Raw genomic sequence first — 44,634 nt, 5'->3', positions numbered from 1 at the left:
CCGCCGCTGGAGATCCCGGCCGGCCTGGTGACAGCGGTCGTCGGGGGCCCGTACTTCCTCTACCTGCTCGTGAAGACCGGAAAGTAGGAACCGCCATGCGTCTGCAGGCACAAGGCGTCCAGCTCGCCTATGACCACAACGTCATCGCCCACGACCTGACCCTGACCATCCCCGACGGGAAGGTCAGCGTCCTGATCGGCCCCAACGGCTCCGGCAAAAGCACCGCGCTACGGGCCCTGGCCCGGCTGCTGCCACCGGCCAAGGGCAGTGTCATCCTGGACGGCAAATCGATCCAGGACACCCCCACCAAGGAAGTCGCCCGGCTGTTGGCGATCCTGCCCCAGGTCCTGGTCACGCCCGAGTCGATCTCGGTCGAGGACCTGGTCTGGTTCGGCCGCCACCCCCACCGCACCTCCCTCAAGGTCCCCAGCCAGGCCGACAAAGACACCGTCGAATGGGCCATGGACGTCACCAGCACCGCCGAACTACGCCACCAACACGTCGACCAACTGTCGGGTGGCCAACGCCAACGCGTCTGGATCGCGCTCTGCCTCGCCCAAGGCACCGACCTGATCCTGCTCGACGAACCCACCACCTACCTCGACGTCGCCTACCAACTCGAAGTACTCGACCTGCTGCACCAGCTCAACCAGGACCAAGGCAAAACCGTCGCGATGGTGCTGCACGACTTCAACATGGCCGCCGAATACGCCGACCACGTCTTCGTGATGAAATCCGGCAGCCTCGTCACCCAAGGCACCCCCGAAGACGTCTTCACCTGCGACACCATCCGCGACGTCTTCGGAGTCGAGTCCAAAGTCGTCCCACACCCGGTCAGTGGTAAACCGATGTGCATCCCACTGCGCGCCGGGCTGCGAAACCAAGCCCAGGTAGCGGTTGCGAACTGCTGAGGCTCGAGATCAGCCGACCACGAGTCGGGTGGGTGCAGCCGCGGCGACCAGCAGACAGTCAGGCACGGCCAGCAGGACCTCGCGACTCCGAACGCCACCGCCATGCTGGTCGCGACCGCGAGCTGCCCCAGCGCCACCGCGCCCACCGCTCCGCCGAGGTACGAGATCAGTGACTCGATCAACACGACGGTCGCCCGCTGGCTTGCTGCTCAGAAACCTGCCAGCCGCGTGGGTTCGTTCAAAATATGGGTTAGGCTACTGTTTGTGCCATTGACCCGAAATATCTTGGTGTCGGTCGGGTCGTCTGATGTGGCTTTCATCCCGCACGATCTGGAAAGGACGTCATGTTCGCTCAAATTGCCTCCACAGAGGCGGCAGGTGACAAGCTCGCCGGGCTCCTCACGTTCTGCGAGGAGCAACTCCCCGGCTTCCGTGAAGCTCCCGGGTTCAAGGGCTTCTACCTGCTTGCTGATCATCAGAGTGGCAAGATCGTGACCATCTCCCTGTGGGACAGCGACGACGACCTGCGCAGTAACAACGAAGGCCGAGGCGCCCAGGCACGTCATGAGGCGAGTACGGAGCTGGGCGTTGCCCAACCTCCGGTCGACGTCTACGAGGTCGTGCTGCACGTATGACCCGCCGCGGACCCGCCCCGTCGGCCTGTGAGCAGAGACCGGCGGAATGAGCGCATCGACCAATCACTCCCCGGGCCTGCGGGAACGGAAGAAGATCAAGCTGCGCCGCGCCATCCAGACCGCGGCGCTGAACCTCTTCGAAATCCAGGGCTACGAGCACACCACCGTCGAGCAGATCGCCGAGGCCGCCGAGACCTCCACCACCACCTTCTACCGCTACTTTCCCACCAAGGAGGACGTCGTCCTCGACAACGACGCCTCCCCCCTCTTCGAGACCACCGCTGCCGCGCGACCCGCAGACGAGCCCCTGACCGCGACCGTCCGCGCCGCCATGGGCACGGTCGTGGCGGCGGCCGAAGCCGACCGCGACCTCACCCTCGCCCGCATGCGGCTCGTCGCGACCGTCCCGGCCCTCGAAGCCCGTTACGCAGGCGAGGAGCGCCGGACCATCGAGCTCCTGACCGGCCTGCTCGCCGGCCGCACCGGCCGCCCGCCCGACGACTACCAGCTCGAACTCGTCGCCTTCGTGCTCGCGGGGGTCCTGTTCACCGCCTCCCGCAGGTGGGTGGCCGACGAGGGCGCCACCCCGCTCGCCGCCCTTGTCGACCAGGCCCTCACCACCGTCGAACCACTACTGGCCACGCTCGAGGACCCGACCCGAACACTGCCCTGACCGGCGGGCGGGGCAGGGCCGGTACGTTACGGGTTCGGGTTAGTGACGGGATGGTCTGGCCACACGATTGCGTAGTCGCCGTCGCCGCCTTCGTTCAGTCGCGCGTAGCGCAGCAATTCGCGAACGATGCCTGCGTTGCCCATGGCCCATCCGGGGCGCGGTTCAAGGTCTGGTGGGTCTGCGCGGTGCTCATGATTCGACCAGCGAACGCCGGCTTCATCGACGATTGCATGAGTCGCGAGGTCATCGACGAGGACGTCGGCGAACTCGAAGTCGTCACCACGTTCCACGATCCGGTCGCAGGCCAGGGCCAGCACGCCTGCGGTTCCGCAGCACCGCCCGTGGTTGTCCCAGAAGCCCGGGCGGATCCGACGCGGCAACCCGGACTGTGTGACCGTGTGCCAGCAGCTGTCACCGAGTCGAATCCAGGCCGAGTCTCCAGTGACCTGCGCGAGCAGGCGAAAGACTTGTGCGTCGCCCGCCGGACCATTGCACCAACCAAGACTGAACCGCTCGACCACATCAGGCCGGTGCGGCGGGTCGGAGTGCGGTACGAGGAAGCCGTGGGGACCAGCCTCATTGCGGCCTACGACGTCTGCTGCTCCGGCGAGGGCAAGGTCGATCAGATCCTCCCGGTCAGCGGCTCGACCGACGGCTGCCAGCGCGTAGACGATGCCCAGGGTGCCGTGCGCTATGTGATGGGACCGGGGCGGAGAGGGCCGGACCGGCCAGTTCACGCCGCAGGCCGTCCGATCCGCCGTCGTGAGGTAGGGCGTCACCGCAGCAACGGCCAGGTCCACATCACCCGCAGACAGTGCGCCGAGCCCCATGCCGGCGTTGCCGGCGAAGAGTTCGAACATCGGGCTCCAGCGCTGGCCATCGAAGCGATCCCGAATCCGGCCCAGCGCCCGGTCTGCCGCATCGGGACTGCCAAGTGCCCGCAGTCCAGCGGCGACGCCGGCCAAGCCGAAGTACAGCGACGAGTCCTCAAGACTCTCGACACTCGCGGTCAGAGCATCCACGCCCGCTGTCACCGCATGGTCATAGCGATCGTCGCCGAAGTGCTGCGCCGCTTCCTGCAGCGCGAGCACGATCCCGGCCAAGCCATGGTAGAGCGACGGGTCCTTGCTGTCGGCAACGGTGCCGACCAACCAGTCAGCCGCCCCTCGCGCAACGCGCGTCACCCCTTCGGCCCGTGCCGCACGGTCTGGCGTCCCCACGGCGGGACAGTTTACGTTGCGGACACTCGCCGACTTCGGCGAGACCCGTTCGGGTTGGTAGCTGGGCTTCGTGAGGGTGAGTCGACGGTGGCCGTGTGGCCGCGATTCGCGGCTCAGGTCGGTGCCGGCACAGGGGACGTCTGCTTGCGTGTAGACGCGATAGCCGTTCGACGACCGCTCCGGGTGCAGCAGACCCTGCTTCTCGTAGTACCGCAGTAGTTGCTCGTCGACGCCCGTTCGCCGGGACAGCTCCCCGATGCGCATCCATGCCACCTTCTCGGCTTGACCTTGTCACTGATTTCAAGGTCTAGCGTCGCTGCCGAACACGCCAAATTCAAAGCTGACAGGGAGAACGGCAGTGACAGTTGTATTCGTGGCCGGGGCGACGGGCAGGCTGGGCAGCGAGATCGTGCGGAGCCTGCTGGGACAAGGCGTACGTACCCGTGCGTTGGTTCGGCCCACGGCCGGCAAAGCCGACGTGGCCCGGGCACTCGCAGACCAGGGAGCGATCATCGTCGAGGGTTCGGTGTCCGGTGCCCCCGAGGACCTCGCTCCGAGCATGTTCCGGCTCGACGAGGGGGACAACGTGTTCCTCGATCACCGGCGGAAGGCGCACGCGGCGTTCGCCGGCAGCCCCGTCGCAGTGACGTCGGTCCTGAACGGCGCCTTTGTCGAGGTGATGACGGCACCCTTCCTCGAGATCGTCGACTGGACGAACGCGACCTTCAGCCTGTGGGGTGACGGCGATCAGCCGTGCGACTTCACGACCGTCGCGGACACGGCGGCGTACACGGCTGCTGTTGCACTTGATCCCGGCACTACCGGGCGACCGGTTCGGGTCGCCGGCGACGTACTGACCATGAAGGAGTTCCACGCAGCGCTGGAGCGTGGATCCGGCCGAAGCCTCGAACTGCGGAGGCAAGGCACCGCCGACGAACTGGCTGCGGAGATCGAGCGCCGCAAGGCCGGCGCGTCCGGCCCGGAGGACTTCGTTGCCTTGCAGTACCTCTGGGCGATGATCACGGGCAAAGCCAAGCTCGATCCACCCGACAACGAGCGCTACCCCGGTGTCCGGCCGACCAACGTCGTCGAGTTCGCCCGACGCTTCGCCGTGTGACCATCTGCGGACACGGAACAACCTGTTCACAGTCACCTGGTCAAGCAGACAGGGTTGCGGCGAAGTCGTGGATGTCTCGGGCGAGTGGACCCGGCTCCTCATGCGGTGCGAAGTGCCCGCCGTGGTCGAAGCGGGTGTAGCGCACGACGTGGTAGGTGCGCTCGGCGTACTCACGCGGCGGTACGGCGATGTCGTACGGGAATGCGGCGATTGCGGTCGGCAGGTCGCCCATCACGGGCCGCGGCATCGGATGCGCCACGTAGTCGAAGTACGGCCGGAACGACGTACCGATCGTGTTGGTGAACCAGTAGAGCGAGGCCTGCACCAGGATCTCGTCATCGGTCCATCGAGCGCTGATGTCTCCGCCGCAGTCGCTCCAGGCTCGGTACTTCTCGAGGATCCAGGCCAGCAGACCAGCCGGCGAGTCGCTCAGGCCGTACGTCAGCGTCAGGGGCCGAGTCTGCTGCTGATGCTGGTAGGCGCCGCCGTCGCTGGTCCAGGATTCGATCCCCGACAGGTAGGCCTCCTCTGCTGCCGTGAGGTCGCTGTGGTCGATGGCCGCCATCACAGCCATCAGATGGATGCCTGCGACTGCTTCCGGATGGGCGGCCCCGAGACGCGAGGTGATCCCGGCTCCGAGGTCACCTCCGTGCGCTAGGTAGCGGTCGTAGCCGAGACCCACCATGAGGCGATGCCAGAGCTCGTACGTCGGAACCGCGGCCGGAGCCTCGGCCGGCTGATCGGAGAACGTGAACCCCGGCAGAGACGGTACGACGACGTCGTGTCCGAGGCCGGCGATCCGGTGCGCCAGTGGGATCATCTCGGCGAAGGTGCTCGGCCACCCGTTGGTGAGGATCATCGGAAGGCCGGTCGGCTCGTCCGCGCGGACGTGGAGGAAGTGAACCCGCTGTCCACTGACGGTGGCGATTCGCTGCGGCTCAGCATTCAGGCGTCGCTCGTGACTGCGCCAGTCGAATCCGTCGGCCCAGTGGGCGACCAGGTGTGCGAGGACATCGCGGTCGGTTCCTGCCAACCAGGCGGGCTCGGGCCATGATCTGGGCCAGCGCATCGACGACAGGCGACGGGACAGATCTACGACGTCGTCGTCCGGCACCGCGATGGCGAACTCGGCAACCTCGAACGTGCTCACGTTTCCTCCTCTGGATGCTGCAACGATGCTCCCGCGCAAGCCAAGCTAGCGACCGTCGTTCCTGGGATCGCCGGCACCAGGAGCCCGGTCACGCGGTGCCGTGGGCGGCGAAGAGCTTGACCGGATGTCACATCTCGTCCGTCTCCGGTGACTCATGGGGTGACCGATGGTCCAACCAACGCAACCAGGAGACGAGATGTCCGAGACCAGGATCCCCAAGACCGAGATCACCGGAGTTCTCGGCGCGGTAGCCAAGAGAGTCAGCCGGAAGATGTTGGGCGACGTACCGGAGCAGCTGGAAGTGATGTGGCACAACAAGCCGGTTCTGATGACCATGATGGGCCTGTCGAAGAAGGCGAAGAAGTGGAGCGAGTGCGACGAGAACCTCAAGGCCTTCGCCCATATGGCGACCATGGCTCTGATCGGCTGCAGGTTCTGCCTCGACCTTGGCTATTTCATGGCGAACCACGACGGCCTCGACGTGAAGAAGGCCCGCGAGGTGCCGGGCTGGCGCGAGTCCGTCGTCTTCACCCCGCTCGAGCGTGACGTGATGGAGTACGCCGAGGCGATGAGCCAGACGCCGCCGACGGTGACAGATGAACTCTCGGCCAGGTTGTTGAAGAGTCTCGGGGCACCGGCCCTGCTGGAGCTGACCGCCTACATCACGCTGGCGAACATGGCTGCTCGAATGAACATCGCGATCGGGCCCTTCGAGTCTCAGGGATTCGCGGCGGCGTGCGGCCTCCGCCCACTGACAGAGCCCTCGCGGTCTGCGACCGGCGTAGCGTCGCAGTCGTGAGCACACCGAATGGCACCGAGGAGTTCGAGGCTCATCGCAGCCTGCTCTTCACCGTCGCCTACGAGATGCTCTCCTCGGCGGCCGACGCCGAGGACGTCGTCCAGGAGAGCTGGCTGCAGTGGTCCGACGTCGACCAACGGCAGGTACACAGCCCCCGCGCGTTCCTGATCCGGATCGTCACCCGGCAGGCGCTCAACCGGATGCGGACGCTCTCGCGCCTTCGCGAGAAGTATGTCGGCCAGTGGCTGCCCGAGCCGCTGCTGACCACCCCTGACGTTGCCAATGATGTCGCGCTCGCGGACAGCGTCTCGATTGCCATGCTCACCGTGTTGGAGACGCTAGGTCCGACCGAGCGGGCCGTGTTCGTGCTGCGCGAGGTCTTCGCGGTGCCGTACGACGAGATCGCAGAGGCGCTCGACAAGACTCCGGCGACCGTCCGGCAGATCGCCCACCGAGCGCGCCGGCACGTGGCAGCCCGACGCCCGCGGACCCGGGTCACCCGCGCGGAACAGGAGGAGGTCGTCGAGCGGTTCCTCGTCGCGATCCGGACCGGGGACGTCGATGCACTCCTGACTGTGCTGGCCCCGGACGTGGTGGCAGTGGGCGACGGCGGTGGGCTGGCTCCTGCGGCCCGACGGCCGATTGAGGGAGCCAAGCGCGTGGCGGATGCCTTGGCCGCAGTGGGCAGGTACGACGGCCTCGCCGTACACGCCACGTGGGTCAACGGCGCGCCGGCGGTCAGGATCGACCTCGACGGCCAACCCGTCGGTGTGGCCAGCGTGCAAGTCGCGGGCGGCCGCATCACAGGGATCTACGGGATCGCCAACCCGGAGAAACTGACCCGTCTCGATCGGGAAACACTGCTGGCCAAATGACCTACGCGTCAGACACTCTCGAGATCCAGCCACTCCCCGACGAGCTGCGCCGGCCGCTCACCGCGCGCGATGGAGGAAGCCCGCGCAGTCTGGTACGCCGTCAGATGCTCGGTGACGACCTTGTTCCAGGTCATCACGGGATCCGTGTGCTGGTTGTGTTCCTGAATGCGCGACAAGACCGCGGTGTCGGTCAGCAGCGCGGCCGCGGCCTCCGCCATCCGAACGTCGCTGTCGACGAGGTAACCCTCGACCCCGGACCGGACGAATTCGCCGACACCGCCGGATGCCATCGCCACAACGGGTAGACCAGCGCACCGTGCCTCCAGGGCCGCAACCCCGAAGGACTCCAACTCGGCCGGAGCGAGGTACACGTCCGCGGCCGCATAGAGCTGCTGGATCTCGTACCTGGTAAGGCGCCCGGGCAGATCGACCCAGCCGGTCAGCCCACGCCGTCGTACCGCTGTCGCCACGGCGCCTGCAAGCGGTCCGGATCCGATGATCGCCGCACGGACAGGGATCTCGGAAGGCAGGAGTCTTCGGATGTTCTCCAGGGTACGAACGAGAGCCATCGGACGCTTGCGACGGGTGAGTCGCATCGTGCTCACGATGGTGAGGGGATGCTCTGCTCGGCGCGGCTGCCGCCACGGGCCCGGCTCGATCCCGTTGTGCAACACGCCGACCGATCGACCGGGCAGCGATCGCCTGAGTACGCCGGCCACGGCCTCGCTGACCGCGGTCCACCGGACGTCGCCGACGTACCGGTCAACCCACGCCACCGGCCATGGCATCGATGCACTCGGCAACGAGTGCAGCGTGACGATCGCCGCTCGGGCGAGTCGCGCGGCCTGCCAGGCCAACGGTGAGAGCAAGGACGAATGCGAGTGGACGACATCGAAGCTGCTCAGCTCGTCCCGAAGCCGTTCGATTGCCGATGGCAACGGCGCTCCAGCCAGCGCGGGAAGGCGCACGACGGGTACGTCGCCGGCCGCGGGCGGACCCTCGGCCGTCGTGAACACGGTGACCTGATGGCCGGCCGTGATGAGCTGTGCGGCGAGGTCGTGGACCTGGAGTTCGATTCCGCCGAGTCTCGGGAGGTAGCAGTCGCTGACCATGGCGATCCTCATCCGGCCAGTGCTTCCAGCTCGCTCCGGTCCTGACCGCGTCGACGCTGGGCAGCGAGCCAGATCGCCAACGTGAGTCCACCGACAGGGATCTCCATGAGGTACGTGAAGCCGCGGAACAGCAGCAGGCCGGCGGCGACGCCGGCCGGGTCGCCACCGAGAGCAACGAGCGCCGCAGTGGTGCCCACTTCGACAACCCCGGCCGCACCGGGGGTGATCGGAACGAGGGTCAGCAGTCGCTCGACGGCCAGCGCCGTGAAGAGCACTGGCAACCCCAGCGCGACGCCGAGCACCTGGAAACAGAGCCACAGCAGTGCCAACTGCAGGGCGAGGTAGGCGAGCATCCCGACGGTCATCGGACGCCAACCCGATCGCACGATCCGGAGAATCGAGCGTCGCAAGTCAGGGATCCGTACGGCCAGGTTCGAGGCCCGGAAGACTCCGATCGGCTTGTCGAGGGCTGCGCCGACGATGGCTGCGGCTCGCTCGTCCGCCAGGATCCAGACACAAACAACGACTACGGCCGGGACCGGGATGAACAGCAGGCTCCCGGAGCCGAACGCGGACGCGCTGTGCAGGATCGGCATCAGCGCAAGCGCGAGCGCGATCACGCCGAGCTTGGAGACAAGGTTGAGCAAGGTGGTCACCGCGAGGAAGCCACCGAACGCCACCGAGCTGAAGCCCCAGCGGCGGACCATCGCGAAGTTCAGGGCCGTACCGGCCGCGCCGCCCAGCGGAAGGACGTTGGCCACCGCGCTGCCCGTCAGACTCAACGTCAGGCCGCGGCGCTTCGTCAGTCCTGGCAGGGATGCGGACAGGACGAACGAATGCGCCCACAGCCCAGCGATCCACACGATCGTGAGTGCCAGCAGGGATGGGACCGAGATTCGGCCGAGTACCGACCCGACATCGGTCCAGGTCGAGCCCACTGCCCGGGGCAGGAACACCACCAAGGCCGCGGTCAGCAGCCCACTGAGCACCGACGTCACCACCCGCCGCCACCTCGCGCCGTCCACCGTCACCCCGCCATCGGTCCGCTGCCGTCCATCGCGATCAAGGTTGGAACGCGTCCACTGAGAAGGTGCTGAGAGCAACTGCGCCGGCTGCGGCGACCGTGCGATGCTCGAAGCATGGTGCAGTCGACAGGCGCCGCCCGGTACACGCTCGTGGCCTTTCACGCCCATCCCGACGACGAGGCGCTGCTGATGGGCGGCACGCTGGCCCGGCTCGCCGCGGAAGGACATCGCGTCGTCCTGGCGGTCGCCACCGACGGCGAGGCAGGTGCGACCGCTTCGTCGTACCGGTCGGCTGGACGGCTGGCGTCGTACCGGCGGGACGAGCTGGAGCGATCGGCGGCGGCGCTCGGGTGTGCCCGAGTTGTGCGGTTCGGATTCACGGACTCGGGGTCGACGGGTCCGGTGGCAGACGGGGCGTTCAGCCGGCTCGAGATCGAGCAGGCTGCGGCGCCGCTGATCGAACTGCTGCGAGCGGAACGGGCCGACGCACTCACGATCTACGATCCGGCCGGCGGCTACGGGCATCCCGATCACCAGCAGGTGCATGCCGTCGGCGTGTACGCAGCCAGACAGGCCGGTACGCCGCTCGTGCTGGAGGCAACGATCGATCGCCGGCTGATCCGCCGGCTCGTACGACTGGTCGAGGCGATTCCCGGCGTACTGCCCGCAGTCCGCGCCGCCGACTACGACCACGCGTACTCGCCGGCGTCGTCGATCACGCACTGCGTCGACGTGCGCGCGTATGCGGTGCAGAAACGTCGGTCGTTCGAGGCGCACGCCAGCCAGGCGAGCTCGGACGGCGGAGCGCGGACGCTCGGCCTGTTGCTCAAGCTGCCGCGGTGGCTGTTCCGGCGCATACTCGGGCGGGAGTGGTACGTCGAACACGGCCGGACGCCAGGCGCTCCGCTGGACGACCTGTTCGCGACGCTCCGGTGATCACCTCTCAGGCGGCTCTCAGCGGCGCTGTGCCCACACTGGGATCCCGCTGACCGGCTGCCACCGATCCAGTCCCTGACCTGGGACGATGGGCAGTGTGGAGACCCCATCGCGAGTGGGCGCCATCCGGAGGGAAGGAGCCCGCGTGTTGTCCGCACTGCGCAAGGCGAGCCTGCGACTCAGCCGTGCCAGTGTCCGCAGCAGGTCCACCGCGGCAGCTGTCATCGTCGTCGCCGTCGCGATGGCTCTGGGTGCCGCCGTACTCCTCCTGCTTCTCCAGCGCGCGCTGATCACGAGCGTGTCCGACGCGGCGGACGGGCGCGCCGCTGAGGTGGCCTCGCAAGTCGGCGAAGAAGGTGTTTCCACGCTGAGCGCAGACCTCGCGGAGTCGACCCGCGCCAGCCAGTTGATCCAGGTGCTGGATGCCTCCGGCCAGGTTGTCGCTGCGTCATCGGCCCGGGCGGACAACACCGCGCTGACTGGTCTACGCCCCGGACCAGGCGTGATAGAGCGGGCCGAGGTCGGCGAGATGCCGCTGATCGACGACGACCACGACTATCTGATCGTGGCCCGAGGCGCTGAGTACGGCGGACAGACGTACACCGTGGTCGTCGCGTCGTCGGTGGAGACTCAGCGGGAGACAGTGACCACGGTGACCAAGTACCTCCTGGTGGGATTCCCGGTGCTGCTGGTCGTGGTCGGCGTCGCCGGATGGCTCCTGGTCGGTCAGGCACTCGGACCGGTCGAGCGGATCCGGGTACGGGTGCAGGGCATCGAGTCGAACGACCTGACGGAGCGAGTTCCGGTGCCTGAGACGCAGGACGAGATCGCCAGACTCGCAGTGACCATGAACGAGATGCTCGACCGCCTGCAGACCGGGCAAGCGACGCAGCGACGCTTCGTGTCCGATGCCAGTCACGAGCTCAGGTCACCACTGGCCACCTTGACCGCGGCCCTGGAAGTCGTCGAGGCGGACACGACCGGAAAGGCGTGGCAGGAGCTGCGCCAGGTGATGGAAGCCGAGACGGAACGGATGCGGCGACTGGTCGAGGATCTCCTCCTGCTCGCCAAGGCGGACGATGCCGGCCTGCGGATGCAGCGGACCGACGTCGATCTCGACGACCTGGTCCAGGTCGAGGTCCAGCGGCTGCGCAAGTCCACCGTCGACCTCACGGTGACCAGCGACATTCATCCGGTCCGAGTCCTCGGCGATCCGCTGCGTCTGAGCCAGCTCATTCGCAACCTGGTCGACAACGCGGCCAGGGCGGCCCACAGCACAGTGCGCCTCGCCACCACCGAGGAGAACGGCCACGCGATCATCACCATCGAGGACGACGGAGACGGCATCCCCGAGAACGAACGCTTCCGGGTCTTCGAGCGCTTCGTCCGCCTCGACACCAGCCGTGCGCGCGCCAGCGGCGGCTCCGGCCTCGGCCTCTCGATCGTCCAGGAGATCACCAAGGCGCATCAAGGCGCCATCACCCTCACGTCCGCCACCACCGGCGGCACCACCGCCACTGTCACGCTCCCGACCCGGTGAGCCGCCCAGTAAGCCGCTCAGCGGATTCTCAGCGGCGGCGGATGACACTGGAACCATGCGGGTGCTGATTGTCGAGGACGAGGTCCGGCTGGCCGAGACGGTTCGCCGCGGTCTGAGCGATGCCGGGTTCGTGGTCGAAGTCGTCCACAACGGTGAGGACGCGGTGTGGGCCGCGACCGAGCAGAGCTACGACGTCATCGTGCTCGACATCATGCTGCCCAAGCTCAGCGGGTACAAAGTGCTCGAGGAGCTCCGCTCGCGCAGCGTCTGGACCCCGGTGCTGATGCTGACCGCCAAGGACGGCGAGTACGACCAGACCGACGCGTTCGACCTGGGCGCGGACGACTACCTGACCAAACCCTTCAGCTTCCTGATCCTGGTGGCCCGGCTCCGTGCGCTGATCCGCCGCGGTGGGCCGGAACGTCCGGTCGTCCTGACGGCAGGCGATCTGATCCTCGACCCAGCCAGGCGGAGGGTCGAGCGCGGCGGTCGTGAGATCAGCATGACGCCACGGGAGTACGGCCTGCTGGAGTTCCTGATGCGGCACCGCGGAGACACGGTCAGCAAGACCGAGATCCTCGAGAACGTCTGGGATCCCGCGTTCGAAGGCGATCCGAACGTCGTCGAGGTCTACATCCGGTACCTGCGCCTCAAGCTCGACACGCCCTTCAGCCGGCACGCGATCGAAACCGTCCGCGGGATGGGCTACCGACTCGACCCCGAGGGCGGTTGAGACATCGGCAGAAGATAGTGATCGAGAACAAGGCGGCTGAATGACGTCAACGGACGGGACCACCGGGGCCTGGCGCCGGTACGCCGTGCTCGTCGCGAGCGCGGCCGTGGTGGTGGCCGGGACGCTCGGGCTGATCGGCTTGGCCGACGCGGCGACCGAGGCAGACGGGTTGGCTGCCTTCGATCCCGAGCTGACAGCAGAAGCGGTGTCGCATCGGACTCCGGTCCTCACCGCTGTGGCACGCGGGCTGACCTTCGTGGGCAACCCGCCGGTGCTCGTGACCCTGACGCTCGTCGCCGCGGTGATCTTGTGGCGCTGGACCCGGACATGGCGCACTCCTGCGGTGCTGCTGGTGGCAATGATCGGTTCCTCAGCCTTGTCGAGTGGCCTGAAACTCCTCATCGGACGCGCCCGTCCGGATGTCACTGTCGTCCTGGGTCCCGTCTCGAACACGTTCGCGTTCCCGTCCGGTCACGCGCTGAACTCGACGGTCTTCTTCCTCACGGTGGCCGCCTTGGTGCTGGCCAGAATCAGATCACTCCGGAACCGGACCGCGATTCTCGCGGGCGCGGTGGTGATGAGCATCGGCATCGGGCTGAGCCGCGTCTACCTCGGCTACCACTGGGCGACCGACGTACTCGCCGGCTGGACGGTCGCGATCGTGTGGCTGGTGATCGTCTTGAACGTGGCCCGCTTTGTCCGGGACCGCCGTACCTGATGTTGCTGCAGGCAATGGCCAACAGGAGCGGGCAGTCGGACTGCACGCGCGCTGGATCGTGTATCAAGCGGCGGATGCGAGTACTCCGTAGATAGGGGATGTTCGCGATGTCGCTCGGGCGCTTGCGACACGTGCCGATCCAGCCGGGGGGCCAGGTCATGGGTATCCGCAAGAACGCCAAGTTCCTCACCGCGACCGAGCGAGAGAACTTCGTCAAAGCGTGCGTCCTGATGAAGGCCGACATCGTCAATCCGGCCGCGGCTCCGGCCGCCCAGTACAGCCGGTGGGACGAGTACGTCGCCATGCATCAGATGATCCAACGGGGCCGGGCGCCAGGTTCGACCCTGACGGTCAACTTTGGGCACGGTGGCACCGGCTCCTACAGCTTCCTCAGCTGGCATCGCTACTTCCTGTACCGGTTCGAACTCCAGCTGCAAAGCTATGTCGCCGGAGTGATGTTGCCGTACTGGGACTGGACAGACCCCACGCCGTTATTCGTCGACACGTTCCTCGGGCCGAACGGCTCGGCTGGGTCCCAGATCGTCAGCAGTGGCTATTTCGCCCCGGACAGGCCGGGAAGCGCAGGCAATCCGACGCCCCTGCCGCCCTGGTATCCGGCCGGGCTCAACGGCTGGAACCTGCATCCCGATTTCGGGACCTCGGCCGGTGGACTCAAGCGCACCGTGGGCGGTTTCGGCGGCCTGCCGTCGGCCGCAGACCTTCGGAGTGTGCTCGGCCAGACCGGCTACCGCAACTTCCAGGTCATCCTTGAAACCGGCCGCAACGAGTTCGGGACCCCGGTTCCCTCCGGTAGTCAACTCCACAACGGCATGCACGGCTACATCGGCGGCCATATGGGCAAACCGGCGATCTCGCCGTTCGATCCGATGTTCTACCTCCACCACTGCAACATCGACCGGCTGTGGGCGATGTGGCAGTCCGACGGCCATGCGACCGACTATCCGTTGGTCGGCGCCAAGCCCGAACACGGCCCGGCCGACCCGATGTACCCATGGGTCGGCACCATCGCCGGCTACTCCTCGACCGTGTCGTTTCCGACGATCGTCATGCCGGACACCTCCGCGATCGGCACGGTCCGGAATCAGGACACACTGAACTACCGGGCCGCGTACGGCTACACCTATGACTCGCTGGCAGTGATCGGCATCGGACTCGACCGCACCGGCAGCATGGCCGCGCTGACTCCGGACCCGATGACGGGCAGCGGCACGGTCACCAAGTGGGAAGCGGCGAAACGCGGCGTATCGGCCTTCCTGCAGGACGCCGAGACGGTCCAGCAAAGTGGCGCGATCTACGTCACCACGGGGATCAAGACGTTCCGCTCGCTGGTCTCGAACGACTTCAGCTCGGTCTTTCCCGGCACGCCGTACGGCCTGATCAAGCCGGGCACGTCCTACAGCAAGGCGACGTTCGACGGCGTGGTCGCCGGCATGACGCCGAGCGGAGGGACGCCGCTGGCCGACGCGCTTCAGGACGTGGAGGACACGCTCGTCGAGCCGCCGGACAGCTGGATCCCGGCGGACGAGCCTCGCTACCTGGCCATGCTGACCGACGGGATGCTGACCTCCGGATCGCCGATGACGTCCATCCCCGACGGCTCGTTCGCCAATACAGCGATCTTCGCGATGGGTTTCGGGACTGCGGCGGACGTCGACTACCCGACGCTGGCCGCCATGGTTGCGAAAGGCCGGACGCTGGGCTTCAGCCAGGTCTTCCACGGCGAGAACGCGGGCACGATCGACAAGTTCTACTCGAACGCTCTCGCCCGCGCAATCGGCTTCAGCACCGTCTTCGACCCGGTCATCGAGCTCTACGCAGGCGAGCACACCCACCTGGAATTCTGGGCGACGAGCGGCGAAGACGCGTTCCTGATCACCACCCAGGGCATGGACTTCAGCGACCCGAACTGGTCGTTCCATCTCCAGGCACCGGACGGCACCACCGTCTACGCCGATGGATCCGGCCACAGCCTGGCGGCGCAGCGACCGGACGGGACGGCTGGCCAACACAGCGGCCATGCGGGCCATGGCGGCGGCAGTTGCGGCTGCGGCCGAACACCCGACGTGACGGTCAGCCGATCGAACGGCCGCCTGACTCTCGTCCTCCAACGCGACAGCGCGGATGCTTCCTGCTGGGTCGGGCAATGGCGGCTGATGGTGTCATATCGCGCTCGCGACGACACCGCGATGACGATGTTCCTGCCGGGCGACCTCATGATTCCCGTCAGCGCAGGACCAGTCCGCGGACCGCGTCATGCCCGGCTCCTCGACCAGAAACTCCGGATGAGCGCAGTACGCGGAGTTCCCTCGCCGGCGCGGCATCGCCTCGACGTCGGCGCGACCGGCACGAACAACGACAGCGCCGATGCCTGCGCGATCGTCGTCAACATCTATGCCCGGACCCGGCTGCAGGTGGAACTGGCACCAGAGCGCGAGCTCGTCGAGCGCACGGACGGGTTCAAAGTCTCGGTAGCCGCGACGACCCTCGCGGGCGGCATCGTCGACACCTCGGTTTTCGGACGGCTCGTCGGTCCGGCGACCGACGTCGCCGACACCGTCCGACGGATCGAGCCGGCGGACATTCCACGCCGTGCGACGTACCGCGTTCCGGGCGACAAACGGTCCCGCCGTCGGATCGACACCGCAATCCTGCTGGGGCTTCTGGAGCGAGAGCGGCCAGAGCTGGCAGCGGTGATCGACGAGGAGGTCGCCGTCTCCGAACATGGCGACGGTCCGGCACACTTCCATGTCGAAGAGAGACCTACCCCCGGCAGCTGGCACCTCGGCGTCTACCTCGAGGGTTCGTACTGCCCGGAGCACGACGCGATCAGCGGCCGGCACGAGCACAGGGAGGCCGGCCACGATCACGACCACGCTGATCCGGGCGAAGAGGCCGACCCGCATGCCGACTGCATGATGGAGACGTTCACTCGGTTCCTGAACACTTCGATCGCAACGGTCGATCCACCGAAATAGCTGAGCGCCCGCAACCGTCGCACCCCTCCTGGTCTGCCCTGTAAATGGGTGGCTGGTGCGGTGGACCGGTTGGTACCGTGCCGTGGTCCGTGACATCACACCTGGAGGTGAGACCCCATGAACGCTGTAACGCAGTGGGTGCTCCCCGTCTCGTGGTCACGGGCGGACGACTGACATAGGTGTCGCCGGGAGCGCCTCGAGAACTTCGGCACTCCCGAGAGGAAACACCTATGAACTCTTTGCCTCACAGTGCGGGCCTCGGTGCCCACGCGGTGACGATCTTGCGCGTCGCGGACAATCAGTGGCACGCGATCGAGAACGACCTGGTCGTCGGCCGTGGTCACGCTTCGCGCCGGCTCGACGGCCGGACCTTCCTCAGCATCGACACCTGGCGCGACGCTGTCTTCGACCGGCTCGCCGCCGCGATGCTGGCCGACCAGCCGGCAGCGCGGTACACGGTGGTCGACGAGACCGACCACGACCTCATCGCCAGTTGGGAACGTTCGGGGTTCGTGACATGGCGCCGCGAGTCGGAGTACGTCGTACCCACGAGTCTTCCCACGACGGCTGCGCCCGCTGGGGTGGTGATCGCGACCGCCGATGCAGTGGCGGAGGCTCCGTTGCGTGACTTGGACCGGGCGATTCGCGCCGAAGTCGAGTCCGCCGTCGGCTGGCAGACAATGCCCGCGGAGGTGCTGCCCTGGCAAGGCGGGACGAGGCCGCTCGACCCATCGAAGTACACCGTCGCGGGGCGACACGATCGGTACGTCGGACTGGTCCGGGTAGCGACGATGACCCGGCGCCCGCGCATCGGGCTGGTCGCGGTACTGGCCGCCGAACAACGGCACGGCATCGCCCGGGCGTTGCTGAGTCAGGTGCTCGGTGGGCTGCACCGCTCCGGTTTCGAGGCAGCCACGGCGGAGGTCGACGAGACCAACACAGCCGCTCTGGCGCTGTTCGAGGGGCTCGGCGCGCGCCGTACGGGCGGCAGTCTGGAACTGATCCACCGGTCGGGAAAGGCCTGACGATGCCCAGAACATCAGGCGGCATCGAAGTCGAGGGCACCGTCGTCGAGTGCCTGCGCAACGCCAACTTCCGCGTCGAACTCACCAACGGCCACCAGGTCCTCGCCCACATCAGCGGAAAGATCCGGAAGAACTACATCAAGATCCTCCCCGAAGACCGCGTCCTCGTGGAGCTCAGCCCCTACGACCTGACCCGAGGCCGAATCATCTTCCGCTACCGAACCTGACCCCACCCCCACCAACCCAGGACCTCGTCGAGGTTCTGCGAATCTCGACGCCCCGTGGGCTCTGCCAAGGCGATCACAACGTTTGTGGCGAGGCGATAGGCAGCCCAGTGTCTGCCTAGAAGGTGATCTCCGTGAACGCCCGTACCTGCTCGGTCAAGGCTCGTTCGACCGGGAGCCGCTCCATCGAGGACGCGCCATAGAAGCCGTGGACACCGGTGGACTTGCGCAGTAGGTATTCTGCGTCACCAGGCTCGGCGACTGGGCCACCATGCGCGAGCACGATGACGTCGTCCCGGACTCCGCGAGCAGCCTCGGACCACTCGTTGCTCAGTTGCACACAGTCGTCGAGGCTGCGGGCGGTCTCGGCGCCGATCTGCCCGCCGGTCGTCAGGCCCATGTGGCACACGATGACATCGGCGCCGGCCGCGGTCATCGCGATCGCGTCCTCGGCGGAGAAGACGTACGGCGTCGTCAGCAGGTCTCGCTCGGCCGCGATCCTGATCAACTCGACCTCATGGCGGTAGCCCATTCCGGTCTCCTCGAGGTTGGCCCGGAAGCTGCCGTCGATCAGTCCAACGGTCGGGAAGTTCTGTACTCCGGAGTATCCGGCGGTCACGAGTTCCTCCAGGAACGCTGCCGGCTGGAGGAACGGATCGGTGGCGTTGACGCCGGCCAGCACCGGCGTGTGGTCGACGACGGTGACGATCTCGGCCGCCATCTCGAGCACGATGTCGTTCGCGTTGCCATAGGCCAGGAGGCCGGCCAGCGATCCGCGGCCGGCCATCCGGAACCGTCCGGAGTTGTAGACGATGATCAGGTCGATGCCCCCGGCCTCTTCGCACTTGGCGGACAGGCCGGTGCCTGCTCCGCCGCCGACGATCGGCTCGTGCCGCTCCACCTTGCTGCGCAGCCGCTGCAGGATGTCGTGGCGCTCGATTCGACCCATGCTCAATCTCCCTCGTGAACTCGTGGTCGCGGCCCGCTGGTGGCAGCGGCGGATATGGCTGCGTGCAGTCGCTGCACCATCGCGTCGGCGAACTCCACGGCGTTGATGTCGCAGCTCAGCTCGATCAGCTCGACCTGGCTGTCGCGCAAACCCGCCCGGACGCTGTCGAACAACTCCTGATCGGCCTCCGGGTCGTAGAACGCGCCGTCCTTCACGGCGATCGCCGAGATGCCGTTCAACGGGATGAAGACCACGGCCGGTCCGACCGACTGCGTGACCTTCGCGGCCAGTTGCGTCCCGAGTTCCCGGCACTCCTCGGGCGTCGTACGCATCAGGGTCGTCGTGGCGTTGTGGTGATAGGTCAGGCGTCCGGCGAAGCGTTCGGGCACACTCTCCGGCGGCCCGAAGTTGACCATGTCCAATGCGCCGAGCGAGATCACCGCGGGAGTCCCGGTGCGGGCCGCGGCGCAGAGCCGGTCCGGGCCGGCGTCGAAGATCCCGCCGACGAGGTGATCGGCGAGCTCGGTCGTCGTGACGTCGAGGACTCCGGCGAGTACGCCGTTCGACACCAGCGACTCCAGTGTCCGCCCGCCCGCGCCAGTCATGTGGAACACGAGCACCTCATATCCCAGCGCTTCCAGCTGCTCCCGGGCCCGGGTGACGCACGGGGTCGTGACGCCGAACATGCTCGCCGCCACCAACGGCTTCTCGTCACTCGAAGGCCTGACTGGCGGCGCGGTAACCATGCCGGCCATCGCCGCGGCCGCGTTACCGAGGACGCGGGTCGAGATACGGTTCAGTCCGGCGACGTCGACCACGCTCGGTGCCAGGATCAGATCCGTCTCGCCGACGTACGGCGCGTTGTCGCCGGCAGCCGCTGTCGAAACGATCAGCTTCGGCACCCCGAGTGGCAGTGGCCGGAAGGCCGCGGCGGCGAGCGACGTTCCACCGGTCCCGCCCAGCGCGAGCGCCCCCTGTAACCTGCCCTCACCGTACAGCTGCTCGACGACCCTGGCCGCGCCGCGCGACATCGCCTGCACGGCGGCTCCGCGATCCCCCGCGGAGGCCAATCGATCGAGATCCTCGCCGGCAACCCTGGCGACGTGGTAGCGATCGATCTGCGGGACAAAGCCAGGCTCCCCTAGCACTCCGCAGTCGATCATGATCACCTCGACTCCGAGATCCCGGAGTCGTTCGGCGACGAAGAGATATTCGGAGCTCTTGGTGTCGAGCGTGCCGACGAGTGCGACGGTGGCCATGGTCTCCTCCCGAAGTTCTGTCCCATGATGGAGGACCGGAATGAAGCCAACGAGAGCCAATTCCTCGCGAATGGTCACTCCGCTGAACGTTCACCAGATGGTCCGCCTCATGGGCGACTGGGGACTAGGCGAGGGAGCGCTCCACACGCAGCTCGCCAGTCATCTCCGGATGCTCGTGGTCTCCGGCAAGCTCGCCGCCGGGGTCCGGCTGCCGTCAGAACGCTCCCTCGCCGAAGCACTCGACGTCAGCCGCAACACCGTCGGCGCGGCGTTCGACGAGTTGCGCGGTGACGGCATCCTGACCAGCCGGCGCGGGGACGGCACCTACGTCAGCTCGGCCCGCCAGTTCCTCGGTGTCCGTGGCGACGACCGGTTCGAGTCCTTCCTGGCAACGACGGCGGGCATCGGGTCGCGCATCGATCTCCGCAGCGCCGCGCTGCCCGGGCTTCGCCTGGTGGTGGACGCGGCGTCGGTCGTCGGACCCGAGCTCGCGCCACTCGTCGAGTCACACGGCTACCTGCCCGAGGGTCTGCCCGCTCTCCGTGACGAGGTCGCCCGCTATTACACCGCGGTCGGCCTGCCGACCACGCCGGACCAGATCCTCATCACCTCAGGCGCCCAGCAGGCCATGCGGATGGCCGCGGTCTCGATGCTCGAGCCGGGCTCGGTCGCACTGGTGGAGGAGCCGTCCTTCCGCGGCGCGATCGAGGTACTGCGCGCAGCCGGCGCGCGACTCGAGCCGATCCGGCGAGGTCCGCACGGCATCGAGACAGCCGAGTTGGTGGCAGCGGTACGACGTACCAAGCCGAGACTCCTCGTGATGCAGTCGACCGTGCACAACCCGACCGGGTCGGTCATCAATCCCGGTCGCCGACGCCAACTCGCCATCACCGCGGCATCACTCGGACTGACGGTTCTCGACGACACCACCTTGGCCGACGCCATGATCGACGGACCGCCGGCCACACCGATGGCCGCGTGGGGCTCGACCGTCATCACCGTCGGTTCGGTCAGCAAGTCCTTCTGGGGCGGCCTGCGCGTCGGATGGCTCCGGGCGGATCCGGCCACCGTCGCGTCACTCGCGCCGATCAAGGCAGGCGAAGATCTCGGCACCTCGTTGCTCGCGCAAGTGACCACAGCTCGGCTTCTCCCCCGGATCGGCGAGGCCAGGGCCGAGCGCCGCACTGTCCTGGGCGCGGCTCGTGACCTCCTTCTCACCGCCCTCCAAGAGCTTCTGCCGGACTGCGAGCCGGTCGTGCCGGCCGGTGGAGCCTCCTTGTGGGTCCGGCTCCCGGCACCGTGCGCGACCAGCCTGGTGCAACGCGCCGAGCGCCTCGGCGTTCAACTTCTGCCCGGCCCGACCTTCAGCTGTATCGACGCGTTCGACGACTATCTGCGCATCGGCTTCGCGGCCGATCAGGACCAACTGGTGGCCGGTGTGCACGCTCTGGCCCAGGCCTGGAGGATAGTCGGCGAACGCACCTGACCAGCTCGGGTGGCCCACCCACGAGTGCCGAATTGGCTCTGGCCCCTTCAGTCGACTGTATCCAGGCTTGCACCAGACCGAAACGGACAGTCAACGACAGGAGAACATCGTGGGCCGTGGTGGACTGACCCCCGCCGGCAAGGTCGTCGTCGAGCCGCAGGACTGGGGCCGGCTCGATTGGATGGTGTCCGGGGCCATCGGAAACTCCGACACCATGACCGTCGGTCGCTGCACGATCGAGCCGGGCCAGCAGAATCCCCCGCACCATCATCCGAACTGCGACGAGGTGCTGCACGTCGTCAGTGGAACGATCGACCACCGGCTCGGCGACGAGCAGCTGCCGATGTCCGCGGGTGACACCATCTCGATCCCGGCCGGGACGGTTCACAACGCGCGCAACGTCGGCTCCGAACCCGCGGTCCTGATGATCGCGTTCTCCACACCTGACCGAGAAGTCATCGGCGAGTAGCCATGACCCAAGACACTTTGGTACGTCGCTCTGCCGTGCCACCGACGACGCAGAGACGCCGGTTCGGAGTCAGCGGACAGGCCAGGCTGGAGCGCCGGTGGGGTCTGCTGCTCGCGGCGCCGGCGATCATCGGCTTCGTCCTCTTCACCCTGGTGCCGATGGCGGCCTCGGCAGTCCTCAGCCTCACCGACTGGACGATCGGCTCAGCGCCCTCCTTCGTCGGCATCGAGAACTACACCAAGATGTTCACGGACGATCCGCTCTTTCTCAAGTCGCTCGGCGTCACGACGTACTACACGCTGGGAGCGGTGCCGCTGACGCTGATCGTCGCCTTCGCGATCGCCCTGTTGCTCAACGCGAAGGTCCGCGGGCTCGGGGTCTATCGAACCGTCTACTACCTGCCGACCTTGGTGCCGAGCGTTGCGAACGCCGTGTTGTGGCTGTGGATCTTCAATCCCGATTTCGGCCTGCTCAACTCCACGCTGCGCCAGCTGGGGTTGCCCACGTCCAACTGGGTCTTCAGCGAGGAGGCCGTCGTACCGTCGCTGATCCTGATGAGCACGTGGGGCTTCGGGAACATCATGGTGATCTTCCTGGCCGGGTTGCAGGGCGTGCCCCGGCATCTCTACGAGGCCGTCGCGATCGACGGTGGCGGATCGTGGCGGCAGTTCCGGCACGTGACGCTGCCGATGATGACGCCGGTGCTGTTCTACAACCTCGTCACCAGCATCATCGGGACGTTTCAGGTCTTCAACCAGGCGTACATCATGACCCAGGGCGGTCCGAACAACGCCTCGACCTTCTACGTGTACTACCTCTACACGACCGCGTTCACGAAGAGCGAGATGGGCTACGCCAGCGCGCTGGCGTGGGCTCTGTTCGTGATCGTCATGGTGATCACCGTGGCGCTGTTCCGCTCCTCCAGGCGCTGGGTCTATTACGAGATGGGAGCTGCCCGATGACCGTCCTGACAGCAGTCTCCGCGAAGACCGGAGAGAAGCGCCCTGCGCCTGGAAATACCACTGCGCCGGACTATCAGCGTCGCCGCCGACTGCGCAGGGTCGTCCTCTACACCGTGCTCATCGCCGGCGTGATCCCGACCGTCCTGCCCTTCGTCTGGCTCGTCCGCAGCGCGCTGATGGACAACAACCAGATGTTCATCGCTCCGCCCGAGTGGATTCCGAAGCCCTTCGAGTGGGCCAACTTCAGTGGAGCGCTGACCGCACAGCCGTTCGCCCGGTACTTCGCGAACACGATGATCATCGAGATCTTCACCGTGACCGGGACCCTGCTCACCTGTTCGATCGCCGCCTTCAGCTTCTCCCGGCTGCGGTGGCGTGGGCGCAACATCGTGTTCGGCGTTCTGCTCAGCGGGCTGATGCTGCCCCAGGCGGTCCTGCTGGTGCCGACCTTCCTGATGTGGGACACGGTCCAGGCGATCAACACCTACTACCCGTTGATCGTGCCGGCCTGGCTCGGCGGCGCCGGCGGCGGGATCTTCAACGTCTTCCTGCTCAGGCAGTTCTTCCTGACCATTCCGTACGAACTCGACGAGGCGGCGTACATCGACGGCGCCTCTCCCTGGCGGGTCTTCTGGCAGGTGATCGTCCCGCTGTCGAAGCCGGCCTTGATGGTCGTCGGGATCTTCACCTTCATCCGGACCTGGAACGAGTTCCTCGATCCGCTGATCTACCTCAACGACAGCAGCAAGTTCACCCTCGCCCTCGGCCTCGCCTCCTTCCAGGGCGTCTACAACGCCCAGTGGGGCTACCTCATGGCGGCCGCAACCACGACCATCCTGCCGATCATCATCCTGTTCTTCTTCGCCCAGCGTTACCTCATCGAGGGCGTCACGCTGACCGGGGTCAAGGGCTGACCACACTTCCGCCGACTGCACGGGAAGGCACATGACCGTACACAAGATCGCTCTCGTCGGCGCGGGAAACATCTCCCGCACCCACCTCACCAGCTACGCCAAGCATCCCGACAGGGTCGAAGTCGTCGCCGCCTGCGACCCGCTCCCCGAACGACGTGACTGGATACGCGACACCTTCGGAGTCACTCGCACCTACGAGTCTGTCGGCCAGATGATCGAAGCCGGCGGCTGGGACGTCGCAGTCGTCTGTACGCCGAGCCACGTCCGGACGTCCGCCGTACTGGAACTCGCGGCCGCTGGAAAGCACATCTTCGTGGAGAAGCCGCTGTCGTTCGAGCTGGCCGACGCCCGCGCCATCGTCGACGCCTGCGCCGCCGCCGGCGTCCAACTCGCCGTCAACCAGAACTTCCGCGACAGCTACGCCATCGGCCTCGGTCGTGAACTGATCGACCAGGGCGAGATCGGCGATGTCCTCGCCATCTCCCAGCAGGAGTTGACTTTCAGGCAGGACAAAGGCTGGCGCCTGTCTCAGGAACACCACGCGCTGTCGGTCATGGGCATCCACTGGTTCGACGGCTTCCGTGTACTGCTCGGACGCGAAGCGACCTGGTTGTCGGCGCGCACCTTCTCCTCCCCCGCCGTCGACAGCGCCGGTGAAACCGACGCCAGCGTCCAGATCTTCTTCGGCGACACCCCCGTCACCTACCTGCAGAGCTTCTCGAGCCGCGTCGAACGCACCGAAACACTGGTCTTCGGTACGACGGGCACGCTCCGACTCGGGTACGCCGAAGCCCACCTGCACCGCGATGGCGAGACCAAGACGCTTCCCAACCCGCTCGTCGGTCCCGAACGGTCGGAGGCAATGTTCCTCGGGCTCGATCGCCTCCTGACCGCCGTGGAGACCGGAGTCGAGCCCGCCAACAGCGGCCGCGACAACCTGCGAACAGTAGCCCTGCTGGATGCGGCGTACCGCTCCGCCGACACCGGCGCCCCGATCGAGTTGAAGGATGGTCTGCCGTGGTGACGATGGCGTTCTCCAAGCCCACCCGCGGAGCCGAGCAGCAGCGGCTGCTGTTCGACCGCTATCCCGCGTTCGGGTTCGCCGGCCTTCAACTGAAGGGCAACCAGTACGGCGACTACGTCGACGACCCAGTCGTCGGCGCCGAGCGCTTCCGCGAGGACTGGGGCACCGAGCCCGGACACGTCTCGTCCCTGATCACCATGAACCCGCTCGACGAAGCGGGAACAGAACGGCTCCGCAGAATGATCCAGTTCGCCGGCGCGGTCGGTTCTCCGCGAGTCGTGTTGTGCCACGACGTTCCCCGGGACGGGTTGGAGGACGCTGACCTGATCCGCTTCGCGAGTGAGCTCTCCGATCACGCCGAGGAAGCCGCCGTACATGGCGTGGCACTCTCACTGCACCACCACACCGGCGAGCCGGTGATGCATCGTCGCGATTTCGAGGTGTTCTTCGGCGCGGTGCGCGAGAACACCCTGCGGCTCACGGTTGACACGGGGCACCTGTTGAGGTCCGGGATCACCGACATCCCCGCCATACTGACCGATTTCGCGTCCGTGCTCGACAACATCCACCTGAAAGACTACAAGGACGACGAGTTCCGCCTGCTGGGACAGGGATCCGTGGATCTGCAGAGTGTCCTGGACACCATTGCCGGCCTCGACGCCGGGGTCACCTTGTGCGTCGACGAGGAGAGCCGCGCCGAGATCGTCGAGGGCCTGCAAGTGTCACAGGACTATCTGACCCAGCACCTGCCGACGACTGTCTCTCGAGCCTGACACGTCGCCTCCCATCAGCTTTCCATCGCGTTCGAAGGAGACAGCGATGCCACCCGATCCACGTTCCATCCCGTCCGGCCTGTCCCGGCGAGCCTTCCTCGGCGCCCTCGGCGCCGCCGGGCTCGGCCTCTATGGTTGCGGCGGGCAATCAACCACCAAGAGCGGCAGCGGCGGGACGGCGAACCTGCAGTTCATGTACTGGGGTTCCGCCAACGAGAAGGCTGCGATCGAGCAGATGATGCAGGCCTTCCAGAAGTCGCACTCCGGCGTCAAGGTGCAGCCGGTGCACGTGCCCGGCGACTACGAGACGAAGGTCAACACTCTCGTTGCCAGCGGCAATCTTCCCGACGTGGCGTACATGGCGGCGCCGACGGCGTACCGGCTGGCCGAGCAGGGCAAGATCGCCAACATCTACCCCTACATCGAGAAGTACGCGCAGCTGTCCGGCCGCAAGGCCCAGAACTTCTTCTGGTACGGGGACAAGAAGGTCGCCGGGACTCCGGCGGCCAGCGAGATCAGCCTGCTCTGGTACAACAAGGACCTGATACCCGACGCGTCGATGACCCCGCCGGCGACGGCCGACCAAGCGTGGTCCTGGGACAAGCTGCTCGAGGCGGCGACCGCCCTGACCCTCGACCAGAACGGCAAGAAGCCGAGCGACTCCGGTTTCAAGCCCGACAGCATCCGCCAGTTCGGCATCTCGGCTCCCTTGACGACCCAGTGGACGTGGTATCCGCTGATCCGCAGCAACGGCGGTGATGTCGCCGACGAGACCGGCACCAAGTACATGCTCAACAGTCCCGAGTGCGTCAAAGTGTTCCAGGACCTGCAGGACCTGGTCTACAAGCACCGGGTCGCCCCCAGCCCGGCGCAGCTCGGTGGTGGCGACGGCGGGAACGCTCCGACCACCACTGTGCAGTTGCAGACCAAGCGGGTTGCGATGGCGATCGACGGTCAGTGGACTCTGCTCGACATGGGAGAGAGCAATCTCAAGTACGGCATCGGCGTCCTGCCGTCGTACCAGGAACCGATCACCCAGGAGGCCGGGAGCTGCCGGGTCATGTCGGCCACCACCAAGCACCCGGAGCAAGCGATGGAGCTCTACGCCTACAGCGTGGACGGCAGCAACAGCGACCTCTTCAAGAAGGGGCTCTGGATGCCGGTCGAGACGAAGTACTACTCCGACGACGCCTCGATCAACTCCTGGACCAAGAACGATGTCCACCCGCCCGAGTACCGCACCGCGGCCGTCGACTACCGGCTCAACCACTCGGTCCGCGACTTCACCCAGGTACTCAAGAACGTTCCCGCCATCCAGGAGGTGCTGACGCCTGCGATCGAGCAGATCGCCACCGGCAAGGCATCAGCCAAAGCAGTGCTCGACGGCCTGGAGGCGAAGATCCAGCCGCTCCTGCAGGGGAGGTACCCGATCCCGAACTCGATCTGATTCCGGGCGGCTCGGCGTCCCCAGCGCGCCGAGCCCTCGCCGAAGAACGGGTGGTAGCGCCAAGCCGGGAACAGTTCTCCGGCATTGGCATGTCGCGGTCCCGGCGCTCCGGCCACTGATCATCACAGGTCGCATCGGTGGATCGTTCCGTTGGCGATCACCGCCCGGAGGTTCCTGGCCGGATCGGCGAGCACGCCGACGTCATCGAGTGGGTTGCCGTCGATGATCAACAGGTCGGCGACGGCGCCGGGTACCAGCACACCGACCTCGCCGGCCATGCCGATCAACTCCGCCGCGACCGTGGTGGCGGACCGGATGATCGACTCGGCGCTCTGAACGTCCTTGCGGATCTCGAACTCCCGATTCTGTTGACTCTGCAGTTCGCCCAGCAGGTCGGTACCGAAGACGATCTTGAGCCCGGCGCGGTCGGCGGCCTCCAGGGTGGCCACGCCACGCTCGACGACCTGGGCGTTCTTCCGTACGTTGTCCGGCGTCAGCCCGATCGACGTTCCCGCCCGGCCCATGGCGTCGTAGGCGACCAGCGTCGGGACGTAGTAGGCATCGCGTTCGGCGAAGAGCCCGAAGACAGATTCGTCCATCAGGTTACCGTGCTCGATCGAGCGGACCCCGTTCTCGAGACCCTGGCGGACGGCAGCGTTCGTATAGGCGTGACCGGCGACGTACATGCCGGCGTTGGTCGCGGCCAGAACGGCTGCCCGGATCTCCTCTGGCGAGTACTGCACATCGGAGATCTTGTCGGTCGGTGACGCGACGCCGCCGCCCAACATGATCTTGATGTGCTGGGCTCCGCGACGGAGCTCGTTCCTGGCGGCACGGAGCACCTCGTCCACGCCGTCGGCGATGGTGCTCAAGGACTCACAACAATCCTCATGGTGATCACGGCCCGGCAGTCGGCCGTCGCCGTGACCGCCGGACTGCGAGAGCGCGCGACCACCGAAGATCAGCCGTGGACCGGGGATCCGGCCCTCGCCGACTGCCTGCGCCAGCCCGAAGTCCGCGCCGCCGACATCGCGGACCGTGGTGAACCCGCGATCCAGCATCCCGCGCATCAGCTCCGCTGCCCGGAAGGCCCGGTAGCTCGCCGGAACGTCCGCCAGCGCGCCGAGGTCCACCTGGTATGCGGTGACATGGACGTGACCGTCGATCAGCCCGGGCATCACCACCCGGCCGCCCGCATCGATGGTGATCAGCTCACGATCATGAAGCTGCTGCGCGCTACCGACCGACCGGATCCGATCATCCTCGATGACGAGCTGCTGGTCGGGGACCAAGGTCGCCTCGGTTCCGGTGAGGTCGAGGACCGTGGCGTTGTTGATCCTGGCGATCATCGCGTCTCCGGGTCGGTGAACGGCGACGATCCGCCCCGGGCGATGAAGTTGTCGATCGCATGGTCGATCACCGGCAGCGGTACGCTGCCCAGCGACAGGATCTGATCATGGAAGTTCCGGACGTCGAAGTCAGCGCCGAGTGACTGTTCGGCCCGGCGACGGGCCTCGGTGATCTTGAGCATTCCGAGGTAGTACGCCGTCGCCTGCCCTGGCCAGGCGATGTAGCGGTCGACCTCTGTGACGATTTCATGATCACTGATCGCGGTGTTGTCCCGGAGATAGTCCTGCGCCCGCTCACGGCTCCAGCCGAGCGCATGCATCCCGGGATCAATCACGAGCCGGACAGCGCGCCACATCTGGTAGCTGAGCATGCCCATCAGCTCGAACGGCGTCTCGTACATGCCCATCTCGACGCCGAGCCGTTCGCTGTACAGTCCCCAGCCCTCGCCGTACGCCGAGATGTAGACCTTCTGCCGGAACTCCGGATGCTGGGTCTGTTCGAGGGCGAACGGGATCTGGAACGCGTGTCCGGGGGCAGCCTCGTGCAGGGTGAGTGCCGGGATCGAATAGAGCGGCCGGGCGGCCAGGTTGTAGGTGTTGAGGATGTAGCGGTGCGGTCCGCCGCGGCCGAAGGTGTAGAACGGCGCCAGGTCTGGCGGCGGCTCCTCGATGCCGAATCGCATGCGCGGCAGCCGGCCGAAGTAGTGGTGCGCCACGGCGTCGAACTTCTTGGCCTGCCAGGCCGCGAACCGCAGCAATTCCGTCGTCGTGGTCGCGTAGAACTTCGGGTCGGTACGCATGAACGCCAGCATCGCGTCGGCATCGGCGAACCCCACCGTGGCGGCGACCTCGGCCATCTCGGCGCGGAGGGAGGCCACCTGTTCCAGGCCGATCTCGTGGATCTGCCGGGCGGTCAGCTCGGTCGTCGCGTACTCGTGCAGCTGATAGGCGTAGAACTCCTCGCCACCCGGTCCATCGACCGCCGCGATGTCGACCGGTAGTCCCGGAAAGTACTCGCCTGTGAAGAAATCAAGGAGCCTACGGAACGCCGGCAGGACGTCGCTGGTGATCACTTCGTGACCGGCGGTGATCAACTGCTCGCGACCGGCGAGAGTCTCGGGCAGCGTCCCGAACGGCTGGACGAAGCTCACGTCCTCGGGCCGGGATTCCGCCACCGACCGGATCGTCGCCTCCCTCCCGATCATGGAGACCTGGGCCGGCGCGAAGCCACGCTTGACGCCCGCGCGCATGTTCTCGATGTTCTGATCGATGTAACCAGGGACCTGCCGCAGCCACTCGACGTAGGTCCCGGCGTCGTCGGCCGAGCCGAGCCTGCGACGGGATTGGCTGGTCAGGTCCATCCAGAAGGCGGAGTCCGCATTGGCCGGCCGTTCGAACATCCGGTACGCCTGCCGGCCGATCAGGGTCTTGATGTGGAAGCGGTAGACGTCGAAATCCTCGGCCTGCTCGGGGGTCAGCCGGGTTCGGTCGATCTTCTCTAGTTGAGCATCGACCTCCCGCCAGCGGACGGCCCGGTACTCCTGCCGCTCCGGTCCGACGTCGGGCAGCCGTGGCTCGAGGGGCTCGTCGAGCGACCGGTCCGGGATCTCCTGCCGGCGCCAGGCCCATTCGTCCTCGGCGATCTTGCTGAAGCTGTCGTACTGATCACTCATTGCTCTCCCCGAGCACGAAGGCAGCGATGTCGGCGGACTGCGCGACCCGGACTTCCTCGTGTACGTAGGTCATATGCCCGGCCGGATAGTACTTCCGGACCATCTTGTCGGTGATCTCGGACGGCACGTCGAGATGATCAAGGACGTACTCGCTGGCCGAGAACGGCGTTGCGCCGTCGTAGTAACCGAACCCGACGTACACCCGCAGGTCGGGCTGAGCCCGCAGGGCGGCGGACAACTCGTCTGTGGTCGTCACCGCTCGCCCCTCGAATTCCTTGTAGGACCAGGGCTGTACGCGTCCGGTCAGGATCTCGTACTCGAGATCACTGTGGAACCCCAGCTCGGCGCGGACGTACTGATTGAACGCCGCGGTGTACGGGAAGAAGATGAACATGTGCGACGGGTCGGTCTCCTGTACCTCGTTGTTGAGGTTGGCCGGCACAGAAGTGAACCTGGTGTCCAACCGGCCGGTGTCCAGACCACGGTCTCGCAACAGTTCGGCGAAGAAGTGCGTGTGCTCGATCCGGAACCGGGCCCGTTCGATGTAGCCGGCATCCAAGCCGATCAAGTCCGACAGGCCATTCGCCAGCGTGGCCCGCTCGTCGGCCGACAGCCGCGATCCCCTTGCCAGCGCTGGGGCGAAGATCTCCGCGGCAAACGTCCGGGCCCGTTCGATCCGCTCCTCCACCTCACCCGTATTGAGGCCCCGGTGGTAGGCGGCGGTCGCCGCGTAGGTCGGCAGGAAGTGCACGTACGGAAGATCATTTCCGTGGGTGAAGCGGATGGTGCCGAAGTCCAGCACCGCACTGATCAGGATGATCCCGTTCAGGGCGATGCCGTGCCGGGTGATCAGGTGGCCGGCCAGCGAAGCGGCCCGGGTGGTGCCGTACGACTCGCCGGCCAGGAACTTCGGGGACAGCCAGCGCTGGTGCCGGCCGAGCCAGATCCTGATCACCTCGCCGACAAGATCACGATCACGGGTGTAGCCGTGGTATTCGGCCGGCTTGCCGCCGACCACCGCGCGCGTGTAGCCGGTGGTCATCGGATCGATGAACACCAGATCCGCGTACCGGAGCAGCGTTTCGGCGTTGTCGGCGAGCCCGTACGGCGCGGTCCGTGGATCGTCGACATCGCCCGCCAGCACCCGGCGCGGCCCGAAGAGCCCGAGGTGCAGCCAGACCGAGCTGGAGCCCGGCCCGCCGTTGAACGCGAACACCACCGGCCGTTCGCCGTCGCCGCCCTTGGCGACATAGGACGTGACGAAGACCTCGGCCTTCGGCTTGTGACCGGCGAACTTCTCGTCCTCGACAAGTTCCTCGTTGATCACCATCGTGCCGGTGATCGCCTCGTACTCGAGCTCCCAGCCGGGACCGCTGATGGTGTGCGTCGTGGTGACCAGGTTGTCGGTCGGTTCCTCGGTCTCACCGTCGTCCTCGGTCTTGTCGTCATTGACCTTCTCGGTCGTCACCTGGTTCGGTCCTCCCAGCTGTAGGTCGTTCTTGTAGTCAGGAACCTGACATCTTGTCGTTGGCATCGCGGGCCCGTGGACCCGCCCAATCGGAGCGGACGTGGGCGATGTGGCGGTGCATCAGGGCCTCGGCGGCGGCACCATCGCGCGCCTCGATCAGATCCAGGAGGTCGTGGTGCTCGGCGGCCGAGGCTCGCAACCGCCCGGACTCCAAGAGTGGCCTCAGGCCAAGAAGCCGGGTCCGGGTCCGAAGCTCGGAGACGATGCTGCTCAGGACCGGATTCTGCGCGTGCCCGAGCAACGACAGATGGAACACCCGATCGGCCTCGATGTAGCCGACCAGATCCTCCCGGTCGACCGCCTCCACGATCGCCTCAGCCAGGTCCCGCAGCGCTGGCAGCTCTTCGACCGGAATCGTGGTCGCGAGCTCACCCACGACCGGCGGTTCGAGCAGTTGCCGCACCGCCGCGATCGCGTCGAGATCGGCGTCGCTGATCTCCGTTACCCGATAGCCCTTGTTGGGCAGCGCCTCGACCATGCCCTCGCGTACAAGGTCCAGCATGGCCTCGCGCACCGGTGTCGGCGACACGCCGAGCATGTTGCCGATCGCCGGCGCTGAATGCACCTCCCCCGGCCGCATCGCGCCGGAGACAATCGCGGCTCGGACGGCATTGCCCACCGAATCGCGAAGCGACTCCCGCTTCTGAAGCCGCGCGAAACCGGTGATCGTCTGGGCAGCCATTCATCCACTCCTTACCATTCTTTGTCGAGCCTCTCGCGCGTCCACACCTCCAGCCCATCGGCGTCGATCGGGAGCGCGTCGCTCAGGACTTCCGACCCCTCGGAAGTCACGAGGACATCATCCTCCAGCCGGACCCCGACCCCCCGAAGCTCCGGCGGCACCGTCAGATCGTGAGGATGGAAGTACAGGCCGGGCTCAACGGTCAGCACCATATCCGGCTCGAGCGGAGCGCCCTGATAGGTCTCCCAGCTCGACTGCGAGCAATCGTGGACGTCCAGCCCCAGATGGTGACCAATGCCGCAGACCAACCAACGGCGATGCTGTTGCCCTGCCGGCGACAGGGCCTCGTCGACCGAGACCGGCAGCAGCCCCCAGTCCTCCAGGCCACGAGCAATCCTTTCCATGGCCGCGAAGTGGAAGTCGCTGTAGGTGTTGCCAGGACGGACCTGGGCCAATCCCGCGCGATGCGCCTGCTCGACCAGATCGTGCACTCTCCGTTGGTCGGCGCTGAAGGTTCCCGAGGCCGGCAACGTCCGGGTGACATCAGCGGTGTAGCCGCTGTCCGCCTCCACGCCCATGTCCAGCAACAACGCCTGGTCTTCGTGGATCGGGCCGTCGCAACGCACCCAGTGCAGGATCGGGGCGTGCGAACCGGAACCGACGATGGTCGAGTAACCCGGCCCGTTGCCGACCGCCCGAGCGTACCGATCGAAGGTGCCCTGCAGCCAGCGCTCGCCACGCACCGGCCCACGTGCTCCGATCGCCGCCGGGATCTCCCGGGCAACCGCAGCGAAGCCCTCAACGGTCTGATCGACCGCGTACCGGAGCTGGCCGATCTCCCAGTCGTCCTTGATCCGGCGAAGATCGGAACAGACTCGATCCGGGTCTTCGGAGCGTTCGACCGCCAACTCCGTGGCCGGCACCCGGCGGCCGGCCAGAACCGTGCCGGCTCCGGAGATTGCCGATTCCAGCTCCGTGACCGGACGTACGGTGATGCCCAGTGCCTGGGACCACTCAGTGATCCCGGCTGACGGCCCGACCCAGAGTTCCCCGTGCGAGGCATCGGAGAAGAAGCCGGTCTCGCCAGGCCGGAACGGCGGCGGCATGAACAGCGTGTCCGCCGACGCATCCGAGCCGACGAGCAGGTACGCGTCCTCGATGCCGACGCCGGTCAGCCAGAGGAAATCGCTGTCGGCGCGGAAGTCGTAGGAAGTGTCATTGACGCGGACCGGCGCGCGGCCCGCTGCCACCAGCACCACCTTGCCCGGCAGGGCTGCGCGCAGACGGTCGCGATGTGCGGCGGCCGACGCGGCAGCACCGTCGATGGCCGGTGCCGGGATCGTCCGGACCTCCCAGCCGCAGCCGATGCTGTCGACGAACGCCGGCACTGTGGTCAGCCGCGGCGGCCGGGTTCCAAGATACGGAATCTTGTGATCATTGGTTGTGGATGTACTCATCGTCCCTCACCTCCGTCATCGTCGATCCGCTCGAGCAGGCCACGCAGGACGCGTACGTCGCCGACCCCGTCGTGTTCCCATTCGTTGCTGACCCAGGCCCGACTGTTACCGACTCCGGTCAGGGTCTCGAGCTGCAGTCCGGAGTCGACGAACATGTCGTCGTGGTAGACCGCGCACACCACCGGTACCTCGTTGGCGGCCAGTCGATCGGTGTCGTAGAGCCGCGACCAGCTGGTACGCCGGGCCAGTTGATCGACTGCGGCAGCAAAGGGACGAAGAGCCGCAATCTCGTCGAACATCCACCGATAGGTCATCTCCCCGGTGAAGTGCAGCGGCCTGGCAGCTGGGGAGCACTCCGGATGATTGGCGGCCTCGGTCTCCGCGGCCCAGCCGATCGGACCGTTGTCGCCTTCGCCGTAGATCGACTCCTGCAGCGTCCAGAACAGTGGCCCGCCACGTTGCGCGGTCCGCACCTGCACCTGTTGCAGGAAGTCATCGGACAGCCGATCCGGCTCGGCGAACGCCTCGGTGATCAGCCAGTGCAGGCGCTCTGCTCCGGGACCGAACCCAAGATCACCGCCGATCGACTGGAATCGTTGCACGCTGAGCCGATCGCCGTCCGGCAGCACGACGTCACCGGCGGCGAGGCGATCAGCGATGGCCGAGACGGTGGCGACATCGTGGGGGTAACGCTTGTAGTAGGCACTGGTCTTGGCGATCACCCTCGGGAAAGTGCGCCGATATACCTCGGCTGCGACCGGCGGCACTCCCGGGATGCCACCAGTCACATAGCAGGCGGCCAAGCCGTCCGGGGCGAAGGACAGATAGGTCAAGGTGATGAAGCCGCCGAAACTCTGCCCAAGCGTCGCCCATCGCCGTCCGTCGTAGATCTTGATGCGTACGGCCTCGGCGTCCCGGACGATCGAATCAGCCCGGAACTGGGTCAGGAACTCCGCCTGCTCGGCCGGGGTTCCCCGCCTCTGGATCGACACGGCATCGATCGGTGTACTACGCCCAGTGCCTCGCTGGTCGAGCAGTACGACCCGGTACCGCTCCAGCGCCACGCCGAGCCAGCCGGCCTTTCCGACCGGCCGGGGTGACTTTCCGCCCGGTCCGCCCTGCAGATACACCAGCAGCGGGAGATCATCCCGGCGGCGAGGCGGGTCGACCAGCTCTCGGACGAAAACGGTGATCTGTTCGCCGTCCGGTTGGTCCCAGTCCAGCGGGACGCTGATCGTGCGCTCGGTGACGTGGACACCCGGCTGCGTGTACTCAGCGATGACGTTAGGCATGTGATCCTTCCGGGTTGGCAGGTCAGGAGAGGCGGAGCCAGACCCGCATCGGGTGTGCGCCCCGGTTGCCCCACAGGAAGTAGGGCGTGAAGATCGCCCGAGTCCGGGCCGTCGGCGGATCGGTGACGGGGCTCTCGACAGCCATCCGGAACTCGGTGTACAGCTCCCGTCGGGCCGTCGGCGCGGACGTCACCGGAACGGCGATCCCGGCATCGACCGGGTCCTCTGGCTGCCCATTGACCTGAGGATGTTGATCACCGGGGACTGCGGCCGGGTCGAGGACGACGTCATCGACTCCGACCCCGACGTCGCACTGCTCGAGGCAGTAGACCAGCGGTCCGCAGGTCACGGCGACCGTGCCCCGGACCGCGTCCAGGTGCGGATGCGGTTCCATGATCCGGACCGGCAGCTGCATGATCAGTTGCAGCGCGTCGCCGGCCAGCCAAGTGCGGTTCACGACAAGCCAGCCGTCGACTATCGGGGTGGACTGCTCGACGCCGTTCAGCGTGATCTTGACGGCGCCACTCCAGGCCGGAACCCGGACCCTGACCAGTGCAGGACCGTCGCCGGCACGATCGACGGTGACCGTCACGGTTCCGTCCCAGGGATAGGCCGTCTGCACCGTGACGTCCAGTGCGGGCGAAGATATGGTCGCCGAGGCCAGCACCGCCAGGGTCAGCGAATGATCATCGGCCAGGGCGAGATGATCTTGGAGTTCGGCCATCCAGCGGATCATGTTGGGCGGGCAGCAGGGGCAGCCGAACCAACTGCGACGGAGTAGTTCGCCGCCGGACTCGGCGCCACTGCGCTGGGAGTGATCAGGGCGTCGTTGCAGTGGATTGTCGTAGAAGAAGGCGGCGCCGTCTGCGGAGATCCCGACTGCGTAAGCGTTGTAGAGCACACGTTCGAAGACGTCCAGAACGTCCGACCGCCCGGTGGCCAGGAACAGCCGCCAGGCCCACTGCATGGCACCGATGGCCGCGCAGGTCTCGGCGTACGCCCGATCGCTCGGCAGCTCGAAACGATCACCGATCGCCTCGTCGGTGTGCCGGGACCCCAGCCCACCGGTGAGATAGAGCTTGCCGGCAACCATGTCGTCGAAGAGCCGTTCGAGTTCGGCCAGCATGCCGGCGTCACCCCGCTCGAGGGCGACATCGGTCGCGCCCGCCGCCAGATACATCATCCGAACCGCGTGACCGGTCACCGACTCCATCTCGCGCAGCGGTACGTGGTCCGCGAAGTACGCCGCGGGAAAGATCGAATGCACCAGCCCGCCGCTGCCACGACGCTCGACGAAGAGCTCCGCCTGACGTAGCCAGCGTTCGTCGCCGGTCTCGCGGAAGAGCTCGACAAGCGCCATCTCGATCTCGGGATGCCCGCAGTACCTGGGCTCCCCGTCCTCGCCATAGCGCTGCCAGACCAGGTCGGCGAACCGTACTGCGACCTGCAGCAGCGTGTCATCCCCGGACTGGCGCCGCACAGCGACGGCAGCCTGGATGAGATGACCGAGGTTGTACAACTCGTGTCCCCAGGTCAGGTCGGACCAGGGTTCCTTGGTCCGGTCGGTCGCCTGGTAGAAGGTTCCGATGTATCCGTCCTGCGCCTGCACTGCGCCGATCAGCCGGATGGATTCGGTGATGAACTCCTGGACACCCGGCTGTCGCTGGTCATCGGCCAGATAGGCCAGCCCTTCGAGTGTCTTGTAGATATCGGTATCCAGGAACGCATAGCGACCGCGGTACGGCCCATCGGCCTCGCCGGTCAACCGCCGGAAGTTGTGCAGGTTTCCCGCCCTACTGAGTTGCTCCAGCGTGTGCGGGACTGTTACCTCGGCATTGCGCAGCTGCCAGTCACTGAGCAGTCCGTCCCCGAGCGTGACGTGTTGCCGACCGAGTCCGCGGCCGTATCGGCCCGTTGCGGCCACCGCCGGCCCTCGCCATGTCCCGGCATCATTGGTTGACGTGATCGTCACTGATGTGCTCCTTGATCGCTAGCGTCCGACCGCGTACCCCTGCATGCCGCGCGGGTTCGCGGCGGCCTTGAGCCAGTCACCCTCCCGCGCCACCGCGCTGACGTACCCCATGGCCCAGTCGCCGCGGACCGTCACGCCGTGCCCACGACGCTCCAGCTCCTTGATCACGGCCGGATCGAACCTGCCTTCGATCAGCAACTGACCCAGGTGCGTGTCCCGGGGATAGAACGAATTCGGCATATGGATCGAGTGGAACTCCGGCTGATCGATCGCCTCCTGCAGATTCAGTCCTCCGTGCACGACGTTGAGGAAGAAGTGCAGCGTCCACTGATCCTGGAAATCACCACCGGGCGTACCGAACGCGAGCCAGGGCTTGCCATCCCGAAGGGCGAGCGACGGCGTCAAGGTCGTCCGCGGACGCTTCCCCGGTGCGATCGAATTCGGCAGGCCCTGCTCGACCCAGAACATCTGGCCGCGGGTGCTCAAGCAGAAACCCAGGTCCGGGACCGTCGGCGACGCCTGGAACCAGCCACCACTCGGGGTCGCGGCGATCATCATCCCGGAGCTGTCTACGACGTCCAGATGGCAGGTGTCACCACGTACCTCTCCGGCAGCGCTGATCGTCGGCTCACCGGCACCCGCGGCGTCGATCTGCGGCGAGTCCGGGTAGGCAGGCATCAGCGGCCGACGCCCACCAGGGTTGCCCGGACGAAGGCTGAACGACGCCTCGTCGCTGATCAACTTCCGGCGGTCGTCGTTGTATCCGGGGCTCAGCAGGTCGGCCAGTGGTACTTCGACGAAGGCAGGGTCTCCGTACCAGGCCTCGCGGTCGGCGTACGCAAGCTTTCCCGCCTCGATGATGGTGTGCACCCAGTCCGCACTGCCCGGCTTCATCGACTCGAGCTCAAATCCCTGCAACAGCGCCAGCTGTTGAAGGAACACCGGGCCCTGACCCCACGGTCCGGTCTTGCACACCGTGTAGTTGTGGTAGTCGAACGTCACCGGTTCCTCGACCGCGGCATCCCACCGGGCAAGATCATCTGCGGTCATCAGACCGACATGTGCCTCGCCGGTGGTGTCCATCACCGGGATCCTGGTGCAGTAGCGTTCGATGGCCTCGGCAACGAAACCTCTGTACCAGGCGTTCTTCGCGGCATCGATCTGCTGGTTCCGGGTGCCGCCCGCGGCAGCCGATTCGGCGATGATCCGTTCGTACGTGGCCGCGAGCGCCGGCCGCTTGAAGCGTGAATTGGCCGTCGGGACCGAGCCTCCGGGCAACCAGGTCTCCGCCGACGTCGGCCAGTGCTCGGTGAACAGCTGCTCGACGGTGCCGATCGCGTCGCTCACCCGTCGCAGCAGCGGGTGGCCGTCGCGCGCGTAGTGGATGGCTGGTTCGAGCACATCGCGTACCGACCAGGTGCCCCACTGCTGCAACAACGTCATCCAGGCACCGAACGCGCCCGGTACGACAGTGGGCAGGTGACCGGTCCCGGGCATGATGTCCAGCCCGAGATCGCGTAGCCGTTCGCCCGTAGCGGCCTCCGGAGCGACGCCCTGTCCGCAGACGACAGACACCTTCTGATCGACTTCGGACCACAACAGGATCGGCACGTCGCCACCCGGCCCGTTCAGGTGCGGCTCGACCACCTGCAACACGAACCCGGCAGCCACTGCCGCGTCGGCGGCATTGCCACCGCGCTCCAGCACGGACATCCCGGTCTGAGAGGCCAGCCAGTGCGTACTGGCCACCATCCCAATATCGCCGACCAGCTCAGGACGCGTTGTGAACAAGGGGATTCCTTCGATTGATCGTGCACGTGATGCTCATGGACACCTGAAACAGGATCACTTCTCCCAGCCGAAGTCCTCCACCGGAACCGAGCCGTAGGCGGCCAGCCCGAAGAACGGAACCGGTGCGAGGTTGGCCAATCCCTTCTTGGTCGTGACCACCGCGGGGCCGTTGACGGTCGGGAGCTCACCCCAGGTCTGCTTGTACCAATCGGACTCGAGTTTCATCGCCGCCTGGGTCTGCTTGTCCGGGTCCGGGATCTTGGCCAGTGCCCGCATCTGCGTGTCCAGTCCCTTGGTGCCGGCGGCACTGTTGTTGCCGGCCGCTGCCTGGCCGGCGGCCGGCGAGCAGTAGAAGTAGCAGATGTAGTTTGCTCCGTACGGGTCGCTCATGGAGAAGCCGGACATGAATGCATCCCAGTCGTGGCCCGTGAGCGTCTTGATGAAGTCCGCGCTGGCAATCTGCTTGATGTTGACCTGGACGCCGATCTCCTTCTCCATGGAGATGATCGCCTTGCCCTGGGCGACGGTGCTCGGATCGTCTCCGGACAACGGGAACTGGATCGTGAGCTTCTGTCCGTCCTTTTCGCGGACGCCGTCGGCACCCGTCTTCCAGCCGGCCGCATCGAGCAGTTTGTTCGCCTCATCGGCGCTGTACTTGTAGCCGGCGTTGCCGGCCGAATCGGAATAGCCGTTCTGGAAGGGCAGCAAGATCAACGATCCGCCGACCGCGCCGGTGTACCCGAGTCCGTTGTACTGGATCTTGGCCAAGGTCGTGCGGTCAATCCCTTCCAAGATCGCCTTCCGCACATTGACATCCTTCAACTGAGGACGAGAAGCGTTGAGAATCAGCAGGCTGATGCCGTTCGACGTCGACCGGTGGACGGTGACATCCGACATGCCCTGGACCTGGGTCAGCCGGTCTTTGGTAGCCGTCGTCGCCAGATCAACCTCGCCGTTCTTGAACGCGTTGATCTCGGCGGTCTCCTCCATCTGCTGATAGACGACCTGATCCAACTTGCCCTTGTTGCCCCACCACCTCGGGTTGCGCTTGAACACGATCCGGCCGGCCTTGAAGTTCGCACTGGCCACCGTGTACGGCCCGGCACCCCAGTCGTCCTGCAACTTGTTCTGGTAGGCATTGTTGAAGATGTCGGAGTTGGTGACGTGCGGATTCAGAATCGCCCCGAACCCGCTCTGCCACCAGGCGTACGGGCCGTCATAGGTGACCACGGCCTGCCGGTCATTCAGGCCCTGCTTCACCGATGTGACGTTCGAGCAGTCGCTGGTCGTCTGGTATTTCGAATCCGAGCCGTTGCAGGACTTCCAGGTCAGCTCGAAACTCTTCCACGTCATCGGAGTGCCGTCATTCCAGACGGCCTTGGGATTGAGGGTGTACGTGACGACCGTGTTGCCGCCCTTTTCCGAGCGGCTGACGTCGGACAGATAGTCCTTGTTGTACGACCATTTGCCCTCCGGCGTCAAGAACGTCAATTGCGGGTTGTACCAGTTCCAGATCGCCGCGCTCGCTGTCGTCGTACCGACAGCCATCGTGTTCTCCTGGGAGGGAATCTCCGTGACTGGGATCGTCACGGTGCCACCATCTTTGATCTTGTCCCGCGGCTGCGGATTCCAGTCCACGCTGAACGTGTTGGCAAGCTTCTTCGTCTCGTCATCGCCGTTGCCGGCGCCGTTGCCTTTGCTGGCCGCGCACGCCGACATCGTCAGCACAACAGCCAGCGCACCGGCTGCCACGCCGAAGACCCCATTACGAAGTCCCATCTCTTGTCTCCTTCCTTCCGGTGAGCCGGGGTCTACGGGTGACCACCCGGCTCCTCTTTCGGTCGTGAATCCCAGCACCGGCGTGACAGCACAAAGACACTCGTCACCGCCAGTGGCACGCATTGACATGCGCACCGTCAACACCAGTGAGTGCAGGTGTCTCGTCCCGACAGCGCGCCTGACGATCCGGTTCGAGACTTTGGTGGAGCTGGCAGCGGCTGACGAACCGGCACCCCGGGGAATTGTCGATCGGGCTCGGCAGGTCACCGGTCAGCAGGATCCGTTCCCGGGTACGTTCCTTCACCGGGTCTGGCAGTGGGATCGCCGACAGCAGCGCCGCCGTGTACGGGTGCTGTGGATCCTCGAAGACTGCGTCAACCTCGCCGTACTCGACGAACTTGCCCAGATACATCACACCGATCCGGTCGGCGATGTGCCGGACCACCGACAGATCGTGCGCCACGAACAGGAACGAGATGCCGAGCTTTGCCTTCAGCTCTTCCAGAAGGTTGATGACCCCGGCTTGAATGGAGACGTCCAGGGCCGATACCGGTTCGTCCAGCACGATCAGCTTCGGATTGGTCGCCAGAGCTCGCGCGATGCCGATCCGCTGCCGCTGCCCGCCGGAGAACGCGGCCGGAAACCGGTCGCTGTGCTCCGGATTGAGGCCGACCAGATCCATCAGTTCCTCGACACGCTTCTCGACCTCGCCGGAGGAGTAGCGGAATGCCCGCATCGGCTCCGCGATCAGGTCGAATACGGTCGAGCGCGGATTGAGTGAACCCATTGGATCCTGGAAGACGATCTGCAGGTCGCGGCGGACAGTCCTGATCTCACGCTTGTTCAGGCCCGTTACGCTGCGACCGTCGATCTGGATGTCGCTCCCGTGCTGGGGTGCCAACTCCATGATCTCCAGCAGGGTGGTCGTCTTGCCACAGCCAGACTCCCCGACGATCGCCATCGTCTCCCCTTCGCGAATGTCGAAGGAGATGCCGTTGACCGCATAGACCGTCCCGATGCGTCGCTTGAGAACTGCGCCCTTCAACAGCGGGAACTCTTTCACCAGGTTGTCAACAGCCAGCACCGGCTTCCGCTCACCACGGGGAACCTGTGCGAGATCACTTGCGGCGATCTCCGGGACCGGGAAGATCGGCCGGCCCTTGATCGTGCCACCGGCTCCGATCTCAGCGGCACGGACACAGGCAACCTGGTGCTCGGAGTCGCGATCATGCCCGAGGCCGCTGTCGTCGTTCGAGCCGTTCAGGACCGCCTCGAGGTGGGGAACCTCGTCTCGGCAGGCATCAATCGCGATCGGACAGCGGTCTGCGAACTGGCACTGGTCGGGCAGGTTGATCAGGATTGGAGGGTTACCTTGAATCGGCACCAGAGACTGCGCGTCACGACGATCGGCTCGCGGAATCGCGGCCAGCAGCCCGATCGTGTAGGGCATCCTCGGCTTGGCGAAGACCTCATAGACCGAGGCATGCTCGACCGGTCGGCCGGCGTACATCACGACGACGTCATCCGCGACGCTGGCCACCACGCCCATGTCGTGCGTGATCATGATCACCGCAGCACCCGTCTCGTCCTGGGCGCGCTTCAGCACCTGCAGGATCTGGGCCTGAATGGTGACGTCAAGAGCCGTCGTCGGCTCGTCGGCGATGATCACCTGCGGGTTGTTCGCGATCGCGATCGCGATCACGACCCGCTGCCGCATGCCGCCGGAGAACTCGTGGGGGAAGGACTTCAACCGGCTCTCCGGTTGCGGGATCCCGACCAGCCGAAGCAGCTCGACGGCCCGTTCGGCCGCCTGACGTCTCCCCATGGTGCCGTGGATCGTCAGAGCCTCGACCAGCTGGTCACCAATGGTGAATACCGGGGTCAAGGTGGACAGCGGATCCTGGAAGACCATCGAGATGTCCTTGCCACGGATCCTCGACATGGCGCGGTCGTCCAGCCCGAGCAGTTCCCGGCCGCCGAGCTTGATCGATCCGTGCACCGAAGCGGCATCGTCCAGCAGCCCCATGATCGCCAGCGAGGTCACCGACTTACCCGAACCGGACTCGCCGACGATGCCCAGCGTCCGACCGGGTTGCAGGTCGAACGAGACTCCGGCAACGGCGTCCACCCGGCCGGCTTCGGACGGGAAACTCACCCGCAGGTCCCGAACCGCGAGCAGCGCATCGGACTGACTGGACTGCGGCAGGTCGACAATCTTCGTCACGGTCATGCGCGACCCCCCGCCGCGGAGGTGGGATCGAAGGCATCCCGCAGGCCGTCAGAGACCAAGGCCATCGACACCGTCAACAGGGTCAGAGCGGCTGCTGGGAAGTAGAACAGCCAGGGCGCACTCGACACCGTGTCCGCGCCGCCGCCGATCAGGGCCCCCAGCGAGACATCGGGCGGCTTGACACCGAATCCGATGAACGACAGTCCGGTCTCCGACAGCACCGCGCCAACAACTCCCAGAGTGAATTGAATAATGAGCAGCGAGCCGATGTTTGGGATTATGTGCCGAACGACGATGCGCAATCCAGACACCCCCATGTAGCGCGACGCGCTGACATAATCGCGTTCGCGAATAGACAATGACAGTGTCCAGACGACGCGGGCAGGCCAGAACCAATTGACCAATAGCATGATGACGGCGATCACGATCCAGCTGCCACCGGAACGGTTCGAGAAAAGAGCCAGGATCAAGAAGGTCGGAACAACCATGAGGAAGTGGATGACGCCCAGCACCGCACGCTCGAGAGAGCCCCCGAAGTACGCTGCCGCGGCCCCGACGACCGCAGAGATCACAGTCGTACCGGTCGAGACGATCAGCGCGATGATCAACGAGCGCTGCAGACCGTGCACCGTTTCTGCATACAAATCGTTTCCAGCATTATTCGTGCCGAACCAATGATCGGCGGATGGCGCCGCCGTGAGATTCAGGAAATCGGTCTCCAAATAGCTGTGCTTGGCAGCCAGTCCTCCAAAGATCGAAAACAGGACGATCCCGGCGAAGATGATCAGGCCCGCTACCGCCGGACGGTTCCGCAGAAACCGGCGGGTATAGAGCTGTTTTCGCGACAACCGCTTCCGTGTACTCGTCGCCGTCGCGCCGGTCGAGTCCTCTCGCTCCAGCGCACCCGCTGCCAGCTGGTCCCGGACGTCATTGACGCTCATCTCAATGCACCCGCACTCTCGGATCCAGGACGACCACGGCGATATCGGCGAGGACCGCGCCGATCGCCGTCATCAGGGCGCCGAAGGCCGCGACCGCGACCACTCCGTTGATGTTCATCTTGTTCAGCGTGTCGATGAAGTACTGGCCCATGCCCTGCCAGTTGAAGATCGTCTCGGTCAACACCGCGCCGGTGAACAGTCCAGGAATCGAGAAGGCCACTTGGGTGGCGACCGGAATCAACGATGTCCGTAACGCGTGCTTGCGGATTGCTTGCGCCTTGGTCAACCCCTTGGCACGTGCCATTCGCACATAGTCGGCGGATATGGTGTCCAACAGCAACGATCGTTGCAGCATCTGGGTACCTGCGTAACTGATGATCACCAGTGAGATCGTCGGCAGCGTCAAATGTTGTAGCAGGTCGATGAGCTTGCCGAACCCGTGGGCATCAGCCGACGACGACCCAGTCACGTAGAACATTCGGAGGCCGACCTTCTGGTTGACCCAGATTGCGGCCAGCACGGTCGCCAGCGACATCACCACGACCGGGATGTTCAAGGTGATGATCGAGGTCGCCTGGACGATGCGGTCCGGCACCTTGTACTGCCGGGATGCGCTGTAGATTCCCAGGCTGATGCCGATGATCGTGTAGAGCACGAAGGCACCCAGCAGCAACTCGGCGCTCACCCCGATACGGAAGGCGATTTCACCGTTCACCGGATCGCCAGTAGGGCTGTTTCCCCAGTCCCAGTGCAGAACGATGTCCTTCGCCCACGTCCACCACCGGAGGAAGATGCTCTCATGACTATTCAGGTTGTTCGCCTGCAGCAAAGTGTCGACTTGCTTCTCCGTCAGCGGTGGCCGCCGACCGACGAACAGTGTGCGCGGATCAAGAAACGCATTGGCCAAGAAGTAGGTGATGTTGGTTGCCACGATAACCATCAGCAACCAACCGCCGATGCGGCGAGCC

The 44,634-nt window shown here is 66.1% G+C and carries 39 protein-coding genes (1 of these 39 running past the window's edge); 21 read left to right on the top strand and 18 right to left on the bottom strand.

Annotated features, from left to right (window positions below):
* Positions 1-6 precede the first annotated feature (6 nt).
* From AB0I34_RS08290 to AB0I34_RS08275, 4 genes are all read left to right on the top strand, one after another.
* A complete protein-coding gene (locus AB0I34_RS08290) occupies positions 7-87 on the top strand; it encodes a hypothetical protein (RefSeq protein ID WP_360441482.1) in 81 nt (26 codons plus the stop codon).
* A gap of 8 nt (positions 88-95) precedes the next feature.
* Positions 96-911 (top strand): ABC transporter ATP-binding protein, encoded by an 816-nt coding sequence (locus AB0I34_RS08285; RefSeq protein ID WP_360441473.1) that lies wholly within the window; start codon positions 96-98, stop codon positions 909-911.
* Positions 912-1,255: 344 nt separating this feature from the next.
* Positions 1,256-1,546: an antibiotic biosynthesis monooxygenase gene (locus AB0I34_RS08280; protein ID WP_360441470.1), complete on the top strand. Its 291-nt coding sequence runs from the start codon at positions 1,256-1,258 to the stop codon at positions 1,544-1,546.
* Positions 1,547-1,592: 46 nt separating this feature from the next.
* Complete coding sequence (locus AB0I34_RS08275; RefSeq protein WP_360441467.1) at positions 1,593-2,219, top strand: TetR family transcriptional regulator; 627 nt, start codon at positions 1,593-1,595, stop codon at positions 2,217-2,219.
* A gap of 26 nt (positions 2,220-2,245) precedes the next feature.
* Here the strand turns inward: AB0I34_RS08275 and AB0I34_RS08270 are convergent, their stop codons facing one another.
* Positions 2,246-3,703 carry a lanthionine synthetase LanC family protein gene (locus AB0I34_RS08270; protein WP_360441464.1) on the bottom strand — a complete coding sequence of 486 codons (1,458 nt, stop codon included), beginning with the start codon at positions 3,701-3,703 and terminating at the stop codon, positions 2,246-2,248.
* A gap of 94 nt (positions 3,704-3,797) precedes the next feature.
* On the opposite strand from AB0I34_RS08270, the gene AB0I34_RS08265 reads away from it, so the two are divergent.
* A complete protein-coding gene (locus AB0I34_RS08265) occupies positions 3,798-4,556 on the top strand; it encodes an NmrA family NAD(P)-binding protein (protein WP_360441461.1) in 759 nt (252 codons plus the stop codon).
* A 40-nt stretch (positions 4,557-4,596) separates the two neighbouring features.
* Here the strand turns inward: AB0I34_RS08265 and AB0I34_RS08260 are convergent, their stop codons facing one another.
* On the bottom strand, positions 4,597-5,706 hold the full coding sequence (locus AB0I34_RS08260; protein ID WP_360441458.1) for an epoxide hydrolase family protein: 1,110 nt from the start codon (positions 5,704-5,706) through the stop codon (positions 4,597-4,599).
* A gap of 196 nt (positions 5,707-5,902) precedes the next feature.
* Between AB0I34_RS08260 and AB0I34_RS08255 the strand changes: the two genes are divergently transcribed.
* Both AB0I34_RS08255 and AB0I34_RS08250 read left to right on the top strand, forming a co-directional pair.
* Positions 5,903-6,505: a carboxymuconolactone decarboxylase family protein gene (locus AB0I34_RS08255; RefSeq protein WP_360441456.1), complete on the top strand. Its 603-nt coding sequence runs from the start codon at positions 5,903-5,905 to the stop codon at positions 6,503-6,505.
* Positions 6,502-7,380, top strand: coding sequence for an RNA polymerase sigma-70 factor (locus AB0I34_RS08250; protein WP_360441453.1), 879 nt, complete (start codon positions 6,502-6,504; stop codon positions 7,378-7,380). Before AB0I34_RS08255 ends, AB0I34_RS08250 begins: the two co-directional genes overlap by 4 nt.
* Before the next feature lie 8 nt (positions 7,381-7,388).
* Here AB0I34_RS08250 and AB0I34_RS08245 read toward each other — a convergent pair whose 3' ends face one another.
* Both AB0I34_RS08245 and AB0I34_RS08240 read right to left on the bottom strand, forming a co-directional pair.
* Positions 7,389-8,504 carry a glycosyltransferase family 4 protein gene (locus AB0I34_RS08245; RefSeq protein ID WP_360441450.1) on the bottom strand — a complete coding sequence of 372 codons (1,116 nt, stop codon included), beginning with the start codon at positions 8,502-8,504 and terminating at the stop codon, positions 7,389-7,391.
* On the bottom strand, positions 8,501-9,493 hold the full coding sequence (locus AB0I34_RS08240; RefSeq protein ID WP_360441447.1) for a YbhN family protein: 993 nt from the start codon (positions 9,491-9,493) through the stop codon (positions 8,501-8,503). Before AB0I34_RS08240 ends, AB0I34_RS08245 begins: the two co-directional genes overlap by 4 nt.
* Before the next feature lie 138 nt (positions 9,494-9,631).
* On the opposite strand from AB0I34_RS08240, the gene AB0I34_RS08235 reads away from it, so the two are divergent.
* The 7 genes from AB0I34_RS08235 to infA all read left to right on the top strand — a co-directional run bounded on the left by AB0I34_RS08235 (position 9,632) and on the right by infA (position 17,692).
* Positions 9,632-10,453: a PIG-L family deacetylase gene (locus AB0I34_RS08235; protein WP_360441444.1), complete on the top strand. Its 822-nt coding sequence runs from the start codon at positions 9,632-9,634 to the stop codon at positions 10,451-10,453.
* A 145-nt stretch (positions 10,454-10,598) separates the two neighbouring features.
* Positions 10,599-11,993 (top strand): ATP-binding protein, encoded by a 1,395-nt coding sequence (locus AB0I34_RS08230; protein ID WP_360441441.1) that lies wholly within the window; start codon positions 10,599-10,601, stop codon positions 11,991-11,993.
* Positions 11,994-12,048: 55 nt separating this feature from the next.
* Positions 12,049-12,726 carry a response regulator transcription factor gene (locus AB0I34_RS08225; protein ID WP_360441438.1) on the top strand — a complete coding sequence of 226 codons (678 nt, stop codon included), beginning with the start codon at positions 12,049-12,051 and terminating at the stop codon, positions 12,724-12,726.
* Between the two features lie 40 nt (positions 12,727-12,766).
* Entirely contained in the window at positions 12,767-13,444 is a 678-nt protein-coding gene (locus AB0I34_RS08220; protein ID WP_360441435.1) for a phosphatase PAP2 family protein, read from the top strand.
* Positions 13,445-13,602: 158 nt separating this feature from the next.
* Positions 13,603-16,440, top strand: coding sequence for a tyrosinase family protein (locus AB0I34_RS08215; protein WP_360441432.1), 2,838 nt, complete (start codon positions 13,603-13,605; stop codon positions 16,438-16,440).
* A 230-nt stretch (positions 16,441-16,670) separates the two neighbouring features.
* On the top strand, positions 16,671-17,465 hold the full coding sequence (locus AB0I34_RS08210; RefSeq protein WP_360441429.1) for a GNAT family N-acetyltransferase: 795 nt from the start codon (positions 16,671-16,673) through the stop codon (positions 17,463-17,465).
* A gap of 2 nt (positions 17,466-17,467) precedes the next feature.
* Positions 17,468-17,692, top strand: a complete 225-nt coding sequence (gene infA, locus AB0I34_RS08205) for a translation initiation factor IF-1 (RefSeq protein ID WP_360441426.1) — start codon at positions 17,468-17,470, stop codon at positions 17,690-17,692.
* Positions 17,693-17,807: 115 nt separating this feature from the next.
* Here the strand turns inward: infA and AB0I34_RS08200 are convergent, their stop codons facing one another.
* Both AB0I34_RS08200 and AB0I34_RS08195 read right to left on the bottom strand, forming a co-directional pair.
* Positions 17,808-18,638: a phosphoenolpyruvate hydrolase family protein gene (locus tag AB0I34_RS08200; protein WP_360441423.1), complete on the bottom strand. Its 831-nt coding sequence runs from the start codon at positions 18,636-18,638 to the stop codon at positions 17,808-17,810.
* Between the two features lie 2 nt (positions 18,639-18,640).
* Complete coding sequence (locus AB0I34_RS08195; protein WP_360441420.1) at positions 18,641-19,897, bottom strand: Tm-1-like ATP-binding domain-containing protein; 1,257 nt, start codon at positions 19,895-19,897, stop codon at positions 18,641-18,643.
* 97 nt (positions 19,898-19,994) lie between these two features.
* Here AB0I34_RS08195 and AB0I34_RS08190 point away from each other — a divergent pair, with 97 nt between their 5' ends.
* The 7 genes from AB0I34_RS08190 (at position 19,995) to AB0I34_RS08160 (ending at position 26,972) form a co-directional block, all read left to right on the top strand.
* Positions 19,995-21,383 (top strand): PLP-dependent aminotransferase family protein, encoded by a 1,389-nt coding sequence (locus AB0I34_RS08190; protein ID WP_360441418.1) that lies wholly within the window; start codon positions 19,995-19,997, stop codon positions 21,381-21,383.
* A gap of 109 nt (positions 21,384-21,492) precedes the next feature.
* Positions 21,493-21,852 carry a cupin domain-containing protein gene (locus AB0I34_RS08185; protein ID WP_360441415.1) on the top strand — a complete coding sequence of 120 codons (360 nt, stop codon included), beginning with the start codon at positions 21,493-21,495 and terminating at the stop codon, positions 21,850-21,852.
* A gap of 2 nt (positions 21,853-21,854) precedes the next feature.
* Positions 21,855-22,814 (top strand): sugar ABC transporter permease, encoded by a 960-nt coding sequence (locus tag AB0I34_RS08180; protein ID WP_360441412.1) that lies wholly within the window; start codon positions 21,855-21,857, stop codon positions 22,812-22,814.
* Complete coding sequence (locus AB0I34_RS08175) at positions 22,811-23,728, top strand: carbohydrate ABC transporter permease (protein WP_360441410.1); 918 nt, start codon at positions 22,811-22,813, stop codon at positions 23,726-23,728. Before AB0I34_RS08180 ends, AB0I34_RS08175 begins: the two co-directional genes overlap by 4 nt.
* Before the next feature lie 31 nt (positions 23,729-23,759).
* Positions 23,760-24,752, top strand: coding sequence for a Gfo/Idh/MocA family oxidoreductase (locus AB0I34_RS08170; RefSeq protein ID WP_360441407.1), 993 nt, complete (start codon positions 23,760-23,762; stop codon positions 24,750-24,752).
* Between the two features lie 2 nt (positions 24,753-24,754).
* A complete protein-coding gene (locus AB0I34_RS08165; RefSeq protein ID WP_360441479.1) occupies positions 24,755-25,525 on the top strand; it encodes a sugar phosphate isomerase/epimerase in 771 nt (256 codons plus the stop codon).
* Positions 25,526-25,571: 46 nt separating this feature from the next.
* Positions 25,572-26,972 carry a sugar ABC transporter substrate-binding protein gene (locus AB0I34_RS08160; protein WP_360441404.1) on the top strand — a complete coding sequence of 467 codons (1,401 nt, stop codon included), beginning with the start codon at positions 25,572-25,574 and terminating at the stop codon, positions 26,970-26,972.
* 122 nt (positions 26,973-27,094) lie between these two features.
* Here AB0I34_RS08160 and AB0I34_RS08155 read toward each other — a convergent pair whose 3' ends face one another.
* The 12 genes from AB0I34_RS08155 to AB0I34_RS08100 form a co-directional block, all read right to left on the bottom strand.
* Positions 27,095-28,321 carry an amidohydrolase family protein gene (locus AB0I34_RS08155; RefSeq protein WP_360441401.1) on the bottom strand — a complete coding sequence of 409 codons (1,227 nt, stop codon included), beginning with the start codon at positions 28,319-28,321 and terminating at the stop codon, positions 27,095-27,097.
* Positions 28,318-29,994 carry a DUF885 family protein gene (locus tag AB0I34_RS08150; protein WP_360441398.1) on the bottom strand — a complete coding sequence of 559 codons (1,677 nt, stop codon included), beginning with the start codon at positions 29,992-29,994 and terminating at the stop codon, positions 28,318-28,320. Before AB0I34_RS08150 ends, AB0I34_RS08155 begins: the two co-directional genes overlap by 4 nt.
* Positions 29,987-31,462: a peptidase S10 gene (locus AB0I34_RS08145; protein ID WP_360441395.1), complete on the bottom strand. Its 1,476-nt coding sequence runs from the start codon at positions 31,460-31,462 to the stop codon at positions 29,987-29,989. The genes AB0I34_RS08150 and AB0I34_RS08145 overlap by 8 nt, the downstream gene beginning before the upstream one ends.
* Positions 31,463-31,499: 37 nt before the next feature.
* The gene (locus AB0I34_RS08140; protein WP_360441392.1) at positions 31,500-32,204 is read right to left on the bottom strand and encodes a GntR family transcriptional regulator; all 705 of its coding nucleotides are present in this window, start codon (positions 32,202-32,204) and stop codon (positions 31,500-31,502) included.
* An 11-nt stretch (positions 32,205-32,215) separates the two neighbouring features.
* A complete protein-coding gene (locus tag AB0I34_RS08135; protein ID WP_360441389.1) occupies positions 32,216-33,661 on the bottom strand; it encodes an aminopeptidase P family protein in 1,446 nt (481 codons plus the stop codon).
* On the bottom strand, positions 33,658-34,953 hold the full coding sequence (locus AB0I34_RS08130) for an alpha/beta fold hydrolase (protein ID WP_360441386.1): 1,296 nt from the start codon (positions 34,951-34,953) through the stop codon (positions 33,658-33,660). The genes AB0I34_RS08135 and AB0I34_RS08130 overlap by 4 nt, the downstream gene beginning before the upstream one ends.
* 22 nt (positions 34,954-34,975) lie before the next feature.
* Positions 34,976-36,925 (bottom strand): beta-L-arabinofuranosidase domain-containing protein, encoded by a 1,950-nt coding sequence (locus AB0I34_RS08125; protein WP_360441383.1) that lies wholly within the window; start codon positions 36,923-36,925, stop codon positions 34,976-34,978.
* Positions 36,926-36,943: 18 nt separating this feature from the next.
* Positions 36,944-38,716 (bottom strand): gamma-glutamyltransferase family protein, encoded by a 1,773-nt coding sequence (locus AB0I34_RS08120; protein WP_360441380.1) that lies wholly within the window; start codon positions 38,714-38,716, stop codon positions 36,944-36,946.
* Positions 38,717-38,770: 54 nt separating this feature from the next.
* Complete coding sequence (locus tag AB0I34_RS08115; protein ID WP_360441377.1) at positions 38,771-40,495, bottom strand: ABC transporter family substrate-binding protein; 1,725 nt, start codon at positions 40,493-40,495, stop codon at positions 38,771-38,773.
* Between the two features lie 103 nt (positions 40,496-40,598).
* Positions 40,599-42,725 (bottom strand): ABC transporter ATP-binding protein, encoded by a 2,127-nt coding sequence (locus AB0I34_RS08110; RefSeq protein ID WP_360441374.1) that lies wholly within the window; start codon positions 42,723-42,725, stop codon positions 40,599-40,601.
* Positions 42,722-43,666 (bottom strand): ABC transporter permease, encoded by a 945-nt coding sequence (locus tag AB0I34_RS08105; protein ID WP_360441371.1) that lies wholly within the window; start codon positions 43,664-43,666, stop codon positions 42,722-42,724. The genes AB0I34_RS08110 and AB0I34_RS08105 overlap by 4 nt, the downstream gene beginning before the upstream one ends.
* Before the next feature lies 1 nt (position 43,667).
* Positions 43,668-44,634, bottom strand: partial view of an ABC transporter permease gene (locus tag AB0I34_RS08100; RefSeq protein WP_360441368.1) — the 3' portion only. It continues 2 nt past the right edge of the window; only the last 967 of its 969 coding nucleotides appear in the window; only part of the start codon is in view: it crosses the right edge, with 1 base visible at position 44,634; its stop codon occupies positions 43,668-43,670.

The sequence above is a fragment of the Kribbella sp. NPDC050281 genome (assembly GCF_040655855.1).
GTDB lineage: Bacteria > Actinomycetota > Actinomycetes > Propionibacteriales > Kribbellaceae > Kribbella.
Note: the sequence above shows the minus strand (reverse complement) of the source record. Positions and strands in the feature narration are given on the sequence as shown.

Excerpts from the sequence above, each read along its gene's own strand:
- AB0I34_RS08285 (WP_360441473.1), top strand. The coding sequence starts at position 96 with ATGCGTCTGCAGGCACAAGGCGTCCAGCTCGCCTATGACCACAACGTC.
- AB0I34_RS08280 (WP_360441470.1), top strand. The coding sequence starts at position 1,256 with ATGTTCGCTCAAATTGCCTCCACAGAGGCGGCAGGTGACAAGCTCGCC.
- AB0I34_RS08275 (WP_360441467.1), top strand. The coding sequence starts at position 1,593 with ATGAGCGCATCGACCAATCACTCCCCGGGCCTGCGGGAACGGAAGAAG.
- AB0I34_RS08270 (WP_360441464.1), bottom strand. The coding sequence starts at position 3,703 with ATGCGCATCGGGGAGCTGTCCCGGCGAACGGGCGTCGACGAGCAACTA.
- AB0I34_RS08255 (WP_360441456.1), top strand. The coding sequence starts at position 5,903 with ATGTCCGAGACCAGGATCCCCAAGACCGAGATCACCGGAGTTCTCGGC.
- AB0I34_RS08245 (WP_360441450.1), bottom strand. The coding sequence starts at position 8,504 with ATGAGGATCGCCATGGTCAGCGACTGCTACCTCCCGAGACTCGGCGGA.
- AB0I34_RS08235 (WP_360441444.1), top strand. The coding sequence starts at position 9,632 with ATGGTGCAGTCGACAGGCGCCGCCCGGTACACGCTCGTGGCCTTTCAC.
- AB0I34_RS08225 (WP_360441438.1), top strand. The coding sequence starts at position 12,049 with ATGCGGGTGCTGATTGTCGAGGACGAGGTCCGGCTGGCCGAGACGGTT.
- AB0I34_RS08220 (WP_360441435.1), top strand. The coding sequence starts at position 12,767 with ATGACGTCAACGGACGGGACCACCGGGGCCTGGCGCCGGTACGCCGTG.
- AB0I34_RS08215 (WP_360441432.1), top strand. The coding sequence starts at position 13,603 with ATGGGTATCCGCAAGAACGCCAAGTTCCTCACCGCGACCGAGCGAGAG.
- AB0I34_RS08210 (WP_360441429.1), top strand. The coding sequence starts at position 16,671 with ATGAACTCTTTGCCTCACAGTGCGGGCCTCGGTGCCCACGCGGTGACG.
- infA (WP_360441426.1), top strand. The coding sequence starts at position 17,468 with ATGCCCAGAACATCAGGCGGCATCGAAGTCGAGGGCACCGTCGTCGAG.
- AB0I34_RS08200 (WP_360441423.1), bottom strand. The coding sequence starts at position 18,638 with ATGGGTCGAATCGAGCGCCACGACATCCTGCAGCGGCTGCGCAGCAAG.
- AB0I34_RS08195 (WP_360441420.1), bottom strand. The coding sequence starts at position 19,897 with ATGGCCACCGTCGCACTCGTCGGCACGCTCGACACCAAGAGCTCCGAA.
- AB0I34_RS08190 (WP_360441418.1), top strand. The coding sequence starts at position 19,995 with ATGGTCCGCCTCATGGGCGACTGGGGACTAGGCGAGGGAGCGCTCCAC.
- AB0I34_RS08180 (WP_360441412.1), top strand. The coding sequence starts at position 21,855 with ATGACCCAAGACACTTTGGTACGTCGCTCTGCCGTGCCACCGACGACG.
- AB0I34_RS08175 (WP_360441410.1), top strand. The coding sequence starts at position 22,811 with ATGACCGTCCTGACAGCAGTCTCCGCGAAGACCGGAGAGAAGCGCCCT.
- AB0I34_RS08170 (WP_360441407.1), top strand. The coding sequence starts at position 23,760 with ATGACCGTACACAAGATCGCTCTCGTCGGCGCGGGAAACATCTCCCGC.
- AB0I34_RS08165 (WP_360441479.1), top strand. The coding sequence starts at position 24,755 with ATGGCGTTCTCCAAGCCCACCCGCGGAGCCGAGCAGCAGCGGCTGCTG.
- AB0I34_RS08160 (WP_360441404.1), top strand. The coding sequence starts at position 25,572 with ATGCCACCCGATCCACGTTCCATCCCGTCCGGCCTGTCCCGGCGAGCC.
- AB0I34_RS08155 (WP_360441401.1), bottom strand. The coding sequence starts at position 28,321 with ATGATCGCCAGGATCAACAACGCCACGGTCCTCGACCTCACCGGAACC.
- AB0I34_RS08150 (WP_360441398.1), bottom strand. The coding sequence starts at position 29,994 with ATGAGTGATCAGTACGACAGCTTCAGCAAGATCGCCGAGGACGAATGG.
- AB0I34_RS08140 (WP_360441392.1), bottom strand. The coding sequence starts at position 32,204 with ATGGCTGCCCAGACGATCACCGGTTTCGCGCGGCTTCAGAAGCGGGAG.
- AB0I34_RS08135 (WP_360441389.1), bottom strand. The coding sequence starts at position 33,661 with ATGAGTACATCCACAACCAATGATCACAAGATTCCGTATCTTGGAACC.
- AB0I34_RS08130 (WP_360441386.1), bottom strand. The coding sequence starts at position 34,953 with ATGCCTAACGTCATCGCTGAGTACACGCAGCCGGGTGTCCACGTCACC.
- AB0I34_RS08115 (WP_360441377.1), bottom strand. The coding sequence starts at position 40,495 with ATGGGACTTCGTAATGGGGTCTTCGGCGTGGCAGCCGGTGCGCTGGCT.
- AB0I34_RS08110 (WP_360441374.1), bottom strand. The coding sequence starts at position 42,725 with ATGACCGTGACGAAGATTGTCGACCTGCCGCAGTCCAGTCAGTCCGAT.
- AB0I34_RS08105 (WP_360441371.1), bottom strand. The coding sequence starts at position 43,666 with ATGAGCGTCAATGACGTCCGGGACCAGCTGGCAGCGGGTGCGCTGGAG.